This is a genomic window from Streptomyces sp. NPDC090499 (assembly GCF_044769305.1).
In the GTDB taxonomy this organism is placed as follows: domain Bacteria; phylum Actinomycetota; class Actinomycetes; order Streptomycetales; family Streptomycetaceae; genus Streptomyces.
Map to the genome: position 1 here is coordinate 57,672 of NZ_JBIVXP010000015.1, position 54,047 is coordinate 111,718.

Consider the following 54,047-nt stretch of genomic DNA (forward strand, 5'->3'; position numbering starts at 1 on the left):
CACGGGGTGTCCGTGGCCCGCGCCCGCTCGCCGCGCGGCCCCTGGGAGCCGGCGCCCGGCAATCCGCTGGTCTCGCACCGGGGCACCCGGGAGCCGATCCAGTGCACCGGCCACGCCGACCTGGTCCAGGCCGCCGACGGCAAGTGGTGGGCGGTGCTGCTCGGCACCCGGCCGCGCGGCTGGTTCCCCGGGTTCCACGTCCTCGGCCGGGAGACCTTCCTGGCCCCGGTGGAGTGGGCGGACGGCTGGCCGCGCATGGGCCCGGTACGGGAGCGGCACGAGGCCCCGGCCGCCTGGCACCCGGTCGAACAGCCGCCCGCACGGGACGACTTCACGGCCCCGGTCCTCGCGCCGCACTGGATCTCCCCGCGCAGCCGCCCGGCCGGGTCCTGGTCGCTGACCGAGCGCCCCGGCCGGCTGGTGCTCACCGCCACCGGGGACAGCCTCGACCGCGCCGGGCACACCTTCGTCGGCCGGCGCCAGCAGCACACCGACTGCCGGGCCGCCGCCCTGCTCGAACCGGGCCCGGGACGCGCGGGCCTGACGGTCCGGATCGACGAGGCCCACCACTACGACCTCGAAGTGAGCGGGGGAGTGGCGAGCGTGGTCGTGCGGATCGGTCCGGTGCGGCAGCGGGTCGCCGAACGCGCGGTGCCGCCCGGCCCGTTGACCCTGGCCATCGAGATCCGTACGACCCGGGTTCCGGCGCCCACGGCCACCGCGCCCGGGACGGACGGCGACGCGACCGGCGTGCGCCCCGCCGGGCCCGACGCCGTGACCCTTTCGATCGAAACGTCCGACGGTGTCGTCCGGCTGGCCGAACTCGACGGCCGCTATCTCTCCACCGAGGTGGCGGGCGGGTTCACCGGCCGGGTCATCGGCATGTACGTCACCGAGGGGCGGGCCGCCTTCGACTGGTTCGCCTACACGCCGACGAGCTGATGCGCGACACCTTGACGCTCCTGGTGCGCCTTTCTAGAGTCGCCGTTCGGAACGTTCGGTGATAACACCGAATGTTTCGAAAACGGCGGCCCCAGAGCACCACCGAACCAGGACGGCGTCGGTCGTCCCGTACCCCAAGGAGCGCATCATGGGCGACCCGGCACTGTCCCGGCGCGGATTCCTGGCGGCCACCGCGGCCGCCGGGCTGGGCATGACCGCCCTCAGCGGCTGCGGCGGCTCGGACTCGGGGACGTCGGGGGGAATCACCACCGTCGAGTGGTGGAACATCTCCACGACCGAGCCGGCGAAGGGCGTGTGGGCGGCCCTCGCCAAGAAGTTCGAGGCGCAGAACCCCAAGGTCAAGCTGAAGATCGTCCAGCTGGAGAACGACGCCTACAAGACGAAGATGACGGCCCTGACCGCCTCCGGGAAGCTCCCCGACGTCTTCCACACCTGGGGCGGCGGCGTGCTCCAGCAGCAGGTCGACGCCGGACTCGTCAAGGACCTCACCGACCCCACCAAGTCCTGGGCCGACGGCCTGCTCCCGGTGGCCAAGCAGGCGTACATCCTCGGCAACAAGACCTACGGCATCCCCTTCGACATCGGCATGGTCGGCTTCTGGTACAACAAGGCGCTCTTCAGGAAGGCCGGGATCAGCACGCCCCCGACCACCTGGAGCGGCTTCCTCGACGCCGTGAAGAAGCTGAAGGCCGCCGGTGTCACCCCGCTCGCCCTGGCCGGCAAGGAGAGCTGGACCGGGATGTACTACTGGGCGTACCTCGCGATGCGCACCGCCGGCATCGACGCCCTCAAGAAGGCGAACGACGACAAGGACTTCACCGGTGCCGGGTTCGTGGAGGCCGGACAGCACCTGAAGGACCTCGTCGCCCTGCAGCCCTTCCAGAAGGGCTTCCTGGGCGCCGCCTACTCCACCCCGACCGGCCAGGCCGCCGCCGTCGGCAACGCCAAGGCCGCGATGGAGCTGATGGGCCAGTGGGCCCCCAGCGTCGAGGCCGACGCGGGCAAGGGCATCGGCGCCGACCTCGGATTCTTCCCGTTCCCGGCCGTCGAGGGCGGCAAGGGCACCGTCACCGAGGTCTTCGGAGGCGGCGGCGGACACGCGCTGCGCGCCGACGCCCCGCAGGCCGCCGTCGACTTCCTGAAGTTCTTCGCCTCCGAGACGACGGACGCGGAACTGGTGAAGAAGACCAGCGTGCTGCCCGTCGTGCCCGCCGCCGAGAGCGCCCTGAGCGACGCCAACCTCAAGCTCGTACAGGCCCAGTTGAAGGCAGCCACCGGCTTCCAGCTCTACCTCGACCAGGCCTACGCGCCCGCCGTCGGCCAGCAGGTCAACGACAGCGTCGCCGGGCTGATCGCCGGGTCCAAGTCGCCCACGGACGTCGCCCAGGCGATCACCAAGACCGCGAAGGAAGAGCAGTAGGCCGCCCGATGACCTCGACCTACCTGCCCGGCACCCGGTCGGGACCGGACGCCGCACCCCGGCCGCTCCCGCCCGCGGGCCGAACGCGCACCAGGCGCCGGCTCCTGCACTGGCTCACCGCGGTGGGCTTCCAACTGCCCGCCCTGGCGCTGTTCGGCGTCCTCGTCCTGCTGCCGATCCTGTTCGCGCTGTACGCCGCGTTCTTCCGCTGGGGCGGCTTCGGCATGCCCTCCGACTACGTCGGCACCGACAACTTCACCCGGCTCTTCCAGGACGACGTCTTCCTCGGCGACCTGTGGCGCTGCCTGCTCCTGGTCGTGCTGTCGCTGGCGCTGCAACTGCCTTTCGCGCTCGCCATGGCGGTCCTCCTCAACCAGAGGATCCGCGGCCGGGCCGTCTACCGGATGCTGTTCTTCGCGCCGTACGTGCTCTCCGAGGCGATCACCGGCGTGCTGTTCGGCATGATCTTCGCCCCCGGTGACGGTCTCGCCGACCACCTGCTCGGCGACCTCGGCCTCGGCGCGCTCGGCGGGAAGTGGTTCGCCGACCCCTCCACCGTCATGGCCACCCTCTTCCTGGTCATGACCTGGAAGTACTTCGGCTTCCACATGATGCTCTACCTGGCCGGACTCCAGTCCATTCCGGCCGAGTTGACGGAGGCCGCGACCGTCGACGGCGCCTCGCCCTGGCAGCGCTTCCGGCACGTCACCCTGCCGCTGCTCGCCCCCACCCTGCGGATCAGCGTCTTCCTGTCGGTGATCGGCTCCATCCAGCTCTTCGACCTGGTGTGGGTGGTCACCGCCGGCGGCCCCGACCACCACTCGGAGACCATGGCCGTGACCATGTTCCAGTACGGCTTCAAGCGCTACCAGGTCGGCTACGCCAGCGCGATCAGCGTGGCCATGTTCGGCATCAGCCTCGTCTTCGCCCTCGCCTACCAGCGGTTCGTGCTCCGCCGCGACCTGGCGGGCGCCACCACGAACATGCGGGGGGACGGCGCATGAGCGACAGCCGCAAGACCGTACGCACACTTCCGCTGCACCTGGTCCTCGTCGTGGTCGGCGCCCTGATGGTCGTACCCCTGCTGTACGCCCTGCTCTCCGGGTTCAAGACGACCGGCGAGCTGTCCCGCAACCCGGTCGGGCCGCCCGAGTCCTGGGTCACCTCCAACTACACCGGCATCCTCGGCTCCGGCGCGTTCTGGCGGCTGCTCGGCAACAGCACGCTGATCGCCGTCGCCACCACCGTCCTCGTGGTCGCGGTGTCGGCGCTGGCGGCCTTCTCCTTCGCGCGGTTCGCGTTCCGCGGGCGGGAAGTGCTGTTCACCGTGTTCACGATGGGACTGATGTTCCCCTTCGCGGTGGCCGCCCTGCCCCTCTTCCTGCTGCTGCGCTCGATGAACCTGCTGGACAACCCGCTGGGCGTGATCCTCCCGCAGGCCGCGTTCGGGCTGCCGATGACCATCATCATCCTGCGCGGCTTCTTCCGCGAGATCCCGGGGGAGCTGGAGGAGGCGGCCACCCTGGACGGCTGCGGGCCGTTCGGCTTCTTCTGGCGGATCCTGCTGCCCATGGCCCGGCCGGCGCTCGGCACGGTCTCCGTGCTCGCGGTGGTCACCAGCTGGAACAACTTCTTCCTGCCGCTGCTGGTCTTCACCGACTCCACCTGGTGGACCATCCCCGTCGGCGTGCAGCAGTTCCAGGGCCAGTACGCCACCGACACCGCCCGGGTCTTCGCCTATCTGGTCCTCGCCATGGTCCCCGCCCTGGCCTTCTACTCGGTCGCCGAGCGCCAGCTGGTCGGCGGCCTCACCGCAGGCGCCACCAAGGGCTGAACACCCCTTCCACGGACAGGAGTCGCACCATGTCCCGCACCCGGCTCAGCCGTACCCGCCTCAGACTCGCCGGCGCCCTCGCGGCCGTACTCGTGGCCGCCGGGGTGGCCACCGGCCCCGCCGCCCAGGCCCACGACCGCCCGCCCACCCTCGCCGAACTGGCCCAGCGCCACGGCCGCTACTTCGGCAGCGCCACCGACAACCCCGAACTCACCGACACCGCCTACACGAAGCTGCTCGGCACCGAGTTCGACATGATCACGCCCGGCAACGGCATGAAGTGGTACGCCACCGAACCCCAGCAGGGCGTCTTCGACTGGACCGACGGCGACCAGATCGTCAACCTCGCCCGCGCGAACCACCAGCGGGTCCGCGCCCACACCCTGGTCTGGCACAGCCAGCTGCCCGCCTGGCTCACCTCACGCGACTGGACGGCCCCCGAACTGCGCGCGGTCCTGAAGAACCACATCCAGACGGAGGTACGGCACTACCGGGGCATGGTCTACTCCTGGGACGTCGTCAACGAGGCCTTCAACGAGGACGGCAGCTACCGCGAGACCCTCTGGTACAAGACGCTCGGCCCCGGCTACATCGCCGACGCGCTGCGCTGGGCCCACCAGGCCGACCCGCACGCCAGGCTCTACCTGAACGACTACAACATCGAGGGCCTCGGCGCGAAGAGCGACGCCTACTACGCGCTCGCCCGGCAGCTGAAGGCGGCGCACGTGCCGCTGGACGGCATCGGCCTCCAGGCCCACCTCGCCCTCCAGTACGGCTATCCGGCCACCCTGGAGGACAACCTCCGCCGCTTCTCCCGCCTCGGCCTGGACGCCGCGCTCACCGAGGTGGACGTACGGATGCAGCTGCCGGCCACCGACGAGAAGCTGGCCGAGCAGGCGACCTGGTACGCGGATCTGACCAAGGCGTGTCTCGCCGTGCGCCGGTGCGTGGGCATCACCGTCTGGGACTACACGGACAAGTACTCGTGGATCCCGGCGTTCTTCCCCGGCGAGGGCGCGGCCCTGCCCTGGGACGAGCAGCTCGCCCCCAAACCGGCCTATGTCGCGTTGCGCGCAGCACTCGGCTACACCGGGTGACCGACCCCGGACGCACGTCGGGGCCGGTGCGCACCGTGTGTGTGCGTCCGGCCCCTGCTGATCACCGGGCGGAGCGGCGGGGCCGCCCGGGGTGGTGCGACGGGTCCGTCAGGCGGCGGTCACCACGCGGGCGGCACCGAGCGGGCGGTGCGGCGCGATGATCTGGCCGTCGGGCAGGAGCTCACCGGTGTCCTCGAAGAGCAGAACGCCGTTGCACAGCAGGCTCCACCCCTGCTCCGGGTGGTGCGCCGTCAGGCGGGCGGACTCCCGGTCGGCGGATTCGGCTGTCGGACACGGCGGCTGGTGCTGGCACATGGATAGGGTCTCTCGCTCGGTCGTGGTCATGTCGTCCCCCGTGCTGATGAGTCGGTCGGAAACCAGTGTTGCCTTCCGGGCGTGGCTCCGCAGGGATTTCGCTGCACCGCTTCTCACAGGTTGAAGACGTGTCACCCACGCGGACGGTTCAGCTCCGCAGGGTTGCCAATTCGGATGGTTTCGCATGGCCGGATAGGGCTAGTCCGGACGGTGGGCCGGTATGGAGAGAAGGCGATTACCGGCTCTTAGGAGCGGTGAATTGCTCGTACGAGCGGCAGGAAAGGGAAACGTCCGTACGCGCCCGTACCCCGCCACTTGTCCGGCGGTGGCGGGGTACGGCGGTGGCGGGGCTCAGGCGGGCGTGATGAGCAGGGGGGCCGGGGTGATGCGGTGGGTCAGTACCGGGAGGAGTTCGGCGACCAGGTGCGGCCGGTGAGCCGCGATCCCGGGCGGGGCGGGGGCCAGCGGTATCAGCAGGTCGGTTGCGGCCGGGTGCCCCTCGGCGCCGTCCGCCGTGCAGTCGCCGTGCAGCCACAGGGTGAGCATGTAGAGACCCGGAAGGGACAACAGGCGCGGCTGGTACGTCTGTTGCAGGGCCTCGGCCTGGTGCAGGGCGCGTTCGGTGGAGGTGATGTAGGGGCCCTCGAAGAAGTGCGAGAAGGCCCAGCCGTCCGGGGTCAGCATCGTGTCCGCCGCGGCCACCGCCCGGTCGCCGCAGCGGATCAGGAAGCGCCAGCCGGCCAGCCGGGTGGCGGACACGCCCTCCGTGGTGATCCGGTCCATGACGTGCACGGGAAGGGGGAGTTCGGGGGTCGTGGGGCCCTGGGCGGTGCGCAGGGAGGGGGTGCGGGCCTCGCGGACCGCGGTGGGGGAACCAAGGGCGGTGAGGACGGAACGCAGTGCGGGCGCGGGGGCAGGAGGGACTTGCAGCGGCATGGTGGGTCGCCTCTCGTTCGACAGGCGCGGCGGCGCGAGGGCAGGGGCGGACGGCGCTGTCAGCTCACAGGAAGTCAGAGAGGCGGGGGCCCGGTTCGGTGACGAGAGGTGCGGGCGTTGCCTGCCGCACGTCGCTCGGGCGGCAGGAACCAGACCGTGGGCGCCAGCCTTCTGCCTTGTTCGCGGAGTTTATACGACGCCTGTTCAGGTGGTGTTTCACCGGGATGTTCCACAGAAGTGAGCAAGGCGCAATTCGGCCATTGATTGATGTGGAAACCTCCCGATTTCCAGCCCTTCGAAGCCCCGCTGACCTCGGAATACGAGGCTGTCGCGGTCGGCCGGATGTCGTCGGCGTTTTTCACGAGGAGAACGGGGAACCCGAAGTTGCATGCGGCGTCATGCCTCGTGAATGTGCCGCGGGACACATTCCAACAGAGTAGCGGGTGCAGGTGCGGCGCGCGACGTTATCGATCGCTTCCGCTGGGCATCATCCCACCTGGACTCGGGACACCGGCGGCCGGAAGCCCGGCCCGCCCATTCGAGGAGGGACGCTTCGATGGGGGAGAAGGTCGTGGCGGGCCGGTTCGACCTGTCCGATCGCCGGCACTACCGTGAAAAGCTCCAGGACTGCCTGACGGGGCTGGAGCGGCTGCTGGTGGAGAAGCGGTTCGACCGCCCCAAGAACCTCATGGGAGTCGAGATCGAATTGAATCTCGCGGGCTCCGACGGCATGCCGAGAATGTTGAACGGACAGGTTCTCGAACGTATCGCGAGCCGTGATTTCCAAACAGAACTCGCCATGTTCAACCTTGAGGTGAACATTGCTCCACACCGGCTCGACGGGCGGGTTTTCGACCGGCTCGCGGAGGAACTCCGCACCTCGCTGGCGTACGCCGACCGCAAGGCGGGCGAGGTGGACGCCGGGATCGTGATGACCGGCATCCTGCCCACCCTGGAGCGGGACGACCTGGTCTCCGCGAACCTCTCCGAGGTGGACCGCTACACCCTGCTCAACGACCAGATCGTGGCCGCCCGGGGCGAGGACTTCCTGCTCGACATCGAGGGCGTCGAGCACCTCGTGTGCACGTCGAAGTCGATCGTCCCGGAGGCCGCCTGCACCTCCGTGCAGCTGCACCTCCAGGTCACCCCGGCCCGCTTCGCCGACGTGTGGAACGCGGCGCAGGCGGCGGTCGCCGCGCAGATCGCGGTGGGCGCGAACTCCCCGTTCCTCTTCGGCCGCGAACTGTGGCGGGAGTCCCGTCCCCCGCTGTTCCTCCAGGCCACCGACACCCGCCCGCCGGAGCTCCAGGCGCAGGGCGTCCGGCCGCGCACCTGGTTCGGCGAACGCTGGATCGGCTCGGCCTTCGAGCTGTTCGAGGAGAACCTGCGCTTCTTCCCGGCCCTCCTGCCGATCTGCGACGAGGAGGACCCGCTGGCCGTCCTCGACGCGGGCGGGGTGCCGAAGCTCGCCGAGCTCGTCCTGCACAACGGCACGGTGTACCGCTGGAACCGGCCGGTCTACGGCATCGCCGACGGCGTCCCCCACCTGCGTGTCGAGAACCGGGTGCTGCCGGCCGGGCCCACCGTCACCGACATCGTCGCCAACGCGGCGTTCTACTACGGCCTGGTCCGCGCCCTCGCGGAGGAGTCCCGCCCGGTGTGGACCCGGCTGCCGTTCGCCGCGGCCGAGGCCAACTTCGACACGGCGTGCCGCGACGGCATCGACGCGCGCCTGGTCTGGCCGAGGCGGGCGCGGTACGGCGGCGGTACGGCGGAAGTGGACGCGGTCACCCTGGTCCGCGACGAGCTGCTGCCACTGGCTCACGCGGGTCTCGACGCCTGGGGGGTGGAGCCCGCCGACCGGGACTTCTACCTCGGCGTGATCGAGGAGCGGTGCCGCCGGCGGGTCAACGGGGCGTCCTGGCAGGCGGCGACGTTCCACCGGGCACTGGAGCGGGGGCTGCCGAGGGACGCGGCGCTGGCGGCGATGACGCGGCGGTATGCGGAGCTGATGAACGAGGGGGAGCCGGTACATACGTGGCCGGTGGGGTTATTGGAGCCGGTGCCGATGGGGTGAGGGCCGACGAGGCTGCGGGGCGGGGGGCGGCGCGTTGCCGGGTGCGGCGGCGTGGGGGCTTGTCGCGCAGTTCCTCCCCCAGCGTTCGGCCGGGGGACCCCCAGCGCCCCTTTCGGGGCGCTGCAGTCGGGCCCTGTCGTTCAGTCGTCGGGGTCGCGGTGGGGGTCGGTCGTGTCTGCTTCCGGTTGATCGGGCAAGCTGTGGTGTTCCGTGGTGAAGGTGGCCGTGGGGCGGGTTTGCTCGACTGGAGGCAGGAGTGCAGGTGGAGGCGGATCAGGTGGCCGGGGCTTATCCACTGGAGCGGCCCTCGCGGCGGATGTTCAGGGACGAGACGCTGCTCGTCCTGGGGCTTTCGCTCGGGGCGAGCGGAGTGTCCGCCCTGATCAGCTTCATCGGGTCGGTCACCAAACCGGGCGGCCTCAAGGACCAGGCGGCGACCCTCAACGCGTCGGCCGCACCGGGCCGCCCCTGGCTGGACCTGGCCTGGCAGCTCTTCGGCATCGCGACGGCACTCGTCCCCGTCCTCCTCGTCGCCCACCTCCTCCTGCGCGAGGGCGCGAGCCTGCGCACGCTGGGCTTCGACCGCACCCGTCCCTGGCCCGACCTCGGGCGCGGTGCCGGGATCGCCGCCGTGATCGGAAGCACCGGCATCGCCTTCTACCTCGCCGCACGCGGCCTCGGCTTCAACCTCACGGTGGTCCCGGAGGCCCTGCCCGACGTGTGGTGGAAGTACCCCGTACTGATCCTCTCCGCGATGCAGAACGCGATCCTCGAAGAGGTCATCGTGGTCGGCTACCTGCTGCGCCGCCTCGACCAGCTGGGCTGGACCGCCGGCACCGCGCTGGTGGCCAGTTCCGTCCTGCGCGGCTCCTACCACCTCTACCAGGGGATCGGCGGCTTCGTCGGCAACATGGTGATGGGCGTGGTCTTCGTCTACCTGTACCGGCGGTGGGGCAGGGTGGGTCCCCTGGTGGTGGCGCACAGCCTGCTCGACATCGGCGCGTTCGTCGGCTACGCGCTGCTCGCCGGCAAGGTGGGCTGGCTGCCTACGGCGTGAGCAGTTCGCCGTCGACGACGGTGACCGCACGCCCGGTCAGCAGCGTGCGGCCACCGCGCAACGAGGTCCGGACGAGCCCGGTACGACGGGAGGCCTGCAGCCCCGTGAGATCTGTCCTCCCCAGCCGCCCGGACCAGTGCGGCGCGAGGGCGGTGTGGGCGCTCCCGGTCACCGGGTCCTCGTCGATGCCGACGTTCGGGAAGAAGCAGCGGGAGACGTAGTCGTACCCCTTGGCCGGGTCCTCGGCGCGGGCGGTGGCGATGATCCCGCGTGAGGAGTGGGCGCCGAGGTTCCGGTGGTCCGGGGCGAGGCCGAGGACCGTCTGCTCGTCGGCGAGTTCGATGAGCAGGTCGCCGATGTTCGCCCCGGTGTCGAACACGGCGACGGGATCTGCCCCGAGCGCCTCGGCGACACCGTCGGGTGCGTCGACCCGGGTGAGCGGCGCGGTCGGAAGATCCAGCGTGATGGCTCCGTCCGGACCGGTCGAGGCGGTCAGCACCCCGCTCCGGGTGGCGAACCGCACGGGTCCCTCGTGCGCCCCCGTGGTGTGCAGCACATGCGCGGTGGCCAGCGTGGCATGCCCGCACAGCGCGACCTCCGTGACCGGCGTGAACCACCGCAACGCCCAGTCCGCGTCCCCGCCCTGGGACAGCGGGTGCGCGAACGCGGTCTCGGCGTGGTTCACCTCCATGGCGACGTTCTGCGTCCACCCGTCGTCAGGAAAGGAGTCGAGCAGCACGACCCCGGCCGGGTTCCCGGAGAACGCGCGCTCCGCAAAGGCATCGACGATTCGAATCCGCATGCCCCAGACGCTAGGGCGCCCGCACCACACCCGACCAAGGCCAATCCCGCAGCCCTGGCCCGATTTCCCCCAGGCCCTTCAGGCACTCGGGGAGGCACGACTGCCCGCGCCGAGTCACCGTAAGGGGCGCTGGGGAAGGAATTGCGCGGGCAACCACAACGGTGCTGCAGCGGCTCACGACGGGGCGCGCCCCTGAGGGGCGCGGGGGTCCCCCGGCCGAAGGCTGGGGGAGGAATTGCGCGGGCAACCACAACGGCGCTGCAGCGGCTCACGACGGGGCGCGCCCCTGAGGGGCGCGGGGGGTCCCCCGGCCGAAGGCTGGGGGAGGAATTGCGCGGGCAACCACAACGGCGCTGCAGCGGCTCACGACGGGGCGCGCCCCTCAGGGGCGCGGGGGTCCCCCGGTCGAAGGCTGGGGGAGGAATTGCGCGGGCAACCACAACGGCGCTGCAGCGGCTCACGACGGAGCGCGCCCCTCAGGGGCGCGGGGAACTGCGCGAAAACCCACGACGGCGCCGCACCTGCCCCCCGACCGCTCGTCCCACGGCGCTGACACCCCAGCGCCCCCGGCAAGACGAAAGGGCCGACCCGTCACCAGGTCGGCCCTCCTGAGCGGAACGCTCAGTCCGTGCCGAGTTCCATCGCTGCCCGGTCCAGCAGCTCGTCGGCGTCCGGCGTGGCCTCCCCGCGGGACGCGATCGCCTCGGCGCCGCCCTCCGGCATGCTGCCGATGAGGCCGGTGGCCGCCGCCTGCGCCGCCCCGATCGCCGGGTTGGCGGAGCCGATCAGACCCAGCCCCGCGTACTGCTCCAGCTTCGCGCGGGAGTCGGCGATGTCGAGGTTGCGCATGGTCAGCTGGCCGATCCGGTCCACCGGGCCGAACGCCGCGTCCTCGGTGCGCTCCATCGACAGCTTGTCGGGGTGGTAGCTGAACGCGGGACCGGTCGTGTCGAGGATCGAGTAGTCCTCGCCGCGCCGCAGCCGCAGCGTCACCTCACCGGTGACGGCCGCGCCGACCCACCGCTGCAGCGACTCGCGGATCATCAGCGCCTGCGGGTCCAGCCACCGGCCCTCGTACATGAGCCGGCCGAGCCGCCGGCCCTCGTTGTGGTACTGCGCGACCGTGTCCTCGTTGTGGATCGCGTTGACCAGCCGTTCGTACGCGGCGTGCAGCAGCGCCATGCCCGGCGCCTCGTAGATGCCCCGGCTCTTGGCCTCGATGATCCGGTTCTCGATCTGGTCGGACATGCCGAGCCCGTGCCGGCCGCCGATTGCGTTGGCCTCCATGACCAGCTCGACGGCGGTCCCGAACTCCTTGCCGTTGACGGTCACCGGACGGCCCTGGTCGAAGCCGATCGTCACGTCCTCGGGCAGGATCTCGACCTCGGGGTCCCAAAACCGCACGCCCATGATCGGCTCGACGGTCTCGATGCCGTTGTCCAGGTGCTCCAGGGTCTTCGCCTCGTGCGTGGCGCCCCAGATGTTGGCGTCGGTGGAGTACGCCTTCTCGGTGCTGTCCCGGTACGGCAGCCCGTGGGCCGCCAGCCACTCGGACATCTCCTTGCGGCCGCCGAGCTCGGTCACGAAGTCCGCGTCCAGCCAGGGCTTGTAGATCCGCAGGTGCGGGTTGGCGAGCAGGCCGTAGCGGTAGAACCGCTCGATGTCGTTGCCCTTGAAGGTCGACCCGTCGCCCCAGATCTGGACGTCGTCCTCCAGCATGGCCCGCACCAGCAGCGTGCCGGTGACGGCACGGCCCAGCGGGGTGGTGTTGAAGTACGCCCGCCCGCCCGAGCGGATGTGGAACGCACCGCAGGTGAGCGCGGCGAGGCCCTCCTCGACCAGCGCGGCCCGGCAGTCGACCAGGCGCGCGATCTCCGCGCCGTAGGTGTGCGCACGGCCGGGCACCGACGCGATGTCGGGCTCGTCGTACTGGCCGATGTCGGCGGTGTAGGTGCACGGGACGGCGCCCTTGTCGCGCATCCACGCGACCGCGACCGAGGTGTCGAGCCCGCCGGAGAAGGCGATGCCGACGCGCTCGCCGGCGGGAAGGGAGGTGAGGACCTTGGACATAGGAAGATTATGCATGAGAACGCATGGTCATGCAACGCCCCTGTTGGAGGCCTGTCGGGGGGATCGCGCAAGGGCGTAGGGAGGGCCTTGTCATTCGAGCGATTCCGATATATCGTCGAGGCATCGCGAAAGATACGCGACAGATCAACGATGGATGGAGTGATTGCGATGCGTTCCCACGGATTCGAGCGTGGACATGGTCAGGCCGGCCCTCACCCGCACGGGCGGGGCGGCTTCGGTGGACGTGACGGCAGGCGTGCGGCGTTCGGGCCCTTCGGCCCGGGGGGCCCCGGTTTCGGTCCCGGCGGGCCCGGTTTCGGACCGGGGCACTGGGGGCCGCGCGGACGCGGTGGTCCCAGGGGAAGGGCGCGGCGCGGTGATGTGCGGGCCTCGATCCTGGCCCTGCTGAAGGACCGCCCGATGCACGGTTACGAGATGATCCAGGAGATCGCCGAGCGCAGCGGCGGCGCGTGGAAGCCCAGCCCCGGCTCGGTGTACCCCACCCTTCAGCTGCTGGAGGACGAGGGCCTGATCACCAGCGAGAGCGAGGGCGGCAAGAAGCTGTTCTCCCTCACCGACAGCGGCCGGACCGCCGCCGACGAGGGCCCCGACGCCCCCTGGGAAGAGGCCTCCCGCGGGGTGGACTTCGAGGCCCTGAGCGAGATCCGCCAGGCCGGCTTCGGCCTGATGGAGGCTTTCGGACAGGTCTGGAAGACCGGCAGCAAGGAGCAGCGCGAGAAGGCGCTGGCCGTCATCAACGAGACCCGCAAGAAGCTGTACCTCATCCTCGCCGACGAGGACTGACCCTCGGGCGGGAGCCGGGACCGGGCGCGCCCCGCGGAGTGATCCGCGGGGCGCGCTGCCGTCTCCGCCGGACCGTCCCCCTAGGCGACCAGGCCGCCCAGCTTGCGCAGCGACTCGTTGAGGGCCGCCGTCGCCGAGTCCTTGAGCTTGCCCGCCATCAGCGACACGGCCGCGCCCGTGAACTCCCCGTCGATCCGCACCCCCGTCGCGTCCCCGTCCGGGGTCAGCGTGTAGCGGGTGGCGACGGTCACCGCCATCGGGCCCTTGCCGCGGATCGCCAGCACCCGCGCCGGCTCCAGCTCCTCGATGGTCCACTCGACCTCCGCCGGGAAGCCCATCAGCTTCATGTTCTCCTGGAAGGTGCCGCCCACCGCCAGGGTCTCGGGGCCGCCCTTGGGAAAGTTGGTGTGGGTCGCGTTCCACTCGCCGTACGCCGACCAGTCGGTGAGCTGTGCCCACACCTTCTCGGCCGGTGCCTGGATGCGTGCCTCCGCGCTGACTTCGGCCATCGGGCCACCCCTTCGTGTCGGGCTACGGTGTCGCGGAACGTAGCCGCAGGGCGTCGAACATTCAATACTGATGAACCGTCAGGAAATGTGCCGATCGGAGGGCACCCGGGCCGGTCAGCCGACCCGCCGTATCAGCGCCGCGTCGAACAGGTCCCACGCGCGCGGCAGCGCGCTCTCGTCGTGGCAGTGCCAGGCGTCCCAGAACAGGTCCGCGAGCAGTGCGTCCGCCGGCGCGTAGACCCGGTACACGTACTGCCTGCCGTCGACCGCCGGCAGGGCGACCAGCCAGCAACAGCACCCGCTCTCCACGTCAGTGGGGGACGTCCGGCGGGTGTGCGACGGTTGCGCATGGGGCGCGCGGCAAGACGGCGCGCGCCCCGATGGCCGGAATCGGCCTGATCTCATCCGCAAGGAGGAGATTCCGGCCACCCGTGTCCACTCTGCGTGGGACGCGAAGATGCTTCCCCCCGCCGATGACTCGGGCCCCTGGGATTGATGAGGTAAGGGGTGTGCAACCCCGTATTCCCCGCCAGCCCGCCCAGGACCAGGGCGGTATCCACGCGGACGACGATGCCGGGCTCGGTGCCGAGTCGGCAGCGGTGGTCGCCGGTGCCCGCCGCCGGGCCGTACGGGACGGGGACCGCCAGGTCGACACCGCCCATCTGCTGCACTCGCTGATCGAGTACGACCCCGAGGTGCGCGCCGTCATCGGCGACGCTCCGCAACTGGCCCGCCTGCTCGGCTACCTCGTGCAGCGCAGCATCGGCTACGGCCTGCGCTGGCAGAGCGGGGTCGAGGACTCCGGCGCGCTGCCCGTCCTCCCGCGCGCCGGGGGAAGGGCCGAGGGCAAGGGTGACGGCGCCTGGTCCCCGGTGGCCGCGGCCGCCCTGGAGTACGCCCGCAGCCGCGCCCGGCGCCGCGGCGCGGCCCACTCGGACGGCATCGACCTGCTCGCGGGCCTGGTCCTCGACCCGGAGTCCCGGGCCGTCGAGGTGCTGGAGCGGGCCGGGGTGGCCGCGCGTGAACTGGCCGTGCGGATAGACGGCGACGGGGCGGTCGGTCCGGCCGGAGCCGTCCTGGACGCCGAGGGGGAGCGTCGCCCGTCCAGCCGTTGAGACAGGTGTCATAGGGGATGACGCTCATGTCGCCTGCTGGCATCATGTGCCGGTGCACACCACTGACAGCAGCCATGGAAAGAGCCTCGGGCTCGCCCTCGCCCTCGGGTCGGCGCTCGCCTTCGGTGGCTCCGGCGTCGCGGCCAAGCCCCTGATCGAGGCCGGGCTGACGCCGCTGCAGGTGGTGTGGCTCAGGGTGACGGGCGCCGCCCTGGTGATGCTGCCCCTCGCCGTCCGCCACCGCGACCTGCCCCGCCGCAGGCCCGCGCTGCTCGCCGGATTCGGGCTGCTCGCCGTGGCCGGCGTCCAGGCCTGCTACTTCGCCGCCATCTCCCGGATACCGGTGGGCGTGGCGCTGCTCGTGGAGTACCTCGCGCCCGCGCTGGTGCTCGGCTGGGTCCGGTTCGTGCAGCGACGGCCGGTCACCCGTGCCGCCGCGCTCGGTGTCGTCCTCGCGGCGGGCGGCCTCGCCTGTGTGGTGGAGGTGTGGTCGGGGCTGCGGTTCGACGCGCTGGGGCTGGTGCTGGCGCTCGCCGCGGCCTGCTGCCAGGTGGGGTACTTCGTGCTGGCCGACCACGGCGGGGGCGAGGGGGCGGATCCGCTGGGGGTGATCGCCTACGGGCTGCTGGTCGGGGCGGGCCTGCTCACCGTGGTGGCCCGGCCGTGGGAGATGGACTGGTCGGTGCTGGGCGGCTCCGCGCGGATGAACGGTACGGACGTGCCGGCGGCCGTCCTGCTGGGGTGGATCGTGCTGGTCGCGACGGTCGTCGCGTACGTCACGGGTGTGGTGTCGGTACGGCGGCTGTCTCCGCAGGTGGCGGGGGTGGTGGCCTGTCTGGAGGCGGTGGTGGCGACCGTGCTGGCGTGGGTGCTGCTGGGGGAGCGGCTGGGTGCGGCGCAGGTGGTGGGGGGAGCCGTGGTCCTGCTGGGCGCGTTCGTCGCGCAGTCCTCGACGCCGGTGCCGGAGTCGGTGGTGAGCCGGAGCGCGGCGAAGGAGCCGGTCGGCTCGGCCTGAGCGCGCCGCGGCGGTTGCCGCGGCGGACCGGGTTCGTCCGCGGCACCGTCGTGACCGGCCGCGCAGTTCCTCGCCGGCCTTCGGCCGGGGTGCCCCCGGCGCCCCTTCGGGATGCTGTCGGGCGGCAGCGGACTTCACCTGCCCTGCCCGGACGCCCGCCCGCGCCCCGAAGGGGTGCGTCAGCCCGCGCCGGAAGTCGCCTCAGGCGCCCGTCAGGTACGACGGCACGGCAACGTCCGCCGCCAGGTCGCCGTTGGCCAGCGGAGCGTCGTACCCCTTGCGCAGCGGCAGTACGCCCGCCCAGTGCGGGAGGCCCATGTCCTCCGGTTCGTCGTTCGCGTCGCCCGTGCGGGTCTTGGCGGAGACCTCGTTCAGGTCCAGGCGGATCACCGCGGTCGCGGCGAGTTCCTTCTTGTTGGCGGGGCGGGAGTCGGCGGCCCGGCCCGGCACCACGTGGTCGACCAGGGCGTCCAGCGCGCGGCCCTTCTCCTCAGGGTCGGTGACCTGGTGGGCGACGCCGTGCACCACCACGGAGCGGTAGTTGACCGAGTGGTGGAAGGCCGAGCGGGCCAGCACGAGGCCGTCGACGTGGGTGACCGTCACGCACACCGCGAGTCCGGGGTCGGCCTGGCCGGTCATCCGCAGCGGGCGCGAGCCCGTCGAGCCGTGCAGGTACAGGACCTCGCCGACCCGGCCGTACAGCGTCGGCAGCACCACCGGCGCGCCGTCCCGCACGAAGCCGAGGTGACAGAGGTAGCCCTCGTCGAGGATCGCGTGCACCAGCTCCCTGTCGTACGAGGCCCGCTCGGCGGAGCGGGTGGGAACGTTGCGCTCGGTCCTGGCGTAGGCGGCGGGCTGGGCCGGGACAGTCCCCGGTGCGGCTGTCTCCATTGCAGATCTCCATTGCACTAGTGCATAATGTTGTTTGTGCTAGGAGAATATCGGATCGAAGGGCGCGGCGCAGCTGAGATTGCCGCCAGCGTCGAGCGCGCGGTGAGTGCCGGGGAGCTGGAGCCGGGGCAACTGCTGCCCCCGATGCGGGAGTTGGCGGGCAGGCTCGGGGTGAATCCCAATACGGTCGCGGCCGCGTACCGCACCCTGCGCGAGCGCGGGGTCATCGAGACGGCCGGCCGGCGGGGCAGCCGGGTCCGGCCGAAGCCGGCCACCACCGGACGGGACCTGTTCCCCGACGTCCCGGCCGGGGTGCGCGACCTGTCCTCCGGCAACCCCGACCCCGCGCTGCTCCCCGCCCTCGCGCCGGTCCTGGCGGCGGTGGCGGCCGAGTGCGACCGTGCCCCGGTCCTCTACGGCGCCGACCCGGTCGAGCCGGAGCTGGAGCGGAGGGCGAGCGCCGAACTGGCCGCCGCGGGCGTGTCCGAGGGGCCGCTCACCGTCACCTCGGGCTCCCTGGACGCCGCCGAACGCGTCCTGCTGGCGCACCTCAGACCTGGTGACGCCGTCGCTGTCGAGGACCCTGGCTGGAGCCGCACCCTGGACCTGGTCCCCGCGCTCGGTCTGCGGCCGGTCCCGGTGGCCGTCGACGGCGAGGGGCCGCGTGCCGACGCCCTCCGCCGGGCCCTGGAGTCCGGGGCGCGCGCCCTGATCGTCACGGCGCGGGCGCACAACCCCACCGGTGCCGCGGTGAGCGCGGCACGCGCGCGTGCCCTGCGGGCCGTCCTGAACGCGCACCCGCACACCCTGCTGATCGAGGACGACCACGGCCACGGCATCGTCGACCTCCCCCTGCACCCCCTGTCGGGCGTCACCCACCACTGGGCCTTCGTCCGATCGGTCGCCAAGGCCTACGGCCCGGACCTGCGCCTGGCCACCCTGACCGGCGACGAGGTGACGGTCGACCGGGTGCGGGGGCGCCAGCGCCTGGGTCCGGGCTGGGTGAGCCGCCTGCTGCAGCGCACGGTCGTCCGGATGTGGGCCGACGGCGTGGTGGACGGCCCGGCGGTGGCGGCGGCGTACCGGGCCCGCCGCGACCTCCTCGTCGACGCGCTCGCGGACCACGGCATCGAGGCGCACGGGCGCAGCGGCATGAACGTCTGGGTCCCGGTCCCGGACGAGACGGGCGCGGTGTCCCGGCTGCTGCTCGAAGGCTGGGCGGTGGCCCCGGGCGCCCGCTACCGCCTGGCGACCCCGCCGGGCATCCGCGTCACCGTCTCGACGCTGACTCCCGAGGAGGCCGGTCCGCTGGCTGCGGCGGTGGCGAGGGCCGTCACACCGGCGAGGGGCCGCGTCCAGGCGTAGGCGCTCCGCTGGAAGTGCCGCGGTGTGCGGTCTGCGGTCTGCGGTCTGCGGTCTGCGGTCTGCGGTCTGCGGTCTGCGGCGTGCGGCGTGCGGCGTGCGGCGTGCGGTCTGCCGCGCCGTCGTGGCTGGTCGCGCAGTTCCTCCCCCCAGCCTTCGGCCGGGGGGGTCCCCCAGCCGCCCCTGGCGGGGGCGCGGTTCCGCAGCCGACGTCACCAGGTCCGCTCAGTCAGCCGCAGCCTGCGTCCTCCCGGGTCGCTGCCGCACCTGGGTGAGGGCCGCTCCCGCGAGGACGATCACCGCGCCGACCGGCGTGCTCCACCGCAGCGACTCGCCCAGCACCGCGACCCCCGCCGCGGCGGCGATGACCGGGATGAAGTACGTGACCATCTGGGCGGTGGTCGGCCCCACCTCCGCCACCAGCCCGTACTGGACGAGCACCGCGAGCCCCGTCCCCAGCGCGCCGAGCGCGGCGATCGCCAGCAGCGGCACGAGGGCGAAGTGCCCCGGGAAGGACGTGAACAACGGCGTCACCACGGCCAGTTGCCCGGTCGCCAGCAACAGCTGCGCGCCGGTCATCGCCAGGTGCGAGTCACCCGTCCCGGCCAGCGTCCGCCGGACGTAGATCCATCCGACCGGATAACTCAGCGACGCCAGCAGCGCCATCACCGTCCCCGTGACGTCCAGGCCGTGGAAACCCTCCCAGGCGCCCAGCACCGTCAGGACACCGATGAACCCCAGGCCGAGCCCGGCGAACCGGACCCTCGTCGGCCGGTCCTCCGACAGCGCCACCAGCGACAGCACCATCCCCCACAGCGGCGAGGTCGCGTTGCAGATCCCGGCCAGGGTGGACGGAATCGTCAGCTCCGCGTAGGCGAAGAGGGAGAACGGCAGCGCGTTGAGCAGGAACGCGGCGACCGCGAGATGCCCCCAGGTACGGGCACCGCGCGGCAGCCGCTGCCGCTTCACGGACATCGCCGCCGCGAGGACCACCGTACCGAACACCAGCCTGCCGAGCGTGACCTGGAACGGTGCGTAGCCTTCCGTCCCGACCTTGATGAACAGGAAGCTGAAGCCCCAGATCAGGGAGAGGGCGCCGAAGCGCAGCCGCCAGTCGAGGCGCGGGCGGGAGGGGGCGGCGGCAAGCGCGGACTCGCCGGCCGCGGTGGTGGTCACGGTGCTCATGCCCGCAACGATGCTGGAGGCAACCTCGTAGCACAATCGAGATTTATCACTGAGTACCTCTTAGAATTGCTTACATGTTGAACCTGGAGCGCCTGCGAACCCTCGACGCCCTCGCCCGGCACGGCTCGGTCAGCGGTGCCGCCGAGGCCCTGCACGTGACCACGTCGGCGGTGTCGCAGCAGATGGGCAAGCTGGAGCGCGAGGTGGACCAGCAGCTCCTCGCCAAGAACGGCCGGGGCATCCGGCTCACCGACGCCGGGCGGCTGCTCGCCGAGCACGCGGCCCGGATCCTGTCCCAGGTGGAGCTGGCCCAGTCCGACCTGGAGGCGCACCGGGGCCAGGTCGTCGGCGAGCTGCGGCTGTCCGCGTTCCCGACGGCCGCCCGCGGCCTGTTCCCGACCGCACTGGCCGCGCTGCGCGCCCGGCACCCGGCGCTGCGCGTCCGCTCCAGCGAACTGGAGCCGGAGAACGGCATCGCCGGGGTCGTCCGCGGCGACCTGGACCTCGCCGTCGTCCTGGACTGGTACAACAAGCCGATGCCGGTGCCCGACGGGCTCGTCAAGGCACCCCTGCTGGACGACCCGGCCGAGGTGGCACTGCCGGTCGGACACCGGCTCGCCGACCGCGAGGAGGTGGACCTGGGGGAGTTCGCGGAGGACGAGTGGATCACCTGGGGCGAGGGCGAGTTCTGCCACGAGTGGCTGATGTTCACGCTCCGCTCCCGCGGCATCGAGCCCATCGTCGGGCACCGCGCGGCCGAGACGCACACGCAACTCAACCTGGTGGCAGCCGGGCTGGGCGTCTGCATCGCCCCGCTGCTGGGCCGCCACCCGGTGCCGGAGGGCGTGGTCATGGTGCCGCTGAGGCAGCGGGTGCGCCGCCATGTGTACGTCGTCTGGCGGGCCGACGCCGACCGCCGCCCCTCGATCCGGGCGGCGGTGCGGGAGCTGCGCGGCGCGGCCGGGGCGATCGCCTGAAGCGGCCCCCGCGAACCGCCTTACGCCGAGCCCAGCTTGCGGAAGTCCCAGGAGGCGGTCCTCGTCGGGGTGAGCCGCGCCCAGGCGTGCCGGCCGTCGTGCGGCATCTCGTCCAGGCCGAAGTTCTTGCGGGCGAACACCGTCTCGATGTAGTCGAGTTCGGCGACCAGTTCGCCGGTGCGCGGGACCTCGCCCACGAACTCGACGGTCCCCCTCAGCTCGACACCGCGCAACTGGTCGTACTCCTCACCGGAGTCGACGACGACCGCCACCCGCGGATCACGGCTGAGGTCCTTCCAGCGCTGGCTGCGCACCACCGAGTAGAGCCACAGGGACGTGCCGTCCCAGGCGAACCACAGGGCGCTCACGTGCGGGGCACCGGACGCCGAGACGGTCGCGACCCGGCAGGTGCGCTGCGTGGTGAGGAACTCGTCCAGTTCGCCGGGCGTCATCATGATCTTCCGGCCCCGGCGCTGAGTGACGGTCATGCGGCCCCCTCTTCTTCTGTCTCTTCTTCCGTTCCCGCGCGTTGGCGGTTAGTGTCACCCGCCCCGCACCAAGGTGGAAGGGGGCGTCATGCCGTCCTCGTACGAACGGCTCGCGGAACTCCTCGACCCCGTGAGCACCGTGCTGCTCACCGTCGAATGCCAGCAGGGCGTGGTGGGCCCGGACAGCGCGCTGCCCGAACTCGCCCGTGAGGCAAGGGCGTCGGGGACTCTCGACAACATCGCCCGCCTCGTCGCCGCCGCGCACGACACCGGTGTCCAGGTGATCCACGCGATCGCCGAACGCCGCCCGGACGGCCGCGGCGCGAACCGCAACGCCCGCCTGTTCCGCGCCGCCGAACGGCTGCCCGTCCAGCAGCTCTCCGGCACCGCGGCGGTCCGCATCGCGCCCCCCATCGAGGTCTCGGAGGAGGACCTCGTCGTACGACGGCTGCACGGCCTGTCGCCGATCCAGGGCACCGACGTCGACCCGCTGCTGCGCAACCTCGGCTGCCGCACCCTGGTCGTCACCGGTGTCTCGGCCAACGTGGCCATCCCCAATGCCGTGTTCGACGCGGTCAACCGGGGCTACACGGCCGTCGTCCCGGCCGACGCCGTCGCGGGAGTGCCCTCGGAGTACACCCCCGCGATGGTCCGCAACACCCTCGCGTTGGTCGCTACGGTCGCGACCACGGACGAGGTGCTCGGCTGCCTCAAACAACCGCGCCGGCGGTCCTGACGATCAGGCCAGCGAGATCTGGTCGCCGGAGACGGTGATGTTGGCCGCCGTCAGACCCGTGGTCGCCGGGCCCTGCTTCACGCTGCCGTCCGCTATCGCGAACTTGCTGCCGTGACAGGGGCAGACGATCTCGCCGGCGGCGATGCTGGTCACCGCGCAGCCGGCGTGCGGGCACTTCGTGGAGAACGCCTTGTACGTGCCCGACGTCGGCTGGGTGACGACCACGGCCTGGTCCTTGTAGATCGTGCCGCCGCCCTCGGGGATGTCCGTGGTCTTGGCGAGCGCGGTGCCGCCGGCCGCGGCCGTGGAGCCGCCGGCCGAGCCGTTGCTGTCCTGGGTGGTGGAGCCACCGCCCGCGTTGCCGTTCGTGGTGGTCGTGCTCGACGAGTCGTCGTCCGACGACCCGCAGGCGGTCAGCGCGGCGGCGAGCCCTGCCGCTCCGGCCGCCACCATGACGGTGCGGCGAGCCGGGTTGGCCGAGGGGTTGAGCGGTGCGCTGGTCATGTGAGGGATTCCCTTCCGCGGAGCTTCTCGTTGATCCGTCCAGGGGTACGGTCTTCGGGCACCACCTGTTCAGACGGCATCCAGATAGTGACCACCTGGACATGAGGCTTCGGTAAAACGGCGCTGTCGGTTCGCTGTCGGTCCTGACCTGCGACGCAACAGGGCCGGCGCCCCGCGGCGCCGGCACGCCGGACGGTCCGTGCGGAAGGGCACCGTGACCTGGCCCGCCGGGTCGAGGACTCCGCGCCGGACGGCCCGCGCCGGACATCGCCGCTGGATTATTCGGAGCCGTTCTCTTCGACGGTGAGGAGGACGACCAGTGACAGCTTTTCGTCATGGGCGTCGGCCATTTTCAGACAGTCCAGGTCGACACGTCCGAGCCGTGGGTGCCGCAGTTCCTTCCGGGCGGAGGCGAATCCGCCGACGTTCCGCTCGTCCCACAGCGCGCGGAACGTCTCGGAGGAGTCCAGCAGCGACTCCAGCAGCGCGGGGCCACGCGGATCGTCGGGGTACCGGGCGAGGGCCACCCGCAACTGCCCGGCCAGGGAACGTGCCTCGCCGGGCCAGTCGACGAACAGTTCCCGACCCCGTGCCTCTGTGAAGGTGATCCAGAGGATGTTGCGCTCGTCCGCCGGGCGCTGGTCGAGGCCGCCGAGCAGCTCGGCGTACGCCTCGTTGTACGCCAGCAGGTCCCACCACGGGTTCATCACGTAGGCGGGCTTGGGGGACAGTTCCCGTACCAGCCGTGCCAGCAGCGGATCGACCTTCACGGGCCCCGGACCGGTGGGCGGCGGCACCAGCGCGGCCAGGGTGAACAGGTGCGCGCGCTGTGGCCCGGAGAGCCGCAGCGCGCGGGCCAGACTTTCGATGACCTGCCTGCTCACGCTGATGTCACGGCCCTGTTCGAGCCACGTGTACCAGGTGACGCTCAGCCCGGCGAGCTGTGCCAGCTCCTCACGGCGCAGCCCCGGGGTGCGACGCCGCGGCCGGGACCGGAAGCCTGCCGCCGCCGGGTCGGTCGCCTCCCGCCGGGCGCGGAGAAAGGCGCCGAGTTCGTCGCGCTGGACCAGGTCTGCCATGGGCCGGACTCCTCTGGGACGGTGGTTCCGTCCCTCACCGTAGGAGGCTCGGTGACCATGACGCCAACGAGAATTGGGAACAGAAGGTATGCGTTGACGTCATGGAAGTCCGTTTCCCGGACACAGCGCTCTTCCGTCGCGGGCGGCGGCAGCGGCAGCAGCGGTGTCGTCGTCGGGGGGAGGGGCGGGGCCGGGCCGGCTTGCGCGGCCCCGCGACTGCTGTCGGTGGCCGCCGGTCAGCGGTCCTGGGCCAGGGCGTAGAGCTCGCCGAGCAGGCTTCCCTCGGTCGCCACGAGGTCGTCGAAGGAACCCTGTTCCCGGACGGTGCCCTGGTCAAGGACGATGACCCGGTCGGCCATCCGTACGTTGTCCAGCCGGTGCGTGACCACCACGGTGATCCGGTCCGGGGCCATGGCCCGCAGTTCCCGGAAGATCTGGTGCTCGCCGCGGGCATCCATCTCGCTGGTCGGCTCGTCCAGGACGAGCACGGCCGGCTGCCGGTACATCGCCCTCGCGCACGCCAGTCGCTGCCATTGGCCGCCGGACAGTTCGTGGCCGCCCCACACCGACCGGGCGAGCAGCGTCTCCAGCTGATCGGGCAGCTCACGCAGGACCTTGGACATGCCGACCCGGTCGGCCGCGTCCCAGATACGCTCGTCGCCGTGCTCCCGGGGCTGGCCCAAGGTGATGTTCTCCCGGGCGGCGAGCGGCCAGCGCCCGTTCTTCTGCGGGACCAGGCCCACGTGCCGCCACACCGTCTCCGCGTCGGCACCGGCCAGATCGGTGTCGTCCCACAGCACCTTGCCGGCGGTGGGCACGGTCAGTCCGGTGAGCATCCGGATCAGCGTCGACTTGCCGGCGCCGTTCTCCCCGACCAGGGCGACGACCTCGCCGCGGTTCAGCGTGAGGGTGATCGGCCGGACGGCCGAGGTCTCCTTGCCCGGATAGGTGTAGGAGGCGCCCTCCACCCGGATCTGCTGCGGGGCGGTGGCCTGCGCGGTGCCGCGGGCCGTGGTCATGGCACGGACCTCGTCGATGAATTCGTAGTAGTCGGAGAGGTAGAGGCCGTGGTGGAACATGACCGTGCTGTACCGGATGATCGAGTTCAGAGCGCGGCCCGCCGTCTGGGAGGCGACGACGGCGGTGCCGGCGATCGCCGTCGACATGGAGCCCGCGAGCACCAGCCCGGCGAGCGAGGCCCACATGCCGAGCGTGAACAGGCCGCCCAGCGAAGCGGCCAGCAACGTGATCCGCAGGTAGGGCTTCGCCCCTTCGAGCTCGCGTCCTTCGACGCGGTCGCACATGGCCCGGTACCAGAAATGCAGGTAGCCGCGCATGGTGTTGGCCCTCAGCTCGTCGGCGAGGTCCGCCGTCGTCAGCCACCAGCGCATCATTCCGCGGACATTGCGGGCGGAGATCGTCCGGTCGTGGACGCGGTAGTCGACCCGCGCGGCGATCACGCCGCCCAGACCGCGGGGGACGACGGACAGCAGCAGCACACCGAGCAGCAGGGGGTGCAGGGAGGTGAGTACCGCGGCCGCCGAGGCGAGCTGGACGAGCCCGTTGGTGAGGGTCTTGGCGTCGTCGGCGAGGTCGACGGCGCGCAGCGCGCCGATCTCCGCCGCCTGGCTCCGGTCGCCGAAGCCTTCCGCGTCGTACGCGGCGAGTTCGGCCCGCATGTGGAGATCGACGAGTTCCAGATCCGCGGCCGAGGCGATCTTCGGATTCAACCTCCGGGTCGCCCAGTCCGCGAGGATCCACATGGCCGCGCCGGTGGCCATCGCCACGACGGCGACGGCCAGCGCCGGCCACGCACGGGCAAGGCCTGCGCGGGGGTCGGCGACCATGAGCCGAGGCAGGGCCTGCGCGACGGCGCCGAGCATGACGGCCGTGCCGATGCCGGACAGCAGCTGGCACACGACGATGGTGAGGGTCATGCGCCGGTCGACCTTCCAGGCCAGTCGGGCTGTCTGTTTCAGCGCGGCCGGGATGCGACGGGCCATGTCCCACAGGGTGGCGTCGTCCATCGCCCGCCGGTGCTTGCGCCCGTTGTAGTCGAGTTCGGGCGGGGCGGACGGCTGCGGAACCCCCGGCCGGGCCGCGGGAACGGACGCCGCCGTATCGGACGCGTCCAGCTCGCCTGTTTCCGTCGGGGCCGCCTTCTCGTGTGATGCCGTCACGCGAACACCCCCGCGACCAGTCGGTCCAGGGTGCGCCGGCCGCGAGCGGTGACCTCGGGGTCGCCGAGCTTCGGCCCCCGGACCAGGCAGCTCACCGCGTCCAGCGCCGCCAGGCACTTCAGCGCGTACTGCTCCTCGGGCATGAGGTCACGGCCGTAGCCCTGCAGGCACGCGGCCCGCAGGTCGGGCCGGTCTGCCCAGGTCCCGCAGGCCATCGGCACGAAGTCCTGCACAGCGGCCGCGAACCGGGCCCGCTCGAAGTCGATCCACCCGGCCTGGCGCAGATCCTTCGACCACAGGAGATTGCGTTCCCAGGCGTCGCCGTGGATGAAGGCGAGCGGCAGCGGCGGAAGGCCGCGAAGCTGCTCGGCGAGGTCGCGCACCAGCTTCTGCTCCACCGCGGTCAACCGGTCCCCGGCCTTCCGCAGGTGGTCCTCGGCGCCGTCCGCCGCGGCCTGCAACGCCTGTTCGGCCTCGGCGCGCCGGGGGCCGGACAGGTCACCGGCCGTGTGGAGGCGGGCCAGCAGGGCGCCGCCTTGCCGGTGGGCGCGGACTTCCTCCGCGGGCGTCAGCGTCAGCTGTTCGAGCGGCCGTCCCGGGACCGCGGTCAGAAGCAGGGCCAGGTGGTCGGCGTTCGAGGCGCGCAGCTGGGGCGCGCGGCCGGCGCCGAGGGCCGGGACCGCATGGCGCAGGGCGAGGGTCTCGCGCTCGTACATCACGGGCCGAGGGGAGACCTTCAGGAAGAAGCGGACGCCTGACGGCAGGTCAAGCTGAAAGACGCGCGAGCTCTCTCGCGGGTGGGAGGCGTCCCGGACGCAGGGCCGCGCTCCGAGAGCCCGGCCGGCCCACCCGAGCAGGGCGGGGGAGGGGGTGCTCAGGTGGGTCATGCCCCCCACCCCGATGACGGTCGAGATGCGGATGCGAACAGGGCACGGCGCACGTCGACGGGACGCCGGAACGCGAGGGACCGGACGGCCTGAGCCGGAGGGTTCTCGAACACGGGGTGCAGGGCGACAAGAACGCGGACAGGATTCACGGCTTCTCCTCGGTAGTGACAGGCGGATAGAGCACCCGGACAACGTCCCTGATCACAGGGGCGATACGGGCAGCCTCGGGCGACAGGTCGAGCGAAGGTTCGATGCCGGACGGGTGGGGCATGTGCTGTCGGCCCCGGCGCCGGGCACCCGCCCGTTCGATTCACCCGCACGGGGACACCGGCGTGCGCGTAGCCCGAGCGGCGGATTGCAGGACGACATCGAGGGCACCGGTCTCCTTCGGCGAGGCGTGGCTGTGCTCTGCCGGGCAACCCTCATCCACGGCACTGACAATCAGCGGGCGCCGGCACCGTGATCCGGTCATTCGAACCGGCCGGCCGGAGGGGGGCCGGGCAGGCCGGAGCGGGCTGATGACCTGGGGCGAAGCCGGGAGAAAGGATTCTCGAAGATCCGCGTCGGGGCCCGGAATCGGGCGTCCGGCAAACTGGCTTGAACTGGCTTCTGGCCAGCTCCCCGGGCGGGGCGGCGACCCGCGAGCGGCCACGGCGACCGCTAGCATCAGCACCTTCGACGCGATCGGCCCGCACCGGGGCGTTTTCTTCGACCGCCCCGTCTATTATGGCCCCTACGCGCGTGCCGGGCCCTGGTGCACTCGCAGGGACGCTGCCGGTGGCTGGAGCGTGCGAACCTCACCGTCGCGTGCGCCGTCGCCGTCATGTACCTGGCGGCGTCGAACCTCCCGGTCGACCCCACGCGCGAACGGCTCGGCCCTGGCCCGCGAGCTGAACAGCCGTGCTGCACCGCCGAACAGATCGCCGCCCTGCTGCGCACCTGGTAACCCTGATCCGTTGCCGTGCCACGACGAAATGCCGTTCGCGAAGTGACGGAATACTGTTGTCGGCTGAACGGGTCGAGTCACCACCGATGCCCCTCGGACATGCGGAAAGAGGAGCCCGCTCCGACGGGATGCACGGAAGCTCCCCAAAACCGGAGGCTGTTATGGGCCGCTCGCTCTACCTCAAGATCTATGAGGGTGATGTCCCCGCCAAGGACAGCAGTCATCCCTACGTCGCCGTCACCGTGGGCGACGAGACGGCCGGCACACCGCTGGACGACGACGCCACCGACTGGGCCCACACTTTCGAGAACGTGGACCCCACCACGCGGATCAAGTTTCACGTACACGACCGACCTGATCTGGATGACGACCTCGGAGAGCTTCAGGTAACCGTGGGTCAGTTCTTGTACAACAACGAGGACAAGAGGCAGACGATCCGTGCCGGAGACTCCAGCCTCGAAGTCAAGGCCAAGTGGCAGGGCTGACGTCCGGCGACCAGCCCCGCATCCCGCCCTGCGACGACAAGACCGGTCCGCTCCGGACGCGCCTCGCCGACTCTCGCTACAACGGCCGCCCCTGCAGTCCTACTTGGAGAAGGGGTGGCACCACCAGATGTTCCTCATCAACCTGCACCGCCCACGGCAGGCGGCACGCACACTGCTGGCACAGACAGCCGAGCACTCAACACCCCACTCGGTAAAAGAACTTGGCCCGGCTCGTGGAGCCTTGAAGAATGACGGCCATGCAGATTCGACAGGCAGGGCTTGATGACGCCTCGGCCGTCGCTGGTGTCTACGTGCGATCGTGGCAGGCGGCCTTTGCCGGTCTTGTTCCGCAGCGCTATCTCGACGCCATGGACCCAAGCCGCGACGAGCCCGGTTGGAAGTCACGTATTGCAGAGACACGGTGGCCGTCGTCGGGAGTGCTGGTAACCGAAACCGAGACGGGGATCGTCGGGTTTGCAAGTTTCGGCCCGTCGGAAGAGGCCTCTGGCATCGCGGAAATCGGCACGCTCTACACGCTGCCCGAGTGCTGGGGCACGGGGATCGGCAAGCAGCTGATGCTGGCCATGTTGGCGACTCTCAAACAGGCCGACTACCCACAGGCTGCCTTGTGGGTACTGGAAGACAATGAACGCGCTCGGCGCTTCTACGAGGCAGCCGGTTGGCGCCCAGACGGCACGGTCGTGATGGACACCACCGGTGGGGCCTCTCTCAACAAGCTGCGTTACAGCCGCCCTCTTGGTTAGCCCGCTCACGGTCCTATACGTCGGTTGAGCCAGGAAGCCGTGTGGTCGCGGGTCGGCGTCGAACTCGTGGAACCAGCACCGTGAAGCACGACGACGGACCCTTGAGTTCCCACCCAAAACCATTCAGTTTGCATGAACCCGCGGGACTCTAGGGGTGCCGGCGACAGCAGGAGTAATTGCCAAACCCTGTGGATCTGAGCGGCGTTCATGTCGAGGTGGGCTTGTGGGCGAGGATCTGGATCCCCGTTGACTGGTGCCCGTTCATGGTGGGCACCGTGATGGTGCGGGTGTCGATGGTCTGAAAGCCGGCGAGCAGGGTGGAGAACCGCTCGCGGGGGTGGTGGCGGCAGACCGCACCGTCGCCGGTTTCGAAGACGCCGTAGCTGCCGTAGTGATCGGCGTGGCGGCTGTAACGGCTGCGGTTGCGTGCGTCGTCCTGCAGGAGAAGGTCGCTGATGTAGAGGATCCCGCCGGGCTTGAGGACGCGGTTCAGCTCGGTGATCAGCCGGTGCTGGGCTTGATCGCCGGGAATGCAGGTCAGCACGGCGAAGAGCAGAACGGCGTCGAAGCCTGTGTCCGGGCAGGGTGAGGCCGGTGGTGCGTCCAGGGTGGCAAAGCGCATGGTGGGGTGCAGGCGGCGTGCCCGGCTGATCATCGCGAGGGCTTCGTGGCCGCAGTCTTCGTGTGCTGGTGGGGCAGGCTCTTGTCGCGGTCGAGGTGCCCGTACATCGTCGAGCCGCGCTCGCTGAACGTGTCGGCGATCTGCCGGACGGTCTTCTCCCGCTCGTCGTAGCGCCGTTGGGCAAGCGCGGCCTGGTCCTCGGGGAGCTTCGGCCGGCGCCCTCCGGCACGGCCGTGGGTCCGCGCGGAGGTGGGCCCGGCGTTCGTATCCGCACCTCGGCGCGGTGGCTCGGGCGCTCCTCGTCTGCGATCACCCTCGGTTACTATGCTCACTTCATGCCGGAGGCTGGCAGCAAAGGGCGCACCGCCATCGACGGACTGCTTGGGATGCGGGGAGATCGGCATGCCGGCCGGAATTCCCCAGAGTCTCCCCAGGCTCGTCGACGCGTGATTCCCGTCGCTCCACCCCTGTCATGGCTGCCGTGGATTGCAAGGCTGAAGAGATGGATGGCCTGGGAAAGTGTTGAAAGCGGTCACTGTGACCCGCTACATCACGCCGTTGCGTGAGGGTGGCTCGCTGCCGGGGCTCGTCGAGGCCGACGACTTCGGGACGTACGTCATGAAGTTCACCGGTGCGGGGCAGGGCCGCAAGACGCTGGTCGCCGAGGTCGTCTGCGGTGAACTCGCGCGCCGGCTCGGGTTCCGGATTCCCCGGCTGGTCACCGTCGAACTGGATCCGGTACTGGGGCTCGGCGAGCCCGAGCAGCAGGTGCAGGACCTGCTGCGGGGCAGCGGCGGCACCAACCTCGGCATGGACTTCCTCTCCGGTGCCCTCGGCTTCGACCCGCTCGCCTTCGCGGTGAGCCCCGAGGAGGCCGGGCGGATCGTCTGGTTCGACGCGCTGGTCAACAACGTCGACCGCTCGTGGCGCAACCCCAACCTGCTGGTCCACCAGGGCGACCTGTGGCTCATCGACCACGGCGCCACCATGATCTGGCAGCACAACTGGCCGGCGGCGGAGGCGTCCGCGGCCCGCCCGTACGACGCCGCCGACCACGCGCTGAGCGGGTTCCGCCCCGACGCCGGGGCGGCTGCCGCCGAGTTGGCGCCCCTGGTCACCGAGGACCTGCTCGCCGAGGTCACCGCCGAGATCCCGGACGTCTGGCTCGCCGAAGAGCCCGGCTTCGCCACCCCCGACGACCTGCGGCGCACCTACGCGCGGCCGCTGCTCGCCCGGGCCGCCGTCATCCACGAGCGCATCACCGGCATCGAGGGGGCCAAGTGAGCGAGACCCACATCAACGTGGCCGGGCAGATGACCGAGCGCCACATCACCCGGGCGGGCCAGGGGGGCGGCCGGGACGTCTTCGAGTACGCCCTGGTGCGCGTCGTGCCCCGGGTGGAGCGCGGCGAGTGCATCAACGCCGGCGTGCTGGTGTACTGCCGGGCCAAGGGCTACGTCGGCGCCCGCACCCATCTCGACGAGGCCCGGCTGCTCGCCCTGGACCCGGACGCGGACGTCGCCGGGGTGCGGGCCGCGCTCGGCGCGGTGGAGAAGGTCTGCGCGGGCGGCGAGGGGGCGGGGCACGCGGCCGGGGACGATCCGGGACGGCGCTTCCGCTGGCTGGTGGCGCCCCGCTCCACCGTCGTACAGCCGGGACCCGTGCACACCGGACTCACCCGTGACCCGGCCGCCGAGACGGAGCGGTTGCTGGACCTCCTGGTGAGGTAATGGATCACACTGCGCGGCGTGACGTTGACACCGCGTGCCAGGGCTTCTAGCGTCACGTCTGTCGAAGGTACTAAGCGGTCGCTCACCATCACGGCCGGGTTCTCGATCAGGTGTTCTCAGGTTGAGCCAAGAATTCTCAAGGGCGAGGAGAAACAGCAATGTCCAGCACTGAGCAGCGGGTAGCCGTCGTCACCGGTGCCGCGCGTGGCATCGGCGCCGCCACCGCCGTACGACTGGCCGCCGAGGGCCGTGCGGTCGCCGTGATCGACCTCGACGAGGCCGCCTGCAAGGACACCGTCGAGAAGATCACCGCGGCCGGCGGCAAGGCCATCGCGGTCGGCGCCGACGTCTCCGACGAGGCCCAGGTCGCCGCCGCGATCGCGCGGGTCGTCGAGGAGCTGGGTGCCCCGACCATCCTGGTCAACAACGCCGGCGTGCTCCGCGACAACCTGCTGTTCAAGATGTCCGCGTCCGACTGGGACACGGTCCTCAACGTGCACCTGCGCGGCTCCTTCCTGATGACCAAGGCCGTCCAGCAGCACATGGTCGAGGCCGGCTGGGGCCGGGTCGTCAACCTGTCCTCCTCCTCGGCGCTCGGCAACCGCGGCCAGGCCAACTACTCCGCCGCCAAGGCCGGTCTGCAGGGCTTCACCAAGACCCTCGCCATCGAGCTCGGCAAGTTCGGCATCACCGCCAACGCCGTCGCCCCCGGCTTCATCGCCACCGAGATGACCAAGGCCACCGCCGAGCGCGTGAAGATGGGCTTCGAGGAGTTCAAGGCCGCCGCGGCGACCCAGATCCCCGTGCAGCGCGTCGGCGAGCCCGAGGACATCGCCAACGCCATCGCCTTCTTCACGAACGAGGCCGCGGGCTTCGTCTCCGGCCAGGTGCTGTACGTGGCCGGCGGACCGCTCGACTAGAAGAACACCGCAGAACACCGGGGAACCTGGGGAACACTGACATGACTGAACTGCCCGAGCTGTCCGGCAAGGTCGCCGTCGTCACCGGCGCGAGCCGCGGCATCGGCTACGGCGTCGCCGAGGCGATGGTCGCCCGCGGCGACCGCGTCGTCATCACCGGCCGCAACGAGGACGCCCTCAAGGAGGCCGTCGAGAGCCTCGGCTCCGAGCGCGTCATCGGCGTCGCCGGCAAGGCGCACGACCTGGCCCACCAGAGCGAGGTCGTCGAACGCGCCATGACGGCCTTCGGCCGCGTCGACTACCTGGTCAACAACGCCGGAACCAACCCGGTGTTCGGCCCGATCGCCGACGTCGACCTGGACGTGGCCCGCAAGGTGTTCGAGACCAACGTGGTCTCCGCCCTCGGCTTCGCCCAGAAGACCTGGCACGCCTGGCAGAAGGACAACGGCGGAGCCATCGTCAACATCGCCTCCGTCGCCGGCCTTTCGGCCTCGCCGTTCATCGGCGCGTACGGCATCAGCAAGGCCGCGATGATCAACCTGACCCAGCAGCTGGCGCACGAGTTCGCCCCCGGCGTCCGGGTCAACGCGATCGCCCCCGCGGTCGTCAAGACGAAGTTCGCGGAGGCCCTGTACGAGGGCCGCGAGGCGGAGGCCGCCGCGGGCTACCCGCTCAAGCGGCTGGGTGTGCCCTCCGACATCGGCGGCGCCGCCGCGTTCCTCACCTCGGAGCAGTCCGACTGGATCACCGGCCAGACGCTCGTCGTCGACGGCGGCATCTTCCTCAACGCCGGCATGGCCTGACGGACCGTCGGGCGTCGTTTTCGTCACAGACATCTGCCGCATCTGTGAGGAAAACGGCGCCCGTGCGGTCGTACAAGATCCGCACAGGAGGATGACAACGTCGTCATAGCACATTCGATCAACGCCCGTGTTTCCGGGGTGCTTCAACGCGCGCAACGCTGCGGTATGGTCTGCCGCCGACCCCTGGTACGGCGGATCGAGGAGCGTGCGCGTGTTCAACCGGAACCGAGGCCTGCGAAGAGTCGCCGCGGTCGCGTCCATCTCCCTGGTGGCCGGGTGCGGGGTGCTCTCCGGCAGCAGCGCGGACAACAGCGGCCCGATCGTCGTCGGCACCACCAGCGCCCCCAGCACCCTTGACCCGGCGGGATCGTGGGACGGCTCCTGGGAGCTGTTCCGGAACGTCTACCAGACACTGCTCGCCTATCCCGACGGCGCCACCACCCCGCAGCCCGACGCCGCGCAGAACTGCGCCTTCACCGACTCCGGATCCCGCACCTACCGCTGCGAGCTGCGCTCCGGACTGAAGTTCGCCGACGGCGACAAGCTCGACGCCCAGGCCGTCAAGTACTCCATCGACCGGATCCGGAGCATCAACGCGCCGAGCGGTCCGGCCGGACTGCTCGGCAGCCTCGACCGGGTACAGGCCACCGGCGACCGCGAGGTGGTCTTCCACCTCAACAAGCCCGACGCCACCTTCCCGTTCGTGCTCGCCACCCCGGCCATGTCGATCGTCGACCCCGGCGACTACCCCGCCCACTCGCTGCGCAAGGACGCGTCCGTGCACGGCTCCGGGCCGTACACCCTCAAGTCCTACGAGGACGGCAAACGGGCCGAGCTGGTCCGCAACGACACCTACCAGGGCTTCGCCGACCGGCAGAACGACGCGGTGACCATCCGCTACTTCCAGGACTCGGCCACCATGGTCAAGGCCCTGCGCTCCGGGGACATCGACGTCACCTACCGCGGCCTCGCCGCCTCCGACATCGTCGCCCTGCAGGCGCACCGCAGCACCGACCTGCAGCTGATCGACGGCACCGGCACCGACATCAGCTACCTGGTGTTCAACCCGAGGGACCCGTGGGCCAAGCTGCCCGCCGTGCGCAAGGCCGTCGCCCAGCTCGTCGACCGCGCCGCGATCGCCCACACCGTCTACAAGGACACCGTCGACCCGCTGTACTCCATGGTCCCGGCCGGCCTGACCGGCCACACCACCGGCTTCTTCGACGACTTCGGAGACCCCAGCACCTCCAAGGCCCACAAGATCCTCGCCGACGCGGGCATCACCCGGCGCGTCCCGCTCACCTTCTGGTACACCACCGACCGCTACGGCTCCGAGACCGGCCGGATGTTCCAGGAGCTCAAGCAGCAGCTGGACGACTCCGGCCTGTTCACCGTCACTCTCAGGAGCCGGCCCTGGAAGACCTACGTCGTCGGCTACCAGAAGGGCGAGTACCCGGTGTTCGGCCGCGGCTGGTTCCCGGACTTCCCCGACGCCGACAACTTCATCGCGCCCTTCGTCGGCGAGCAGAACGCCCTCGGCACGCCCTACCCGTCCCCCGTGATCACCGGCAAGCTGCTGCCGCAGTCCCGCGGTGAGAGCGACCGCGCCGAGGTCGTGAAGGACTTCGAGGAGGCCCAGCAGATCCTCGTCGACGACGCCCGGCTGATCCCGCTGTGGCAGGGGCGGCAGTACGTCGCGGCCAGCGACGACGTCTCCGGCGGCGAGCAGGCGCTCGACCCGTCGACGATCATGATGATGTGGGAGCTGCACCGCAAGACCAGCTGGTGAAACCGCCGTCCGGCACCGGTTGTCAGTGGTCGCCTGTAGGTTTTCCGGTACCGGCAGGATCTGCAAGTGACCGCAATTCGTGAGGACGTTGACGTGACCGACATCGCCATGCTGCCCGAGTCCTGGCGCGGGGTTCTGGGCGACGAGCTGCAGCAGCCCTACTTCAAGGAGCTGACCGAGTTCGTCGAGGAGGAGCGGGCGAAGGGTCCCGTCTACCCGCCGCGCGAGGAGGTCTTCGCCGCGCTGGAGGCGACGCCGTTCGACCAGGTCAAGGTCTTCGTCCTCGGCCAGGACCCGTACCACGGCGAGGGCCAGGGCCACGGGCTGTGCTTCTCCGTCCGCCCCGGGGTGCGGATCCCGCCGTCCCTGCGGAACATCTACAAGGAGATGCGCGAGGAGCTGGGCTGGGAGTCCGTGCCGGACAACGGCTATCTGATGCCGTGGGCCCAGCAGGGCGTGCTGCTGCTCAACGCGGTCCTCACGGTCCGCGCCGGTGAGGCCAACTCGCACAAGAACAAGGGCTGGGAGAAGTTCACGGACGCGGTGATCCGCGCGATCGCCGACCGGCCCGACCCGGCCGTCTTCGTCCTCTGGGGCGGCTACGCGCAGAAGAAGCTGCGGCTGATCGACGAGACCCGGCACGTGGTGATCCAGGGCGCACACCCGTCCCCGCTCTCCGCGAAGAAGTTCTTCGGCTCCCGCCCCTTCACCCAGATCAACGAGGCGGTGGCGGCCCAGGGCCACGAGGCGATCGACTGGCGGATCCCGAACCTGGGCTGAGCCTCCCGGCCGAGGGCCGGGGGAGGAACCGCGCGACCGGCCCCCACCGGCCCGCGCTCCCACGGCGCCGCCTGACGGGGAAATCCGGCGGCGCCGTCTAGCGTCGGCAGCACACAACGGCTTACAGCCCGGAGGGCCCCGTGGCGGAGCGACAGGAGCGCACGGCACCCGATGCCGTGCTCACGCGGATCGGGCAGGTCGTGATGCTGCACCACGCCGGGGACCGCGAGGAGGCCCGGCGACGCCTGCTCGACCTGTGGGCGGAGTTCGGCGAACACGGCGCGCCGCTGCACCGCTGCACCCTGGCCCACTACCTGGCCGACACCCAGGACGACCCGTCCGACGAACTCGCCTGGGACCTTCGGGCGTTGTCCGCGGCGGACGAGGCGGAGGAAGACGTGCGGCTGCGCGGTTTCTACCCCTCCCTGCACCTGAACCTCGCCGCCGACTACGTGAAGCTCGGCCGAACCGAGGCCGCCCGCAGCCACCTGCACCACGCCCGCGGCACGGCCGCCGCACTCGGCGACGACGGGTACGGCAACGGCGTCCGGGCCGCGATCAGCCGCCTGGAGCAACGGCTCGGCGACGCGGGCGACCCCGGCGGCGATTCCTGGGGCCCACCGCGACAGCGGCCGAAGTAGCACCGCGCCGGGCTCTCAATGCCCGTACGCCTGCTTGCAGACGCGTGCCTGCGTGCTGTCCGCGGCCCAGCCGCCGTACTGCTCGCCGAGGGCGCACACGTCCGGGGGCTTCGGGACGGAGCGGGAGAGACCCGGGAGGTCGGCCTGCGGGCTGTGCGACCGGCGGGCGGCGGGGGGATGCGGGGTGGCGGCACGCGGAGCCGCCGCCAGGGGTCGACGGTCGGCCGGGGGAGGGGGCACGGGTGCATGTGGCGCGGCCGGTGCGGCGTGGTGGGACGGGCGGGACGGGCCGACCATCTCCAGGGCCTCCTTGACCGGCGCCTGCACCACCCGTGGCTCGGCGCTGCCGTCCGGGCGGGGCACCGACGGCAGCGAGGGCGCCGTACCCGCAGGCGGGCCGGGTGCCGCCGGGTGCTGGACCGTCACACAGCCGGAGAGGGCCGAGACGGTCACGGTGACCAGGAGCGCTGCGGTGGTCGTCGTTCGATGCACCCGCGCAACTCTGCTGGTTCGGCGCGGGGGTTGACACCGTCGACAAGACTTTGGTGCCCCGCACGGGTGATCTCGTGCCCCGTACGGGGGACGGGTGGCTGTCAGGCTGACGTCATTCGCCGGTCGCGCCGTCGATCCGCTCCCGGATCAGGTCGGCGTGGCCGTTGTGCCGGGCGTACTCCTCGATCATGTGGGTGTGGATCCAGCGCAGGTTGAACCGTTCGCCGGTGCGGCGGTGACGGCCCTTGGACAGGTCGTCCAGACCGAAGCCGGCCGCGGCCCGCCGGGCGGTCTCGATCTCGGCCTGCCAGGCCCCGTACGCCTCCTGCCAGGTGTCCGCCTCGGTGAGGTGGAACTCGGCGTCCGGATCCTCCTCGCTGAAGTACAGCCACGGTGCCTCCTCCCCGGCGAGGACCTTGCGGTACCAGGACCGCTCCACGTCGGCCATGTGGCGCACCAGCCCCATCAGGGACAGCGGGGACGGCTCCACGGAGGCGGTCCGGAGCTGGGCGTCGGTCAGGCCCTCGCACTTCGCCGCGAGGGTCAGCCGGTGGAACTCCAGCCAGCCCTCCAGCATGGTGCGTTCGTCGGCGTCCGTGTCGGGTGCACGGCGTTCGGTCGTCATGCCCGGGATCCTGACGCACACCCGGCCGATCCCACCACGGATTATCGGCCCGTATGCTTTCGCACAGGTATGTGAGGGCAACCGCTAGGGGAGCGTCAGTGAAGGTCGGCTGCATCGGACTCGGCGACATCGCGCAGAAGGCGTACCTGCCGGTGCTGGCCGTCCAGCCGGGGCTGGAACTCCACCTCCAGACCCGCACCCCCGCCACCCTGGCCCGGGTCGCCGACAGCCTCCACCTGCCCGAGGACCGCCGGCACGCGACCCTCGACGACCTCCTCGCCCGGAACCTGGACGCCGCCTTCGTGCACGCGGCCACCGTCGCCCACCCGGAGATCGTCACCCGGCTCCTCGAAGCGGGCGTACCGACGTACGTCGACAAGCCCCTCGCCTACCGGCTCGCCGACTCCGAACGGCTCGTGACGCTCGCGGAGGCGCGGAACGTGTCGCTGGCCGTCGGCTTCAACCGGCGCCACGCCCCCGGCTACGTGCAGTGCGCCGACCACCCGCGCGAACTGATCCTGATGCAGAAGAACCGCATCGGGCTGCCCGAGGAACCCCGCACGATGATCCTCGACGACTTCATCCACGTCGTCGACACCCTGCGCTTCCTCGCCCCCGGCCCGGTCGAGGACGTGACCGTCCGCGCGCGGGTCGCCGACGGCCTGCTGCACCACGTCGTCCTCCAGCTCGCCGGCGACGGATTCACGGCGCTCGGCGTGATGAACAGGCTCAGCGGCTCGGCGGAGGAGATCCTGGAGGTCTCCGGGCAGGACACCAAGCGCCAGGTCCTCAACCTCGCCGAGGTCGTCGACCACAAGGGCCAGCCGACGGTCCGGCGGCGCGGCGACTGGGTGCCGGTCGCCCGGCAGCGCGGCATCGAACAGGCCGTGCTCGCCTTCCTGGACGCCGTCCGCGCCGGGAAGGTGCTCAGCGCCCGGGACGCACTGGCGACTCACGAGCTGTGCGAGCAGGTGGTACGAGAGGTTCGGCGGCGCTCCGGCGCAGCCTGACCGTCCGCAGCCCCTCGGCCAGGCAGTACGCGGCCAGCACCAGCAGCGCGCCGTCCACCGGCCAGTCGCCGTACCGCACGAACGGGGTGACCCCGCGGGCGATCGGCACCTCGTAGACCCGGGCGGTGCTCGCGTCGGTGCCGAGCCACGGGCCGATGCGCTCGCCGCCGGGTCCGTACACGGCGGACACCCCGGTCAGGGTGGCGTGCACCATCGTGCGGCCGGTCTCGGCGGCCCGGAGCGCGGCCAGCGAGGCGTGCTGCTCGGGGGCCCAGCTGTCCTGGAAGGAAGAGGTGGACGTCTGGCCGACCAGCACTTGGGCGCCGTCCTGGGCGAGGTGCCGGCTCATGTCGGGGAACGCCGTCTCGAAGCAGATCAGCGGGCCGATCCGCAGCCCGTGGCCGACGTCCATCACCACCTGCTCGGTGCCGCGCCGCCGGTCCTCGCCGGCCGCCCTGCCGACCGAGGTGGCCCAGCCGAGCAGGGAGCGGGCCGGTATGTACTCGCCGAACGGCACCAGGCGCATCTTGTCGTACCGGTCGCCGGTCGGGCCGTCGGCGCCGACCAGGATGGAGCTCTTGTAGATGCCGGGCCGGTCGGAGCGCCGCGCGTCGACGTTCACCAGGATGTCCGCGCCGGTCTCCCGGGAGAGGGCGGCGATCCGCCGCGCGAGATCGGGCCGGTCCCCGAGGTCGTACCCGACGCTGCTCTCGCCCCAGACGATCAGGTCGGGGTGCTGCCCGGCCAGCCGCCGGGTCAGCTGCTCCTCCCGGTCGAACCGCCGGTCGCCGCTGTCGGTGCCGTCGACGACGCCGGGTTGCACGACGGCGATCCGGACGTGACCGTCGACGTCCGGGCGCGGTGACCACACCCAGGCGGCCGAGGTCGCGGCGGCCGTGGCCACCAGCGAGGCCACCGCGGGGACCCGGGCCTCCCGCACGGATATCAGCACGGTGACCGCGACGTTGACGGCCACCACCAGGAAGCTCAGCAGCCACACCCCGCCGACCGAGGCCAGCCGCAGCGCCGGGGTCACCTGCCACTGGGTCGCGCCGAGCATCCCCCACGGCCCGCCGAGCCCCTGCCAGGACCGCACCAGCTCCACCATCAGCCAGCCCGAGGGCAGCACCAGTACCGCGGCCGCGGCCCGCCCCGGCGACGGCACCCCGCCCAGCAGCCGGCGCGTCACCCAGCCCCAGGGCGCCCAGAACACGCTCAGCAGACCGGCGATCAGGAAGATGAAGACGTGCAGGCTCGGCAGCAGCCAGTGGTGCACGGCGACCATGAACCCGAACCCGCCGCACCAGCCGTCGTACGCCGCCCGCCGTCCGGTCGGCGCCGAGCGCGCCAGCAGCAGCCATGGCACCAGCGCGACGTACGCGAACCACCACAGCGACGGCGCCGGGAAGGCCAGCACCGGCAGTGCGCCCGCGAGCGCCCCGACGCAGCAACGCCGCCACGGGGAGGTGAGCCAGCGCTCGACGGTCCTCATCCATCGCCTCCTGCCTGCGGGTCCTTCCAGTGTGCGGGACCGGGCGCGATCCCCGACAGGGGGCAGGGGCGCGGGCTCAGTCGGACACGGCCACCGCACGCGGGTCCGGCAGCCTGCGCCACCGCTCCTCGACGACCACCTGACGCAGCCGCCAGCCGTCCCCGGTGCGCAGGAACGCGAAGGAGTAGCGGCCGCCGCACACGAAGTCCGGGGCGGTGGAGGCGGCGTCGCCGCCCGCGAAGCGCATCGGGTTGACGTAATCGGCCTGCAGATGGGCGGTGTCGCCGGTGTCGTGGTCCAGGATCCCGAACCGCACCCGGCGGTTGACGATCAGATGCTGCCGCATCGAGAAGAGGGTCAGGTTCTCCGCGAGCCACCCGGCCACCTGACCGGCATCGCCCTCGATCCCGCCGGCGGAGCGGTAGTCGGCCCGCCCGTCCGCCGTGAACAGCCTCCGGTACGCCGCCCAGTCACCGTCGTCGACGGCCACCGCGTACTCGGTGACCATCTCGTCCACGGCCAGCCGGTCCATCACGGTCGCGAGCTCCACACGCTGCGTCATCGGCTCAGTGTTGGGCACCGGGCGGGCGGAGCCAAGGGGCACGGGCGATATTCGGTGATGTTCGAACAGGATTCACCGCCGCTCTCCGTCGAGCCGTGCAGCTGAGTCGAGTTGTGCCGACGAGCCCCGCGTGCTCCGGTGGTCCTGCCGTCGAACCCCTTACCGACGACGACTCCCGATGCGCAGCGTGACCCAGCAGGCTCTGCCCGGCCCTGGTCGGCGGCGGCATCCCCACTCAGGGCGGGGTGAGTACGAGCACTCATGCGCGAGGTCCTCGGCGTCCTGCACATTGCATGCATGCGATCAACATCCCTCCCCAAGCTCGCGCTGGCAGCGGCCCTCGGCTGCACGCTCCTGTCCGCCTGCGGCACTCAGCACAGCACCACCGGTCAGCCCCCGGCGGCCCGCGCCGTTCCGGCGGCGACTCCGCTGGACGCCTCGCCGGGTGTCAACGATCCGGAGACACGGTTCCTCGCACTGCTGACCCGCATCGCGCAGAGCTGCGCCCCCGACGACAAGGGCATGGGTGACGTGCCCGACCCCAGGGACCTGCCGGGCTGGGAGGACGCGCCCCCACCGAGATACGGGGCGGGCGAGACCCCGCCGGGTGCGCCGGACGCCACGGGAGACATACCGGTTCCCGTGGACGCCCCCGCGTCGCCGACCAAGTGATCGTCGACGCGTTCGGGGCCCCGGAGACGGAGGGCGTGAACGTGACCGGTGTGCTGCGGAGGTGCTGTGGCGTCGGGCGATGAGTTCCGCTGCGGCGGGAGGTCTTCCTGGGCGGATGTGCAAGCCTGACGACCGGTGAGGAAACCCCAGCGTGAGCGACATGGTGGTCCAGCAGATCGTTCGGCCCGAGCGTGTGATGTCGGGACCGTGGCCGGAGGTGATCGCCTCGAATCTCGACCACCACCGGGCGACCTTCCTGTGGAAGTGCGAGGGCCTCTCGGAGGAGCGGCTGCGGCAACGTCCGGTGCGGTCGTCGGCGCTGACCCTGCTGGGGCTCATGCGCCATCTGCAGGGGGTCGAGCGGGCCTGGTTCCAGCGGACGCTGGCCGGTACGACGCCCCGCTTCCCGCCCTATCGGACCTACGCCACCGCCGGCGGCGGCGAGTGGTACGACGAGTCGGACGCCACGCCGGCCGGGGACGTCTACGAGGACTACCTCAAGGCGTGCGAGGAGTCGCGGCAGGTCTTCGCGGAGGTGACCGCCGATCTCGCCCGCATCGTGCCGAACCCGGAGTTCGGTGACACCGATGTGCGGTTCGTCCTTGAACACGTCATCGAGGAGTACGCCCGCCACGTCGGCCACGCGGACCTCCTCCGTGAGGCCATCGACGGCGCCACCGGCGAGTAGCCTGCCGGTTGACCTGCCGCTGTACGTGACGTGAAAGGGGCCAGGGGGACCATGCAGGTGTCAGAGGCCGGGCGGGCGGTGGCCGCGGCCGTCTCGACCGCCGCAGCGCTCGGGCTGACCGTCGACGACGCGCGCGTTCTCCATGACTCCAACAAGTTGACTCTGCGGCTGCTGCCCTGCGACGTCCTGGCCCGGGTGGCACCCGCGGCGCATCGGGTCGCGCGGTTCGAGATCGGGCTCGCCCGGCGGCTCGCCGAAGCCGGGTGCCCGGTGGCCGTGCTCGAACCGCGGGTGGAGCCACGCGTCCATGAGCGTGACGGTTTCGAGGTCACGCTGTGGACCTACTACGAACCCGTGGCGCCTCGGCGGGAGGTCCCACCGGCCGACTACGCCCGCGCGCTGGCGCGGCTGCATGCCGGCATGCGTGAACTCGACGTCCCGACGCCGCACTTCACGGACCGGGTCGAGCAGGCTCAGCGGCTCGTGGCGGACCGCGACCGCACTCCGGCGCTCGCCGAGGCCGACCGGGAGCTGCTCGGCGGGACGTTGCGGGGCCTGCGGCGCGCGGTCGGCGAGCGCGGTGCCGCCGAGCAGTTGCTGCACGGCGAGCCGCACCCGGGCAACGTGCTCAGCACGGCCGACGGACTGCTCTTCGTCGACCTGGAGACGTGCTGCCGCGGGCCCGTCGAATTCGACCTCGCCCATGCGCCCGAAGCAGTGGGCGAACACTATCCGGGGGCCGATCAGGAACTGCTGCGCACGTGCCGGATCCTCGTGCTGGCGATGATCACCGCATGGCGCTGGGACGCGGACGACCAGCTCCCGGACGGGCGTCGGCTGGGCGCGGAGTGGCTCGCCCGGATCCGGGCGGCACTCGGTCCCGACGCCCAGGACACCCGGCGCTGAGAGCCTGCGGCGCGGGCCGGTGCGGGCCGGTGCTCGTGCCTGCGGGGTCGTAAGATCGTCGTCCGGTCGGTTCGAGGAGGTCTGCGATGGCACGTCCCGTCACGGTGGTCACCGGTGGCAGCAGGGGTATCGGCGCGGCGACCTGTCTGCGGCTCGCGGCCGACGGGCACGACGTGGCGATCGGTTACGTCCGGGACGGGGACGCCGCCGAGGCGGTCGCGGAGGAGGCGCGGAAGGCCGGGGCGCGCTGTGCCGTCGTCCGGGTGGACACCTCCGTGGAGGCCGATGTGGAGGGGCTGTTCGACGCGGCGGAGCGGGAGCTGGGGGCCGTCACCGGGCTGGTGAACAACGCCGCCGTGACCGGGCCGTTCGGGCGGCTGGCCGACGCGGAGGCCGCGGATCTCCGCCGGGTGGTGGAGGTCAACCTGCTGGGCGCGCTGCTGTGTTCACGCCGTGCAGCCCGGCTGATGGCGGCGCGGGGGAGCGGCGCGATCGTGAACGTGTCCTCGGCGGCGGCCACCCTCGGCAGCCCCGGGGAGTACGTCCACTACGCGGCGACCAAGGCGGCCGTCGACGCCCTCACCGTGGGCCTCGCCAAGGAACTCGGCCCCGACGGCGTGCGGGTCAACGCGGTGGCACCCGGCGTGATCGACACGGAGATCCATGCTGCGATGGGCGACCCCGGCCGAGCCGAACGGGTCGGTCACACCACGCCGTTGGGCCGTGCAGGGCGGCCCGAGGAGATCGCCGCCGCGATCGCCTGGTTGCTGTCGCCCGAGGCCTCCTACACGACGGGCACGGTGCTGCGCGTCTCCGGCGGCCGGTGAACACCGGGCCGGTCGGGGCCGGTCAGGCAGCCTCGATGATCTGTTCGCGGATCGCCGCGGCCCACTCGACCACCAGCAGCTCGTACTCCGACCGCTCCTGAGCCGACAGCGTTCCGCCCGCACGCAGCCACAGCGCCCGGATGTGCTCGTTGACCTCGGCAGCAGACCGCACGGAACCAGGGGTTCGGGAATCGGGGGACATGAGAAACAGCGTAGGGGCAAGAACTGACCGTGCGCTACCGGGCCACTACGCAGACCGTATGGGGTTGGTCACGGGCGATACGGCGGGCGGGTGGCCATGCCTTGGCATTTGCCAGGCGGCTCGTCCGGGCTCCGGCCGGGCGGTGCGCCCCTGGGCAGGACTTCGTCCTCGCCGGAGCGGGTGCGGCGGCCCCGAACCCCCGGAGAGCGGCGGGAGTCGGGGGTTGGCCGAGATGCGGCGCCCGGCCGTCATCGCGTCGTCGTTCCCGCGCCGTTCTCCCGCCGTCCCCCCGTCGTCACCCGGTCGGCAGCGCCGAGGCGAGCAGCGCGAGCTTCTCGGCGCTGCCGCTCCCCGGGTCCGGGTGGTAGACGACGAGGGTCTGTCCCGCCGCCCCGCTGACGCTCAGCCGCTCCCGGTTCAGCCGCAGCCGGCCGACCTGGGGGTGGTCGACGACCTTGGCCGCGCCGTCGCAGGACGTCACGTCGTGCCGGGCCCAGAGGCGGCTGAAGTGCGGGCTGGCGACGGAGAGTTCGCCGACGAGCTCGATGACGCGCGGGTCGTCCGTGTCGGTCCCGACGGAGCTCCGGAAACCGGCGACCATGCCGGCACCGGCCTCCTCCCAGCCGGGGTGGAGGGCCTGCTCGGCGGGGTCGAGGAAGATGTCCCGCAGCCGGTTGGCGCCGACCGAGAAGCGCGGTGACAGCGCGGTCGCGAGGGAGTTGACGGCGAGGACGTCGAAGTACCGGCCCTCCACCAGCGCGGGCAGCGGCAGAGCGGCGACGAGCTGGGCGACGCCCGGCGGGACGGTCTCCTGCCGGGCCCGGCGCCGGCGCCGGCGTGGCCGTTCGGTGCCGAGACGCAGCAGGTACGCCGTCGCGTCCTCGTCGAGCCGCAGCACGCGTGCGAGGGACTCCAGGACCTGCACGGAGGGGTTGCGGTCGCGGCCCTGCTCCAGGCGCAGGTAGTAGTCGGCGCTGATGCCGGCCAGCATCGCGACCTCCTCCCGGCGCAGCCCCGGCACCCGCCGCAGCCCCTGCACGGGGATGCCGACCTGCTCCGGCGTGACCAGCTCGCGGCGGGCCCGCACGTACGCGCCCAGCGGGTTCGGTTCGTCGGTCATCCCGCCACCGTAACGCCGGCCCCGCGCCCGTGCCTGGTCCTGTCACCCCCAGGATCACCAGGGCGCTGCCCCGTCCGGCGCCGGGCCGCCAGCGTGGACGGCGACAGCGAAGAGCAAGCCGAGGAGCGCGATCATGTCGACGTATCTGCTGGTGCACGGTGCCTGGCACAGCGGGGAGTGCTGGGAGCGGGTGGTCCCCCTGCTGGCGGCGGCGGGGCACCGGGTGTACGCACCCTCCCTGACCGGTCACGGCGAGAAGGCCGGTCTGCTCGGCCCGGACATCGGTCTCGACACCCACGTGGCCGACGTGGTCGGGCTGATCAGGGACGCGGACCTCACCGACGTCGTCCTCGTCGGACACAGCTACGCGGGGCTGGTCGTCTCGGCCGCCGCCAACGAGGTGCCCGACCGCATCGGGCACCTGGTCTACCTCGACGCGATGGTCCCGGAGCACGGCGAGACCGCGGCCGACGTCCAGCCCGCGGCCCGCGGCCTGATCGACCGGGCCCTCGCGTCCGAGAGCGGCTGGCGGGTCCCGCCGCTGCCCGAACTGCCGCCGCCCTACGGCCTGTTCGGGGTGACCGAGGCGGCGGACGTGACGTGGCTGCGCGGCCTGCTGTCCGACCAGGCGGTGCGCACCCTCCAGCAGCCGGTGCGCCTGGACGATCCCGCCGTGGGCGCGATCCCGCGGACCCACATCCACTGCGTGGCGAACGTCCCGGAGGGCATCGCCCGCCGACCGGTCCCCGCGACGGAGCCGGTGTGGGAACTGCCCACCGGCCACGACTGCATGATCACCATGCCGGCGGAACTCACCGACCTGCTGCTCAAGCTGGGCTGATCCCCGACGGGATATTCGCTGGGCCCGGCAGCCGCCTGTCCCTAGGGTCGGCGTATGACGGACGAGAACCAGCGGGCGGTACAGGCGGCCATCGACGCGGAGCTGCGGCTCCTCGATCCCGGGGTGCGGGGCCGCCCGGACCGCGTCCTGGAGCTGCTCGACCCGGACTTCACCGAGGTCGGGGTCTCCGGCCGCCGCTGGGACGCGACGTCGATCCTCACGGTGACCGGCGGCGGATCGGTGTCCCCTGAGTCACCGGTCGAGGTGACCGAGATGTCCGGGACCGTGCTGGCCCCGGGCATCGTGCACCTGACCTACTCCGCGGACAACCAGGGCCGCCGGGCCTGGCGCAGCTCCCTGTGGCGGCTCACGGAGACGGGCTGGCGCATGTACTACCACCAGGGCACCTTGGCCGTCGGCGACAGCTGAGCGCGGCTGAAGGCGCCGCACCGGGCCGTCGGTCCTCCGCGGCGCCGCCGTGGCTGGTCGCGCAGTTCCCCGCGCCCCTTTCGGGGCGCTGTTGAGTGGCCGGGACCGGCTGGGTGTGGCGATGGGTGTCGAGTTGTCGGTCCTCCGCGGCGCCGCCGTGGCTGGTCGCGCAGTTCCCCGCGCCCCTTTCGGGGCGCTGCCGACTTGGGCGGAGCTGCGCTGTTCGGGGCCTTCCGCGGAGCGTCTAGCTAGCCGACTCCGCCGCGTGCGGGCTCAGTACATCTGCGCTGACCAGGGCGATGATCACGATGCCGAGGGCGATGCGGTACCAGACGAACGGCATGAAGCTCTTGTTGGAGATCCACTTCATGAACCATGCGATCACCGCATACCCGGACACGAAGGCGATCACCGTCGCGAACAGGGTCGGGCCCCAGGCCACATGGCCCTCGCTCACCGAGTCCTTGACCTCGAAGGCGCCGGAGGCCAGCACCGCCGGGATGGCGAGCAGGAAGGAGTAGCGGGCCGCCGCCTCGCGCCGGTAGCCCATGAACAGGCCCCCGCTGATGGTGGCGCCGGAGCGGGAGACGCCGGGGATCAGGGCGCAGGCCTGGCAGAGGCCGTAGATCAGGCCGTCCTTCACGCTCAGGTTCTCGAGCGTCTTGCGCTGCTTCGGCGCCCGGTGCCGGCCGCCCGTCTCGTCGCGGGCGGCGAGCCGGTCGGCGATGCCGATGACGATGCCCACGACGATGAGCATGGTCGCGGTGATGCGCAGATCGCGGAACGGACCCTCGATCTGGTCCTTCAAGGTCACGCCCAGCAGACCGATCGGGATCGAGCCGACGATCACCAGCCAGCCCATCTGGGCGTCGTGGTTGCGCCGCATCGCCTTGTCGAACAGCGACCGGAACCAGGCCGAGACGATCCGCCCGATGTCCTTGCGGAAGTAGATCAGCACCGCGGTCTCCGTGCCGATCTGGGTGATCGCCGTGAAGGCGGCCCCCGGATCCTTCCAGCCGGAGAAGGCCGCGGTCAGCCGCAGATGCGCGCTGGAGGAGACGGGCAGGAACTCGGTCAGCCCCTGGACGAGGCCGAGGACCAGCGATTCAAACCAAGACATGAAGGTACGGCGTCCCAGGGGTGAGGTAGGGGCGGGCGGTCGCGCGGGCTCACGTGGTCGTGCGGGAACACGCGCTCGCGCAACCGCGCGCGAGCACACGGGCACGTGATCATGCGCGTCCCATCGCAGCGTATCGGGCCGGGGTGACAGTGGGGACACAGGGGGTTCGGCAGGTGGACCGGCGGCCACGGGGTGTTGACCGGTCAAGGTGCCGCCGCTTACGTTTCTGCAGGAGAAAGCGCTTGCTCCGCACATCGGGGTGCGGGTGCGGCGCGCTTCGGGCGGGAGTTCGCCCATCGCCGGTACACGCCCGAGGAGTGCTGATCACGTCCATGCCCCGCTCCCCCCGCTCCGCGGCCCCCTTCGCCGGCCGCCGCATCCGGGCCGCCGTCGTCGACGCCGGCGCCATCGGGCGCGGCTCCCGTCCGCCCGCCGTCACCCGGCCGGCCACGGGCTGGGCACCGGCCGTGCGCGAGGAGGTGTCCGCGTGAGCGGCGAACTGCGGATCACGCACACCCACGGCGACCGGATCACCGTGACCGAGCCGGTCACCGGGGTGCAGCTCTTCTCGTACGTCTACCGGCCGGAGACGGCCTGGGAGGCGCCGCGGCCCTATCTGCACCCGATCCGTACCCTCGCCGGGGACGTGGTCACCGACTACCGGCCCAACGACCACCGCTGGCACAAGGGCCTCTCCCTGACCGCCTCCCACCTGTCGGGCGCGAACCTGTGGGGCGGCAACTCCTATGTGCACGGCCGGGGTTACCTGGCCATCCCGGAGCGCGTCGGCTCGATGCGGCATGCCGGGTTCGACGAGCTGTCCTCGGCCGACGGCCGCCTCGTCGTCGCCGAGCGGCTGACCTGGCATCCGTACGACGGGACGCTGTGGGCGCAGGAGCGGCGCCGCATCGAGGTCCATGACGTGGATCCCGGGGCGCGTTCCTGGGCGCTGACCTGGACCAGCGCGATCACCAACCGCCGTACCGAACCGCTGCTGTTCGGCAGCCCGACCACGGCCGGGCGTGAACAGGCGGGCTACACCGGCCTGTTCTGGCGCGGCCCGCGCGCCTTCCGGGACGGCCGGATCGTCGGCCCCGAGGGGGAGGGTCCGGCGGCCATGGGCTCGCAGTCCCCCTGGCTGGCCCTGTCCGGCGAGCACGACGGCGCCGACGGCCATGCCACCGTCGTCTTCGAACACGCCCCGGAGAACGACCACCTGGGCACCCGCGGCAGCCACCCCGCGCACTGGTTCGTGCGCAACGAGCCGTTCGCAGGCATCGCCCCCTCGTGGGCCTTCCACGACGAGCTGGAACTGGCCCCCGGCGACACCCTCCGGCGCCGCTACCGGGTCGTCGTCGCCGACGGCGCCTGGGAGCGCGCGGAGATCGCCGGGTACCTGGCGGCGCATCCGTGGTGAGGGCGGGGCGGTAGCCCCGCTCAGGCGGCTTCCGGTCCGGTGACGGTCCAGCCCGGCGTCTGCGGGTGGGCCGTCGAGTCCCCGTGTCGCACCGGGTCGCCGCAGGCCGCGCAGGTGACGACCGGGGTGAGGGTCTGACCGCAGCCGTGCTCGATCACCATCGGGCGGTCGCCGTCCGGGTGCAGGTGGCGGTCGCCCCAGGCCATCAGGGTCAACAGGACCGGCTCCAGTTCGAGGCCCGACTGCGTGGCGAGGTACTCGAAGCGCTGCGGCCGCTCGCTGTAGGCGCGCTTGGTGAGGATCCCGGCGTCGACGAGCCGGCGCAGCCGGGTGGCCAGGATGTCGCGCGGGGCGCCGATGTTGCGCACCAGCCGGTCGAAGCGGCCGTTGCCCAGGCTCACCTCCCGCAGGACCAGCAGGGAGTACTTCTCGCCGACCAGCGCCAGGGCGTCGGCGATCGAACACGGGCGGGGGTCCTTGGGGGCGGCCATGGGGTCAGTCTAGTAGAGGGTTGGAATTTCCAACCCTCGGAGTTATGGTGGGTTCGGATTTCCTACTCACCGGTAATCGAGACTGGCAATCGAGGTCCCCGAGATGCGTGACGCAGTCATCGTCGAAGCCGTACGCACCCCCGTCGGGAAGGGCAAGCCGAACGGGTCCCTGGCGCACGTCCACCCCGTCGAACTCCTCGCCCACACCCTGCGCACCCTCGTCGAGCGCTCCGGAGTCGACCCCGCCCTCGTCGACGACGTGATCGGCGGCACCGTCGACCAGGTGGGCGAGCAGGCCATGAACACCACCCGGTACGCCGTCCTGTCCGCCGGTTTCCCCGAGACGGTCCCGGCGACCACCGTGGACCGCCAGTGCGGCTCCTCCCAGCAGGCCGTGCACTTCGCCGCACAGGGCGTCATGTCCGGTGCCTACGACATCGTGATCGCCTGCGGTGTCGAGTCGATGAGCCGGGTGCCGATGTGGTCCAACGTGCCGGCCGGCAAGGACCCCTTCGGGCCCGGTGTCGCCGAGCGTTACCCGGAGGGCCTGGTCCCGCAGGGCATCAGCGCCGAGCTCATCGCCGCGAAGTGGTCGATCAGCCGGGCGGAGATGGACGACTTCGCGGTCTCCTCGCACCGGAAGGCGGCGGCCGCGTGGGCGGCGGGGCGGTTCGACGCGCAGGTCGCTCCGCTGGGCGGGGTCGCGCGCGACGAGTCGGTACGGCCCGGCACCACCGCCGAGATCCTCGCCGGGCTCAAGCCCGCCTACTACGACCCCGGCTTCGCCGAGCGGTTCCCGCAGATCGAGTGGAACGTCACCGCGGGCAACGCGAGCCCGGTCAACGACGGGGCGTCCGCCGTGCTGATCACCTCCGCCGAGACCGCGGCGAGGCTCGGGCTGCGGCCACTGGCCCGGCTGCACGAGTTCGCCGTGACCGGCTCCGACCCGTTGCTCATGCTGACCGGCGTGATCCCGGCGACGGAGAAGGTGCTGCGGCGGGCCGGGCTCGGCATCGGGGATATCGACCTGTTCGAGGTGAACGAGGCGTTCTCCAGCGTGGTGCTGGCCTGGCGGCAGGAGACCGGGGCGGATCTCGCCAAGGTGAACGTGCACGGTGGGGCGATCGCGCTGGGGCATCCGCTGGGGGCGAGCGGGACCCGGCTGACGACGACGCTGGTGCATGCGATGCGGGAACGCGGCGCTCGCTTCGGCCTTCAGACGATGTGTGAGGCGGGTGGGTTGGCGAACGCGATGATTCTGGAGGCGGTGCGGTAGGGGGCGCCGGGCGCCTGAGGGGGTGCCGCACGGTGTCGTCGGGCGGCTGCGGCGTCGTGGGGGCTGGGCGCGCAGTTCCCCGCGCCCCTTACGGGGCGTTGTGGTGACGGGGTGTCACTGCTTGGGGCGCAGGTGGTGGCGTTTTCTCCAGGCCACCACTGCTCCTGCCACCGCGGGTACGACGATCGCCGCCACCGAGATCAGGAAGACCGGGGACGTCGGGGTCGAGGCGCGGGCGCCTGCCACCACGTAGGCGGCGACGTTCGGGATCGAGCCCAGGGCCGTGGCCACCAGGAACGGGGTGCAGCGCATGCGGGAGACGGCGGCCGCGTAGTTCGCGGCCCAGAACGGGACGCCGGGGAACAGGCGCACCGCCAGCATCGAGCGGAAGCCGTGCTTGCTGAACTGGTTGTCCGCCGCCTTGAGGAGCCGGCCGCGCAGCAGCGGGCGCAGGGCCTCCTGGCCGAGCATCCGGCCGAGCACGAAGGAGATCCACGCTCCGAGCACGGTGCCGGCCATGGCCGCACCCATGCCCAGGGCCGAGCCGAACAGCGCGCCGGCCGCCAGGTTCAGGATCGGGCGGGGCACGAACGCCACCGTGATCACGCCGTACGCCACGGCGAAGACCACCACCGCGGTGGTGCCCGCCACGTGGGGCGGCCAGCCCTGCGTCATCAGCTTCTGGGGCTCGAAGAGCAGCACCGAAGCCCCGGCCGCCGCCAGCAGGGCGACGAGCAGGGACAGTCGGGACCAGGGCGACAGCAGCACGCGGGTGCAGCGGGCGCCGAAGCTCAGCGGAGCGGGCACGGCGATGGTCAGCTCCTTGGCGGCGGCCCGGGGAGGGGCCGTGGCGGTGCCAGAGCGGTTGGCATCGAGCATTCGGTGACACTAACCGAAGCGGATGTGTGATCGCCGTATGGTTCCCGTCCCTTGGGTGAACCGGAGCCGCAGAAAACCGTTCGACGTGGGGCGACGCTTCGGACATGATCTGTGTCATGTTCCGGTTCGCCTTCCTCGTCGCAGCATCCGCAGTCGCGGATGCGCCGAAGGCTGCCGTTCCCGTTCTCACGGCCGCTGTCGACGGCGCCCGAAGCTGACCCTCCCCGGAAAGTCCGGCGGACCCCGCAGGGGGAGGGTCGGCCGGTTGCTCGGGGTCCCCGCTCTTCCTTCGGACAAGCTTCGAGGTACAGCCATGCCCAAGACGGCATACGTCCGCACCAAACCGCATCTCAACATCGGCACGATGGGCCACGTCGACCACGGCAAGACCACCCTGACCGCCGCCATCACCAAGGTCCTCGCCGAGCGCGGCACCGGCACGTTCGTGCCCTTCGACCGCATCGACCGGGCCCCCGAGGAGGCGCTCCGCGGCATCACCATCAACATCGCGCACGTCGAGTACGAGACCGACACCCGGCATTACGCCCATGTGGACATGCCGGGCCATGCCGACTACGTCAAGAACATGGTCACCGGGGCCGCACAGCTGGACGGCGCGATCCTGGTCGTCTCCGCGCTCGACGGGATCATGCCGCAGACCGCCGAACACGTCCTGCTCGCCCGGCAGGTGGGCGTCAACCACATCGTGGTCGCGCTCAACAAGGCCGACGCGGGCGACGAGGAGCTCACCGACCTCGTGGAGCTGGAGGTCCGGGAGCTGCTGACCGCGCAGGGGTACGGCGGTGACTCCGTGCCCGTCGTACGGGTCTCCGGGCTCAAGGCGCTGGAGGGCGACCCGCGGTGGACGGCGTCCATCGAGGCGCTGCTCGACGCGGTGGACACCTACGTGCCGATGCCCGAGCGGTACCTGGACGCGCCGTTCCTGCTGCCGGTGGAGAACGTGCTCACCATCACCGGGCGCGGGACCGTCGTGACCGGTGCGGTGGAGCGGGGGACCGTGCGGGTCGGGGACCGGATCGAGGTGCTCGGCGCGGGCGTCGAGACCGTCGTCACCGGCCTGGAGACCTTCGGGAAGCCGATGGACGAGGCGCAGGCCGGGGACAACGTGGCACTGCTGCTGCGGGGCGTGCCCCGGGACGCGGTGCGGCGGGGCCACGTGGTGGCGGCGCCGGGGAGCGTGGTGCCGGCCCGGCGGTTCTCGGCGCGGGTCTACGTCCTGTCGGGGCGCGAAGGGGGTCGTACGACCCCTGTCTCGACGGGGTACCGGCCGCAGTTCTACATCCGTACGGCGGATGTGGTCGGGGACGTCGACCTCGGTGAGACGGCGGTCGCCCGGCCCGGGGACACGGTGGAGATGACCGTGGAGCTGGGGCGGGACGTGCCGCTGGAGGCGGGGCTCGGGTTCGCCATCCGTGAGGGCGGCCGGACCGTGGGGGCGGGGACCGTGACCTCCGTGGAATGAGGGTGCGGTGGGTGGGGGACTGCGGGCCGGTGGGGGCCGGTCGCGCAGTTCCCCACCCAGCCCTCGGCCGGGGGTGCCCACAGCGCCCCTTTCGGGGTGCCGGAGTGGCCCTCGGCGAAGTGGCCCCGCGCCCCCTGCTCGGCATGCGCAACGCACAATGGAGAAGTGAACGAAGCCATACCCGTCGTCCGGGTCACCGCCCACGGCACCGCCAAGCTGATGCCCGACGTCGATCGGGAGCGGGCCTGGTTGCTGACCGTCGACGGGGCGCCGCAGTCGTACGTGGATCTCGACGAGCCGACGTATCTCGAGTTCGAGTACGCCCGGCGGCTCGGGTATGTACTGGACGCCGTGGCGGAGGCCGGTGCGCCCCTGGACGCGCTGCATCTCGGTGGTGGTGCCTGCACGCTTCCCCGGTACGTGGCGGCGACCCGGCCCGGGTCCCGGCAGGATGTCGTGGACGCCGACCGGGAGCTGCTGGAGCTGGTCACCGAGCATCTGCCGCTGGCGGACGGCACCGGGATCGCCCTGCACGCCGCCGACGCACGCGGCTGGCTGGAAGCGGCGCCCGCGGATTCGGCGGACGTGATCGTCGCCGACGTCTTCGGCGGTTCGCGCATCCCCGCGCACCTGACCTCGCTGGCGTACGCGAGGGAGGCCGACCGGGTGCTGCGCGGCGACGGGGTCTACCTCGCGAACCTCGCGGACTCCGCACCCTTCGGCTTCCTGCGCTCCCAACTCGCCACGTTCGCCGCCGTCTTCGAGGAGCTGGCGCTCATCGCCGAGCCCGGTGTGCTGCGCGGGCGGCGGTTCGGGAACGCGGTGCTCATCGCCTCGCACCGGCCGGTCGACGCCGGTGCGCTGGCCCGTCGTACGGCTGCCGACGCCTTTCCGGCGCGGGTCGAACACGGGCCCGCGCTGCGGGAGTTCGTCGGCGCGGTCCGGCCGGTCGGGGACGCCGACGCCGTAGCGTCACCCGAGCCCCCCGGCGGAGCGTTCGGGATCGGGTGAGGCGGCCGACGGCTGGGCGGTGACCGGGACCGTGCGGCGGGTGAGGTTGCGTACGTCCGGGACGAGGAGCACCGCGGCCGTGACGGCGACGACCAGGCCCGCGCAGCCCCACAGCGCCGGGCCCCGGCCGAAGGCCTGCTCGGCGGGGCCCGCCAGTGCCGTCGCCAGCGGCAGCAGGGAGACGGAGCCGAACCAGTCGTAGGCCGAGACCCGGGAGAGCTTCTCCTCGGGGATCTCCTGGTGCAGCGCGGTCATCCAGGAGACGCCGAAGACCTCGACCGTCGTGCCGGCCACGAACATCACCGCGCAGAGGACTCCCACGGAGGCGGGTACCGCGAGTGCCGCGGAGGGGAGTGCGAGCGGGAAGATGCAGAGGGTGCCGACGAACAGGAGCCGGCGGGGTTTCCAGCGGGTCATCAGGAGGGCGCCGGCCACCGTACCCGCGCCGAACGCGGCCAGTGCCAGGCCCCAGGGGCCCGGTCCGCCCAGGCTGTCGCGGGCGACCAGCGGGCCGTAGACCGCGTCGGCGGCGCCCACCACCGCGTTCGCGATCGAGAACTGCACGACGATCCCCCACAGCCAGGGGCGGCCCGCGAACTCCCGCCAGCCCTCCCGGAGATCGGCCAGCATCCCCTCGCCCGGCGCGCGCGGCGGGATATGGCCGACGTCGAGGAACGAACGCAGCGCACCGGCGACCGCGAACGCCGCCGCGTCCACCGCC

The 54,047-nt window shown here is 71.7% G+C and carries 60 protein-coding genes (2 of these 60 cut by a window edge); 35 read left to right on the forward strand and 25 right to left on the reverse strand.

From position 1 onward, the window contains the following. The 5 genes from ACIQVL_RS38215 to ACIQVL_RS38235 form a co-directional block, all read left to right on the forward strand. On the forward strand, positions 1-942 hold the 3' portion of the coding sequence (locus ACIQVL_RS38215) for a glycoside hydrolase family 43 protein (RefSeq protein ID WP_403477728.1). Its footprint begins 576 nt before the window's first position; the window shows 942 of its 1,518 coding nt (coding positions 577-1,518); its start codon lies off the left edge, out of view; the stop codon is at positions 940-942. 148 nt (positions 943-1,090) lie between these two features. After that, positions 1,091-2,383, forward strand: coding sequence for an extracellular solute-binding protein (locus ACIQVL_RS38220; RefSeq protein ID WP_403477657.1), 1,293 nt, complete (start codon positions 1,091-1,093; stop codon positions 2,381-2,383). A gap of 8 nt (positions 2,384-2,391) precedes the next feature. Next, positions 2,392-3,387 (forward strand): carbohydrate ABC transporter permease, encoded by a 996-nt coding sequence (locus ACIQVL_RS38225; RefSeq protein ID WP_403442810.1) that lies wholly within the window; start codon positions 2,392-2,394, stop codon positions 3,385-3,387. Next, positions 3,384-4,217: a carbohydrate ABC transporter permease gene (locus ACIQVL_RS38230; protein WP_403442812.1), complete on the forward strand. Its 834-nt coding sequence runs from the start codon at positions 3,384-3,386 to the stop codon at positions 4,215-4,217. Before ACIQVL_RS38225 ends, ACIQVL_RS38230 begins: the two co-directional genes overlap by 4 nt. A gap of 29 nt (positions 4,218-4,246) precedes the next feature. Beyond that, a complete protein-coding gene (locus ACIQVL_RS38235; protein WP_403477658.1) occupies positions 4,247-5,314 on the forward strand; it encodes an endo-1,4-beta-xylanase in 1,068 nt (355 codons plus the stop codon). A gap of 108 nt (positions 5,315-5,422) precedes the next feature. Here the strand turns inward: ACIQVL_RS38235 and ACIQVL_RS38240 are convergent, their stop codons facing one another. Continuing rightward, positions 5,423-5,629 (reverse strand): DUF5999 family protein, encoded by a 207-nt coding sequence (locus ACIQVL_RS38240; protein WP_382733559.1) that lies wholly within the window; start codon positions 5,627-5,629, stop codon positions 5,423-5,425. A 351-nt stretch (positions 5,630-5,980) separates the two neighbouring features. After that, positions 5,981-6,565 (reverse strand): hypothetical protein, encoded by a 585-nt coding sequence (locus ACIQVL_RS38245; protein WP_403442818.1) that lies wholly within the window; start codon positions 6,563-6,565, stop codon positions 5,981-5,983. A 556-nt stretch (positions 6,566-7,121) separates the two neighbouring features. Here ACIQVL_RS38245 and ACIQVL_RS38250 point away from each other — a divergent pair. Together ACIQVL_RS38250 and ACIQVL_RS38255 are read left to right on the forward strand one after the other, a co-directional pair. Beyond that, complete coding sequence (locus ACIQVL_RS38250) at positions 7,122-8,642, forward strand: glutamate--cysteine ligase (RefSeq protein WP_403442821.1); 1,521 nt, start codon at positions 7,122-7,124, stop codon at positions 8,640-8,642. A gap of 256 nt (positions 8,643-8,898) precedes the next feature. Then, positions 8,899-9,699: a CPBP family intramembrane glutamic endopeptidase gene (locus ACIQVL_RS38255; RefSeq protein WP_403442824.1), complete on the forward strand. Its 801-nt coding sequence runs from the start codon at positions 8,899-8,901 to the stop codon at positions 9,697-9,699. On the opposite strand, the gene ACIQVL_RS38260 is transcribed toward ACIQVL_RS38255, so the two are convergent. After that, positions 9,689-10,501, reverse strand: coding sequence for a PhzF family phenazine biosynthesis protein (locus ACIQVL_RS38260; protein WP_403477659.1), 813 nt, complete (start codon positions 10,499-10,501; stop codon positions 9,689-9,691). The two genes, ACIQVL_RS38255 and ACIQVL_RS38260, sit on opposite strands and share 11 nt — an antisense overlap. Positions 10,502-11,122: 621 nt before the next feature. Continuing rightward, positions 11,123-12,571 (reverse strand): argininosuccinate synthase, encoded by a 1,449-nt coding sequence (gene argG, locus ACIQVL_RS38265; RefSeq protein WP_403442830.1) that lies wholly within the window; start codon positions 12,569-12,571, stop codon positions 11,123-11,125. A 168-nt stretch (positions 12,572-12,739) separates the two neighbouring features. Between argG and ACIQVL_RS38270 the strand changes: the two genes are divergently transcribed. After that, complete coding sequence (locus tag ACIQVL_RS38270) at positions 12,740-13,375, forward strand: PadR family transcriptional regulator (RefSeq protein ID WP_403477660.1); 636 nt, start codon at positions 12,740-12,742, stop codon at positions 13,373-13,375. Between the two features lie 80 nt (positions 13,376-13,455). On the opposite strand, the gene ACIQVL_RS38275 is transcribed toward ACIQVL_RS38270, so the two are convergent. Further along, positions 13,456-13,884, reverse strand: a complete 429-nt coding sequence (locus ACIQVL_RS38275; protein WP_089105600.1) for an SRPBCC family protein — start codon at positions 13,882-13,884, stop codon at positions 13,456-13,458. A gap of 114 nt (positions 13,885-13,998) precedes the next feature. Next, positions 13,999-14,193 carry a hypothetical protein gene (locus tag ACIQVL_RS38280; RefSeq protein WP_177233345.1) on the reverse strand — a complete coding sequence of 65 codons (195 nt, stop codon included), beginning with the start codon at positions 14,191-14,193 and terminating at the stop codon, positions 13,999-14,001. A gap of 200 nt (positions 14,194-14,393) precedes the next feature. On the opposite strand from ACIQVL_RS38280, the gene ACIQVL_RS38285 reads away from it, so the two are divergent. Beyond that, positions 14,394-14,999 carry a Clp protease N-terminal domain-containing protein gene (locus tag ACIQVL_RS38285; protein ID WP_403442836.1) on the forward strand — a complete coding sequence of 202 codons (606 nt, stop codon included), beginning with the start codon at positions 14,394-14,396 and terminating at the stop codon, positions 14,997-14,999. A 46-nt stretch (positions 15,000-15,045) separates the two neighbouring features. Beyond that, positions 15,046-16,014 carry an EamA family transporter gene (locus ACIQVL_RS38290; protein WP_403477661.1) on the forward strand — a complete coding sequence of 323 codons (969 nt, stop codon included), beginning with the start codon at positions 15,046-15,048 and terminating at the stop codon, positions 16,012-16,014. Between the two features lie 201 nt (positions 16,015-16,215). Here the strand turns inward: ACIQVL_RS38290 and ACIQVL_RS38295 are convergent, their stop codons facing one another. Then, on the reverse strand, positions 16,216-16,905 hold the full coding sequence (locus ACIQVL_RS38295) for a pyridoxamine 5'-phosphate oxidase family protein (protein ID WP_403477662.1): 690 nt from the start codon (positions 16,903-16,905) through the stop codon (positions 16,216-16,218). 36 nt (positions 16,906-16,941) lie between these two features. Here ACIQVL_RS38295 and ACIQVL_RS38300 point away from each other — a divergent pair, with 36 nt between their 5' ends. After that, positions 16,942-18,270, forward strand: coding sequence for an aminotransferase class I/II-fold pyridoxal phosphate-dependent enzyme (locus tag ACIQVL_RS38300; protein WP_403477663.1), 1,329 nt, complete (start codon positions 16,942-16,944; stop codon positions 18,268-18,270). A gap of 222 nt (positions 18,271-18,492) precedes the next feature. On the opposite strand, the gene ACIQVL_RS38305 is transcribed toward ACIQVL_RS38300, so the two are convergent. Further along, the gene (locus ACIQVL_RS38305) at positions 18,493-19,452 is read right to left on the reverse strand and encodes a DMT family transporter (RefSeq protein WP_403477664.1); all 960 of its coding nucleotides are present in this window, start codon (positions 19,450-19,452) and stop codon (positions 18,493-18,495) included. A gap of 74 nt (positions 19,453-19,526) precedes the next feature. Here ACIQVL_RS38305 and ACIQVL_RS38310 point away from each other — a divergent pair, with 74 nt between their 5' ends. Next, the gene (locus ACIQVL_RS38310; RefSeq protein WP_403477665.1) at positions 19,527-20,429 is read left to right on the forward strand and encodes a LysR family transcriptional regulator; all 903 of its coding nucleotides are present in this window, start codon (positions 19,527-19,529) and stop codon (positions 20,427-20,429) included. Between the two features lie 20 nt (positions 20,430-20,449). Here the strand turns inward: ACIQVL_RS38310 and ACIQVL_RS38315 are convergent, their stop codons facing one another. Continuing rightward, positions 20,450-20,917 (reverse strand): pyridoxamine 5'-phosphate oxidase family protein, encoded by a 468-nt coding sequence (locus ACIQVL_RS38315; RefSeq protein ID WP_403442852.1) that lies wholly within the window; start codon positions 20,915-20,917, stop codon positions 20,450-20,452. Between the two features lie 88 nt (positions 20,918-21,005). On the opposite strand from ACIQVL_RS38315, the gene ACIQVL_RS38320 reads away from it, so the two are divergent. Further along, positions 21,006-21,653: an isochorismatase family cysteine hydrolase gene (locus tag ACIQVL_RS38320; protein ID WP_403477666.1), complete on the forward strand. Its 648-nt coding sequence runs from the start codon at positions 21,006-21,008 to the stop codon at positions 21,651-21,653. A gap of 3 nt (positions 21,654-21,656) precedes the next feature. Here the strand turns inward: ACIQVL_RS38320 and ACIQVL_RS38325 are convergent, their stop codons facing one another. From ACIQVL_RS38325 to ACIQVL_RS38340, 4 genes are all read right to left on the reverse strand, one after another. After that, entirely contained in the window at positions 21,657-22,157 is a 501-nt protein-coding gene (locus ACIQVL_RS38325; protein ID WP_403442857.1) for a Rieske (2Fe-2S) protein, read from the reverse strand. A gap of 278 nt (positions 22,158-22,435) precedes the next feature. After that, positions 22,436-23,236 (reverse strand): helix-turn-helix transcriptional regulator, encoded by an 801-nt coding sequence (locus ACIQVL_RS38330; protein ID WP_403442858.1) that lies wholly within the window; start codon positions 23,234-23,236, stop codon positions 22,436-22,438. A gap of 236 nt (positions 23,237-23,472) precedes the next feature. Further along, positions 23,473-25,416, reverse strand: a complete 1,944-nt coding sequence (locus ACIQVL_RS38335; RefSeq protein WP_403477667.1) for an ATP-binding cassette domain-containing protein — start codon at positions 25,414-25,416, stop codon at positions 23,473-23,475. Beyond that, positions 25,413-26,303: a phosphotransferase enzyme family protein gene (locus tag ACIQVL_RS38340; RefSeq protein WP_403477668.1), complete on the reverse strand. Its 891-nt coding sequence runs from the start codon at positions 26,301-26,303 to the stop codon at positions 25,413-25,415. The genes ACIQVL_RS38335 and ACIQVL_RS38340 overlap by 4 nt, the downstream gene beginning before the upstream one ends. 754 nt (positions 26,304-27,057) lie before the next feature. Between ACIQVL_RS38340 and ACIQVL_RS38345 the strand changes: the two genes are divergently transcribed. The 3 genes from ACIQVL_RS38345 to ACIQVL_RS38355 all read left to right on the forward strand — a co-directional run bounded on the left by ACIQVL_RS38345 (position 27,058) and on the right by ACIQVL_RS38355 (position 28,498). Then, positions 27,058-27,249: a hypothetical protein gene (locus ACIQVL_RS38345; protein WP_403477669.1), complete on the forward strand. Its 192-nt coding sequence runs from the start codon at positions 27,058-27,060 to the stop codon at positions 27,247-27,249. A gap of 128 nt (positions 27,250-27,377) precedes the next feature. Next, positions 27,378-27,734, forward strand: coding sequence for a C2 domain-containing protein (locus ACIQVL_RS38350; RefSeq protein ID WP_403477670.1), 357 nt, complete (start codon positions 27,378-27,380; stop codon positions 27,732-27,734). A gap of 248 nt (positions 27,735-27,982) precedes the next feature. Further along, on the forward strand, positions 27,983-28,498 hold the full coding sequence (locus ACIQVL_RS38355) for a GNAT family N-acetyltransferase (protein ID WP_403442872.1): 516 nt from the start codon (positions 27,983-27,985) through the stop codon (positions 28,496-28,498). 205 nt (positions 28,499-28,703) lie between these two features. Here the strand turns inward: ACIQVL_RS38355 and ACIQVL_RS38360 are convergent, their stop codons facing one another. After that, positions 28,704-29,153 (reverse strand): class I SAM-dependent methyltransferase, encoded by a 450-nt coding sequence (locus ACIQVL_RS38360; RefSeq protein WP_403477671.1) that lies wholly within the window; start codon positions 29,151-29,153, stop codon positions 28,704-28,706. After that, the gene (locus tag ACIQVL_RS38365; protein ID WP_403477672.1) at positions 29,150-29,524 is read right to left on the reverse strand and encodes a hypothetical protein; all 375 of its coding nucleotides are present in this window, start codon (positions 29,522-29,524) and stop codon (positions 29,150-29,152) included. Before ACIQVL_RS38365 ends, ACIQVL_RS38360 begins: the two co-directional genes overlap by 4 nt. Before the next feature lie 115 nt (positions 29,525-29,639). On the opposite strand from ACIQVL_RS38365, the gene ACIQVL_RS38370 reads away from it, so the two are divergent. The 7 genes from ACIQVL_RS38370 (at position 29,640) to ACIQVL_RS38400 (ending at position 35,783) form a co-directional block, all read left to right on the forward strand. Beyond that, positions 29,640-30,404, forward strand: coding sequence for a HipA family kinase (locus ACIQVL_RS38370; RefSeq protein WP_403477673.1), 765 nt, complete (start codon positions 29,640-29,642; stop codon positions 30,402-30,404). 29 nt (positions 30,405-30,433) lie between these two features. Next, positions 30,434-30,850 (forward strand): DUF3037 domain-containing protein, encoded by a 417-nt coding sequence (locus tag ACIQVL_RS38375; RefSeq protein ID WP_403477729.1) that lies wholly within the window; start codon positions 30,434-30,436, stop codon positions 30,848-30,850. A 158-nt stretch (positions 30,851-31,008) separates the two neighbouring features. Further along, positions 31,009-31,770: a 3-oxoacyl-ACP reductase FabG gene (fabG, locus tag ACIQVL_RS38380; protein WP_089105586.1), complete on the forward strand. Its 762-nt coding sequence runs from the start codon at positions 31,009-31,011 to the stop codon at positions 31,768-31,770. 41 nt (positions 31,771-31,811) lie between these two features. Further along, a complete protein-coding gene (locus tag ACIQVL_RS38385; protein WP_403442883.1) occupies positions 31,812-32,573 on the forward strand; it encodes an SDR family oxidoreductase in 762 nt (253 codons plus the stop codon). A gap of 211 nt (positions 32,574-32,784) precedes the next feature. Then, complete coding sequence (locus tag ACIQVL_RS38390; RefSeq protein ID WP_403477674.1) at positions 32,785-34,362, forward strand: ABC transporter substrate-binding protein; 1,578 nt, start codon at positions 32,785-32,787, stop codon at positions 34,360-34,362. Positions 34,363-34,455: 93 nt separating this feature from the next. Beyond that, positions 34,456-35,142: a uracil-DNA glycosylase gene (ung, locus tag ACIQVL_RS38395; RefSeq protein ID WP_403442888.1), complete on the forward strand. Its 687-nt coding sequence runs from the start codon at positions 34,456-34,458 to the stop codon at positions 35,140-35,142. A 140-nt stretch (positions 35,143-35,282) separates the two neighbouring features. After that, positions 35,283-35,783: a hypothetical protein gene (locus ACIQVL_RS38400; RefSeq protein ID WP_403442890.1), complete on the forward strand. Its 501-nt coding sequence runs from the start codon at positions 35,283-35,285 to the stop codon at positions 35,781-35,783. A 15-nt stretch (positions 35,784-35,798) separates the two neighbouring features. Here ACIQVL_RS38400 and ACIQVL_RS38405 read toward each other — a convergent pair whose 3' ends face one another. Continuing rightward, positions 35,799-36,275, reverse strand: coding sequence for a hypothetical protein (locus tag ACIQVL_RS38405; RefSeq protein WP_403442893.1), 477 nt, complete (start codon positions 36,273-36,275; stop codon positions 35,799-35,801). Between the two features lie 112 nt (positions 36,276-36,387). Further along, entirely contained in the window at positions 36,388-36,900 is a 513-nt protein-coding gene (locus tag ACIQVL_RS38410) for a DinB family protein (protein WP_403442894.1), read from the reverse strand. 98 nt (positions 36,901-36,998) lie between these two features. On the opposite strand from ACIQVL_RS38410, the gene ACIQVL_RS38415 reads away from it, so the two are divergent. Continuing rightward, positions 36,999-37,910, forward strand: coding sequence for a Gfo/Idh/MocA family protein (locus ACIQVL_RS38415; RefSeq protein ID WP_403442897.1), 912 nt, complete (start codon positions 36,999-37,001; stop codon positions 37,908-37,910). On the opposite strand, the gene lnt is transcribed toward ACIQVL_RS38415, so the two are convergent. Both lnt and ACIQVL_RS38425 read right to left on the reverse strand, forming a co-directional pair. Next, positions 37,828-39,402 (reverse strand): apolipoprotein N-acyltransferase, encoded by a 1,575-nt coding sequence (gene lnt / locus ACIQVL_RS38420; protein ID WP_403442899.1) that lies wholly within the window; start codon positions 39,400-39,402, stop codon positions 37,828-37,830. The genes ACIQVL_RS38415 and lnt overlap by 83 nt on opposite strands. Positions 39,403-39,478: 76 nt before the next feature. Continuing rightward, positions 39,479-39,964 carry a nuclear transport factor 2 family protein gene (locus ACIQVL_RS38425; protein WP_403442902.1) on the reverse strand — a complete coding sequence of 162 codons (486 nt, stop codon included), beginning with the start codon at positions 39,962-39,964 and terminating at the stop codon, positions 39,479-39,481. 297 nt (positions 39,965-40,261) lie between these two features. On the opposite strand from ACIQVL_RS38425, the gene ACIQVL_RS38430 reads away from it, so the two are divergent. The 4 genes from ACIQVL_RS38430 to ACIQVL_RS38445 all read left to right on the forward strand — a co-directional run bounded on the left by ACIQVL_RS38430 (position 40,262) and on the right by ACIQVL_RS38445 (position 43,057). Next, positions 40,262-40,636 (forward strand): hypothetical protein, encoded by a 375-nt coding sequence (locus ACIQVL_RS38430; RefSeq protein WP_403477675.1) that lies wholly within the window; start codon positions 40,262-40,264, stop codon positions 40,634-40,636. A gap of 151 nt (positions 40,637-40,787) precedes the next feature. Next, the gene (locus tag ACIQVL_RS38435) at positions 40,788-41,324 is read left to right on the forward strand and encodes a DinB family protein (protein WP_403442907.1); all 537 of its coding nucleotides are present in this window, start codon (positions 40,788-40,790) and stop codon (positions 41,322-41,324) included. Between the two features lie 51 nt (positions 41,325-41,375). Continuing rightward, entirely contained in the window at positions 41,376-42,230 is an 855-nt protein-coding gene (locus ACIQVL_RS38440) for a phosphotransferase enzyme family protein (RefSeq protein WP_403442909.1), read from the forward strand. Between the two features lie 86 nt (positions 42,231-42,316). Next, a complete protein-coding gene (locus ACIQVL_RS38445; protein ID WP_403442911.1) occupies positions 42,317-43,057 on the forward strand; it encodes an SDR family oxidoreductase in 741 nt (246 codons plus the stop codon). A gap of 22 nt (positions 43,058-43,079) precedes the next feature. On the opposite strand, the gene ACIQVL_RS38450 is transcribed toward ACIQVL_RS38445, so the two are convergent. Both ACIQVL_RS38450 and ACIQVL_RS38455 read right to left on the reverse strand, forming a co-directional pair. Continuing rightward, a complete protein-coding gene (locus tag ACIQVL_RS38450; RefSeq protein ID WP_350778494.1) occupies positions 43,080-43,259 on the reverse strand; it encodes a hypothetical protein in 180 nt (59 codons plus the stop codon). Positions 43,260-43,554: 295 nt separating this feature from the next. Further along, a complete protein-coding gene (locus tag ACIQVL_RS38455) occupies positions 43,555-44,379 on the reverse strand; it encodes a helix-turn-helix domain-containing protein (protein ID WP_403477676.1) in 825 nt (274 codons plus the stop codon). Between the two features lie 133 nt (positions 44,380-44,512). On the opposite strand from ACIQVL_RS38455, the gene ACIQVL_RS38460 reads away from it, so the two are divergent. Both ACIQVL_RS38460 and ACIQVL_RS38465 read left to right on the forward strand, forming a co-directional pair. Continuing rightward, complete coding sequence (locus tag ACIQVL_RS38460) at positions 44,513-45,220, forward strand: alpha/beta fold hydrolase (RefSeq protein WP_403442916.1); 708 nt, start codon at positions 44,513-44,515, stop codon at positions 45,218-45,220. A gap of 54 nt (positions 45,221-45,274) precedes the next feature. Beyond that, a complete protein-coding gene (locus ACIQVL_RS38465; protein WP_403442918.1) occupies positions 45,275-45,649 on the forward strand; it encodes a DUF4440 domain-containing protein in 375 nt (124 codons plus the stop codon). 244 nt (positions 45,650-45,893) lie between these two features. Here ACIQVL_RS38465 and ACIQVL_RS38470 read toward each other — a convergent pair whose 3' ends face one another. Next, positions 45,894-46,769, reverse strand: coding sequence for an undecaprenyl-diphosphate phosphatase (locus tag ACIQVL_RS38470; RefSeq protein WP_403442921.1), 876 nt, complete (start codon positions 46,767-46,769; stop codon positions 45,894-45,896). A gap of 332 nt (positions 46,770-47,101) precedes the next feature. Here ACIQVL_RS38470 and ACIQVL_RS38475 point away from each other — a divergent pair, with 332 nt between their 5' ends. Further along, positions 47,102-47,260: a hypothetical protein gene (locus ACIQVL_RS38475; protein WP_403442923.1), complete on the forward strand. Its 159-nt coding sequence runs from the start codon at positions 47,102-47,104 to the stop codon at positions 47,258-47,260. Then, positions 47,257-48,186 (forward strand): PmoA family protein, encoded by a 930-nt coding sequence (locus ACIQVL_RS38480; RefSeq protein WP_403442925.1) that lies wholly within the window; start codon positions 47,257-47,259, stop codon positions 48,184-48,186. Before ACIQVL_RS38475 ends, ACIQVL_RS38480 begins: the two co-directional genes overlap by 4 nt. 20 nt (positions 48,187-48,206) lie before the next feature. Here the strand turns inward: ACIQVL_RS38480 and ACIQVL_RS38485 are convergent, their stop codons facing one another. Continuing rightward, positions 48,207-48,677: a winged helix-turn-helix transcriptional regulator gene (locus ACIQVL_RS38485; RefSeq protein WP_403477677.1), complete on the reverse strand. Its 471-nt coding sequence runs from the start codon at positions 48,675-48,677 to the stop codon at positions 48,207-48,209. A gap of 103 nt (positions 48,678-48,780) precedes the next feature. Here ACIQVL_RS38485 and ACIQVL_RS38490 point away from each other — a divergent pair, with 103 nt between their 5' ends. Next, positions 48,781-49,953 (forward strand): thiolase family protein, encoded by a 1,173-nt coding sequence (locus ACIQVL_RS38490; protein WP_403477678.1) that lies wholly within the window; start codon positions 48,781-48,783, stop codon positions 49,951-49,953. A gap of 114 nt (positions 49,954-50,067) precedes the next feature. On the opposite strand, the gene ACIQVL_RS38495 is transcribed toward ACIQVL_RS38490, so the two are convergent. Further along, on the reverse strand, positions 50,068-50,832 hold the full coding sequence (locus ACIQVL_RS38495; RefSeq protein WP_403442933.1) for a TVP38/TMEM64 family protein: 765 nt from the start codon (positions 50,830-50,832) through the stop codon (positions 50,068-50,070). Positions 50,833-51,145: 313 nt separating this feature from the next. Here ACIQVL_RS38495 and tuf point away from each other — a divergent pair, with 313 nt between their 5' ends. Beyond that, positions 51,146-52,315: an elongation factor Tu gene (gene tuf / locus ACIQVL_RS38500; protein ID WP_403442936.1), complete on the forward strand. Its 1,170-nt coding sequence runs from the start codon at positions 51,146-51,148 to the stop codon at positions 52,313-52,315. A gap of 165 nt (positions 52,316-52,480) precedes the next feature. Continuing rightward, complete coding sequence (locus tag ACIQVL_RS38505; protein WP_403442938.1) at positions 52,481-53,326, forward strand: spermidine synthase; 846 nt, start codon at positions 52,481-52,483, stop codon at positions 53,324-53,326. Here the strand turns inward: ACIQVL_RS38505 and ACIQVL_RS38510 are convergent. Continuing rightward, positions 53,288-54,047, reverse strand: the 3' portion of a protein-coding gene (locus ACIQVL_RS38510; RefSeq protein WP_403477679.1) for an MFS transporter. It continues 569 nt past the right edge of the window; 760 of the gene's 1,329 nt are visible here — the last part of the coding sequence; its start codon lies beyond the right edge, outside the window — the gene reads right to left on this strand; the stop codon is at positions 53,288-53,290. The two genes, ACIQVL_RS38505 and ACIQVL_RS38510, sit on opposite strands and share 39 nt — an antisense overlap.

Coding starts and splice junctions, on each gene's coding strand:
- ACIQVL_RS38230 (WP_403442812.1), top strand. CDS start 3,384: ATGAGCGACAGCCGCAAGACCGTACGCACACTTCCGCTGCACCTGGTC.
- ACIQVL_RS38385 (WP_403442883.1), top strand. CDS start 31,812: ATGACTGAACTGCCCGAGCTGTCCGGCAAGGTCGCCGTCGTCACCGGC.
- ACIQVL_RS38350 (WP_403477670.1), top strand. CDS start 27,378: ATGCACGGAAGCTCCCCAAAACCGGAGGCTGTTATGGGCCGCTCGCTC.
- lnt (WP_403442899.1), bottom strand. CDS start 39,402: ATGAGGACCGTCGAGCGCTGGCTCACCTCCCCGTGGCGGCGTTGCTGC.
- ACIQVL_RS38475 (WP_403442923.1), top strand. CDS start 47,102: ATGCCCCGCTCCCCCCGCTCCGCGGCCCCCTTCGCCGGCCGCCGCATC.
- ACIQVL_RS38485 (WP_403477677.1), bottom strand. CDS start 48,677: ATGGCCGCCCCCAAGGACCCCCGCCCGTGTTCGATCGCCGACGCCCTG.
- ACIQVL_RS38440 (WP_403442909.1), top strand. CDS start 41,376: ATGCAGGTGTCAGAGGCCGGGCGGGCGGTGGCCGCGGCCGTCTCGACC.
- ACIQVL_RS38330 (WP_403442858.1), bottom strand. CDS start 23,236: ATGGCAGACCTGGTCCAGCGCGACGAACTCGGCGCCTTTCTCCGCGCC.
- ACIQVL_RS38320 (WP_403477666.1), top strand. CDS start 21,006: ATGCCGTCCTCGTACGAACGGCTCGCGGAACTCCTCGACCCCGTGAGC.
- ACIQVL_RS38220 (WP_403477657.1), top strand. CDS start 1,091: ATGGGCGACCCGGCACTGTCCCGGCGCGGATTCCTGGCGGCCACCGCG.
- ACIQVL_RS38310 (WP_403477665.1), top strand. CDS start 19,527: ATGTTGAACCTGGAGCGCCTGCGAACCCTCGACGCCCTCGCCCGGCAC.
- ACIQVL_RS38270 (WP_403477660.1), top strand. CDS start 12,740: ATGCGTTCCCACGGATTCGAGCGTGGACATGGTCAGGCCGGCCCTCAC.
- ACIQVL_RS38450 (WP_350778494.1), bottom strand. CDS start 43,259: ATGTCCCCCGATTCCCGAACCCCTGGTTCCGTGCGGTCTGCTGCCGAG.
- ACIQVL_RS38260 (WP_403477659.1), bottom strand. CDS start 10,501: ATGCGGATTCGAATCGTCGATGCCTTTGCGGAGCGCGCGTTCTCCGGG.
- tuf (WP_403442936.1), top strand. CDS start 51,146: ATGCCCAAGACGGCATACGTCCGCACCAAACCGCATCTCAACATCGGC.
- ACIQVL_RS38360 (WP_403477671.1), bottom strand. CDS start 29,153: ATGATCAGCCGGGCACGCCGCCTGCACCCCACCATGCGCTTTGCCACC.
- ACIQVL_RS38315 (WP_403442852.1), bottom strand. CDS start 20,917: ATGACCGTCACTCAGCGCCGGGGCCGGAAGATCATGATGACGCCCGGC.
- ACIQVL_RS38455 (WP_403477676.1), bottom strand. CDS start 44,379: ATGACCGACGAACCGAACCCGCTGGGCGCGTACGTGCGGGCCCGCCGC.
- ACIQVL_RS38465 (WP_403442918.1), top strand. CDS start 45,275: ATGACGGACGAGAACCAGCGGGCGGTACAGGCGGCCATCGACGCGGAG.
- ACIQVL_RS38490 (WP_403477678.1), top strand. CDS start 48,781: ATGCGTGACGCAGTCATCGTCGAAGCCGTACGCACCCCCGTCGGGAAG.
- ACIQVL_RS38275 (WP_089105600.1), bottom strand. CDS start 13,884: ATGGCCGAAGTCAGCGCGGAGGCACGCATCCAGGCACCGGCCGAGAAG.
- ACIQVL_RS38250 (WP_403442821.1), top strand. CDS start 7,122: ATGGGGGAGAAGGTCGTGGCGGGCCGGTTCGACCTGTCCGATCGCCGG.
- ACIQVL_RS38470 (WP_403442921.1), bottom strand. CDS start 46,769: ATGTCTTGGTTTGAATCGCTGGTCCTCGGCCTCGTCCAGGGGCTGACC.
- ACIQVL_RS38365 (WP_403477672.1), bottom strand. CDS start 29,524: ATGCCGATCTCCCCGCATCCCAAGCAGTCCGTCGATGGCGGTGCGCCC.
- ACIQVL_RS38355 (WP_403442872.1), top strand. CDS start 27,983: ATGACGGCCATGCAGATTCGACAGGCAGGGCTTGATGACGCCTCGGCC.
- ACIQVL_RS38235 (WP_403477658.1), top strand. CDS start 4,247: ATGTCCCGCACCCGGCTCAGCCGTACCCGCCTCAGACTCGCCGGCGCC.
- ACIQVL_RS38445 (WP_403442911.1), top strand. CDS start 42,317: ATGGCACGTCCCGTCACGGTGGTCACCGGTGGCAGCAGGGGTATCGGC.
- ACIQVL_RS38225 (WP_403442810.1), top strand. CDS start 2,392: ATGACCTCGACCTACCTGCCCGGCACCCGGTCGGGACCGGACGCCGCA.
- ACIQVL_RS38240 (WP_382733559.1), bottom strand. CDS start 5,629: ATGTGCCAGCACCAGCCGCCGTGTCCGACAGCCGAATCCGCCGACCGG.
- ACIQVL_RS38495 (WP_403442933.1), bottom strand. CDS start 50,832: ATGCTCGATGCCAACCGCTCTGGCACCGCCACGGCCCCTCCCCGGGCC.
- argG (WP_403442830.1), bottom strand. CDS start 12,571: ATGTCCAAGGTCCTCACCTCCCTTCCCGCCGGCGAGCGCGTCGGCATC.
- ACIQVL_RS38340 (WP_403477668.1), bottom strand. CDS start 26,303: ATGACCCACCTGAGCACCCCCTCCCCCGCCCTGCTCGGGTGGGCCGGC.
- ACIQVL_RS38430 (WP_403477675.1), top strand. CDS start 40,262: ATGCGATCAACATCCCTCCCCAAGCTCGCGCTGGCAGCGGCCCTCGGC.
- ACIQVL_RS38410 (WP_403442894.1), bottom strand. CDS start 36,900: ATGACGACCGAACGCCGTGCACCCGACACGGACGCCGACGAACGCACC.
- fabG (WP_089105586.1), top strand. CDS start 31,009: ATGTCCAGCACTGAGCAGCGGGTAGCCGTCGTCACCGGTGCCGCGCGT.
- ACIQVL_RS38375 (WP_403477729.1), top strand. CDS start 30,434: ATGACCGAGCGCCACATCACCCGGGCGGGCCAGGGGGGCGGCCGGGAC.
- ACIQVL_RS38425 (WP_403442902.1), bottom strand. CDS start 39,964: ATGACGCAGCGTGTGGAGCTCGCGACCGTGATGGACCGGCTGGCCGTG.
- ACIQVL_RS38295 (WP_403477662.1), bottom strand. CDS start 16,905: ATGGAGACAGCCGCACCGGGGACTGTCCCGGCCCAGCCCGCCGCCTAC.
- ACIQVL_RS38245 (WP_403442818.1), bottom strand. CDS start 6,565: ATGCCGCTGCAAGTCCCTCCTGCCCCCGCGCCCGCACTGCGTTCCGTC.
- ACIQVL_RS38460 (WP_403442916.1), top strand. CDS start 44,513: ATGTCGACGTATCTGCTGGTGCACGGTGCCTGGCACAGCGGGGAGTGC.
- ACIQVL_RS38325 (WP_403442857.1), bottom strand. CDS start 22,157: ATGACCAGCGCACCGCTCAACCCCTCGGCCAACCCGGCTCGCCGCACC.
- ACIQVL_RS38305 (WP_403477664.1), bottom strand. CDS start 19,452: ATGAGCACCGTGACCACCACCGCGGCCGGCGAGTCCGCGCTTGCCGCC.